The organism is Kribbella sp. CA-245084 (genome assembly GCF_050942355.1).
Taxonomy (GTDB): domain Bacteria; phylum Actinomycetota; class Actinomycetes; order Propionibacteriales; family Kribbellaceae; genus Kribbella.
Map to the genome: position 1 here is coordinate 391,990 of NZ_CP192053.1, position 54,722 is coordinate 446,711.

Sequence of the window (54,722 nt, forward strand, 5' to 3'; positions counted from 1 at the left end):
GAGGTGCAGAGCGAGTCGGCGGACAACTTACGGCTCAGCTCGGACAGCATCCTGCGGGCGTCGGTACCGTCACCGCGCCCCGTGACCAGCTTGGTCACAACGGGGACCACCGCCTCCGGTACGAGCGGCGCCGCAGACGGCCACTTCCAGCCGGTCCCGGGCGGGATCCGGTTGTCGAAGAGCATCTCGGTCGCGGATCCGGTGCTGTAGTCGGGCCCGGTCCCGTTCTCGATGTACACCACCATCGGTACGACGAGCTCGCCGGTGCCCTTGGCCAGCACGGCGTCGTTGTGATGCTCGACCAGCCCGGTCCATTGCGGCGCAAGATCGTTGACCGTGCCGAGACCCGTGTTGTCGGTGTATCCGCCGTCCACCAATTGCGCCGGTTCCAGTCCCCGGCAGCGTGCCGCCGTACCGGACGGGGTGATGTACGGGAAGCGGTTCGCGAGCATCGTGGCCGACAACGCGGGCAGGTCGCCGACACAGTCCTCCGGCATGTCTCCGTCAATGCGCCCGTACGCGCCGAAGAAGTCGTAGTTGTGCGCTCCGGCTCCGGACGACCCGCAGACGGGTTCGTTTCCGGCCGTTCGTGCTCCCTCGGTGAGATCGACCTGGCTCACGAGCGCGATGCAGCCGTCCTTGGTGGCTGTGGTGTTGAGGATCAGCTGGCCGGTGACGGCGTTGCTTCCCTCCGCCGCGGCCGTGCTCGGATCCGAGGCCAAGAACGGCCCGTGGAAGCCGGCCAGCATCGCCTCCCACCTGGTCTCCATCAGCCCGGCGCGGTCGAGCGACTGCCGTACAGGTTCACGGTACGGCGCTTTGTTCGCGAACCGCACGCCCGTCGTACTCGCCAGCAGATCCCCGGCCAGCAAGGAGATCGTCGCGGCGCCGAGTGCCTCGTGCCCGGACATCGTTCGTACCGAGGCCAGGGGCTGGTCGGTGAACCTGCCGATGCCCATCCCCAGCGCGCCCCCGCTCGCACCGGTCGAGAACAGCGTCGAGTGCCCGCCGCAACCGTTGCCTGCAGCACCTATCCGGTCGAGCGTCGCTGCCGTCCAGTACGCGGCGCGGATGCCGCCGCCTTCGGCCGCCAGGATCAGCATCGGGCGTAACGAGAACGTGCCGAGCTGGGCCGGCCGGCTCTCCCGGAGGAGGTCATCGCCCGCCTGGAACGGGACACTGCACCCCGGCTGCCGCAGCATGGCGTCGAACGCCATCTGCAGGCTCGGTCGCGATGGGACCGTTCCGGCGGCGATCACAGGGTGGATGTCGTTCTTCCCACCGGCCAGTCCGGTCGCGATCAGCGCGATGAGCAGCAGGGTGATGATCGGGGTCGAGCGGGTGCGCAGATGCTGGTGGAGGGACTGGAAGAGCTCGGGCGGTTGCCGGTCCTGGGCGGCGACCACCATCAAGCCGACCATGACGACCAGGACGCTGAGCGCGAGCATCACCGCGGCGAGCACACCCACGCCGTCGGCGATCGGCCGGGGGAACGCCGCAAGCAGGACGAATCCGGCAACTGCGCCGAAGAGCAGACCGAACCGCCACCAGCGGAGTGGACCGCCGTCGGGCTTGGCGTCAAGGCCAGGTGTCAGGAGCTTGCCGATCCACCCGCGAGCACCGCCGGCGGTCGCCCACCCGGCGATCGTTCCCAGCACCGGACCCGCGACGAGCCAAGGAGCGATGGTCAGCGCCGCGCCGATCAGCAACGCGATCCAGGCGGGGAAGTGCGCTGCCGAAGCCATGTCCGCCCGGTTGAGAGCCGCCGGTGCGGTGAACGCACGGATCATCCCCAGCCCGGCCAGGGACAAAGCTGCCACCGTCAACGCATCGCCCGCCGCCATCACATCGTGCGCGTACTCGGGGTAGATGGGACGCAGGGATCGCGGCCGCGGGGACGCGAACCGGCGCAGCAGGAGTGATGACACGACAACGACCAGCGGAATGCCGCAGAAGATCGCCAGCCGCAACCAGAAGACAGTGCCCAGACTTCGTCCGGCCAGTTGGATGACGAGGGCGATCAGCGGCAGGAGCAGCGGACCGATGATCCACAGCCGGAAGTCGAACCGACGCGGTTTCGTCCGGCAAGGTCCGTCGTACAACGGCCACATGATGGCGGCGCCGTTCACTCGCCGGACAGCCCAGTCGCTGCGCAGCCTGCCGAGGAGGAAGATCGCGGGCAGTACGACGACGAGGTACACCGCGCCGGCCAGCAGCGCGTGACTGAGCCCAGTGCCCGAATCCAGCCAGCGGCGTTGGACATCCGGCATCTGGTCCAGGACGTTGCTGCCCGGGATGACCGCCAGCGCCGCGATCGGCAGGAACGCGAGCAGGCTGAATCGCTGGAGGTACAAGGCCCGCCAGATCCGGCCCAGCGAGGTGTCCTTGACCTTGGCGAGTCCAACCGCGACGAGGGCAACCACCGCCAGCCATTTCAGCGCCGTCAACCAGGTCAGCACGGTGACCAGGCCGTCGGAAACGCAGTCCTCGCCGGCGCAGCGCTGAACGTGGCCGAGCACTGCGGTCACACTGTTCTCGGCCACGTCGAGGATCGCGAGCGGAGCGACTGCCCACCAGGGCAGCAGCCGGGTCAGCGCGATCGTGTACGTGCCGATGAACAGGAAATCGAGGAACAGGTAGTCGCCCAGAAGTTCCTGCCAATGCTTCAGTTGATCGGCTGTCAGGATCAGGTTCCACTGCTCGATCCGCGCCGCCGGATGCGGCCCGGACATCTCGTTGAACGACCAGGACTGGCCGTTCGCGTCCAGAAAGCCGGCCGACAGCAGGCTGAGCTCGTTCATCGCCAGCGCGAGCATGACGAGAACGGCCAGGTATGCCCCGACAGTTCCGAACTTCGCCGGAGCAGGTGGGTTCTGCGCAGTAACGGTCACGTTCGCCTCCCCGGAACGTGAGCGCCGGCGATACGAACACCTGGCCGGCTCCCCCTACCTGCTATATCGAGGTGGCATGCGAGCTGTTACAGCCGGTCACCAAACGAGTGCCGAACAACAGACAGCGGGACCGTCTGGTTGGAACCGTGGCGCAGTACGGTCCGTCCTAGCTCGTCGACAAGACACCCGCCCCCGGTCGAACGGCCGGACTCTTGTGGAGGCATGCATGGCCAACAGGATCAGCAGACGGCAAGCCCTGATGATCGGTGGCGGTGCGCTGGCCGGCGCCGCGGCGTTCGGTTCGGTGGCAGGCGCCCGGTCCGCCTCGGCGGCGACCGAGTGGTTCCGGCTTCCCGTGATCACGGCGAACATCGGCCGCAAGAACCTCGCCGCCCGCGGGCCCGCGATCCAGGCTGTGCGCAGCGGCGATCCCGGCAACCGGCCGTTCGTCGGCTGGCAGGAGATCAGCGAGGGCGACACCGGCGAGCCGGCAATGATCAGCCAGAACTTCGGCGACGCCTACGCCAACGCGTTCCTCAACGACCACAGCTCCTACCGGGTGCCGATCTCCGTCCCGACGCCGTGGAAGGTGATCAACTCGAAGCCGACCTTCGTGCACGGCGTCGTCCCGAACGTGAGCCCGCCGCGCTGGATCAACGAGGTCGTCGTCGAGCACGGCGCGCATCCGGGGCTGAAGTTCGTCCTGATCAACACGCACTACCTGCACGGCGCGTACAACGGTGACCAGAACCCGAACCTGCGTGCCTACTACGACCTGCACAAGAAGACCCACCGCGAGCGGGTGATGGCCCACAACGACAAGGGCCACCTGGTGATCTGGACCGCGGACACCAACAATCCCAGCTACGACAAGGCGACCGGCCAGGACGCCGAGCGCAAGGTCTTCGCCGACGGCATCGACCGGATCAACTGGCTGCCCGGCGACGGCACCGTGCAGCTCGACCTCGTCACCACCAACGTGGTCCCGATGAACGTCGACGACCACAACGCCCGCGTGGCGATCTTCCGGGTCAGGCTGGCCTGACCCGGACGGAGGCGACCGCTCGGGCCCATTGGGTCCGGAGCTCGGCGCGGGTGGCGGCATCGAGCCGGGGCTCGAACGTCCGGTACGAACGCCGCGCGGCCCAGCCGGTCGTCGCACCCAAGGTCGTCCAGGCCAGCTCGGCCGCGCCGAGGGCGGAAACCTCCGGTACGTCGGCAGCTTCGACCGGCCGGCCGAGAAGGTCCGCCTGGGTCTGCATCACCAGCTCCGACACAGTCGCCCCGCCATCAGCACGCAGGCTCTTCACCCCTCCTGGGATGGTGTCGGTGATGTCGCAGATCTGATGCGCAACGGCGTCGACAGCCGCCCGGGCGATGTGGGCGCGAGTCGTCGAGCTGTTCATCCCGGTCAACGCCGCCCGCGCCTCGCGGTCCCAGTGCGGCGCGCCCAGCCCGGCAAAGGCCGGCACGAGTACGACGCCATCCGCCGACGGCACTGTCGCCGACGGCACTGTCGCCGACGGCACGGTCGCCGACGGCAGAGTTGCCGACGGCACGGTTGCGGCAAGGGCGACGAGGCCGCCGACGTCGGGCAGGCCGAGCAGGTCGGCCGTCCAAGCGAGCGCCGCGCCTGATGACACGATGTTTCCTTCGAGCGCGTACACCGGCCGATCCGTCAACCAGGCCAGCGTGCAGCCGCTCTCGACGAACCCGTCCACCGGCGTCATCACCGACGACCCGGTGCCGTACGTCGCCTTCACCATCCCGGTCTGCGTGCACCCCTGGCCGTACATGGCCGCATGCGAATCCGCGAGTACGGCGATGATCGGGATCCCGTTCGGCAGACCCGGCACGCCGGCGGTCACGCCGAAGCCCGCGTCGGACGGCCGTACTTCGGGCAGCGCGGACCGCGGTACGCCGAACGCGTCGAGCAATTCCGTCGACCAGTCCAACCGCACCGTGTCGTAGAGCAGCGTCCGAGAGGCGTTCCCGGCCTCGGTCAGATGCTCACGGCAACCAGTCAGCCGATGGATCAACCAGGCGTCGACGGTGCCGACCAGGGCGTCGGACTGATCGAGGAGCCAGCGCATCTTCGGTGCCGAGAACATCGCATCCACCCGGAGCCCGGTCCGTTGACGGACCAGATCGTCAACGGCGGAAGGCAGTTGGGCGCACCAGGCGGCAGTGCGGGTGTCCTGCCAGCCGAGGACAGGGCCGACCGGTTCGCCTGACCGGCTCCAGCCGACGACGGACTCGCGCTGAGTGGAAAGCGCGATCCCCGCGAGGTCGACCGAGGAGGTCGCGGTGGTGAGGCACGTTGCGATCGCCCGCAGCACGCTCTGCCAGAGGTCCTCGGCGTCCTGCTCGACCCAACCGGGCCGTGGCGTGGACAGACCGACCGGAGCAGAGCCCGTCGCGAGAACGCTCCCGTCAGGGGCCACCAGGACGGCCTTGGAGTTGGTCGTGCCCTGGTCGATCGCGAGTACCGCCTGGACCATCCGCCCTCCAAGTTTCAACTGAACCCTTGACGGGACTCTAGCCTCGTGGCGACACTCATGGCGACAGCCTATGCACTACTGAATATCTATTCACAAATCCAGGAACCGAGGAGTGCGCGAGTGAAGCCGAGTAGACGCCGGGTGATCATCAACACCGATGCCAAGAACGAGGCCGACGACCAGTTCGCGATCGTGCACGGGCTGCTGTCGCCGACCTTCGACGTACGCGGCCTGATCCCCGCGCACTTCGGCACCCACCGGTCGGACCGGAGCATGGAGGAGTCCCGCGAGGAGATCGACCTGCTGCTGGACCTGCTCGACCTGACCGGCAAGGTCCCGGTCGCGAACGGCGCGACCACCGGCATCCCGGATGAGCAGACCCCGCTCGACTCGCCCGGCGCCCGGCTGATCATCGAGGAATCCAAGCTGGCCTCGAAGGGTGACCCGCTGTTCGTGGCGTTCCTCGGCCCGATCACCGATATGGCGTCGGCGATCCTGCTCGAGCCCGATCTGGTGAACCGGGACATGATCGTGGTCTGGATCGGCGGCCGCGGCTACAACGGCTACGCGGCCGACCACCGGCTGGAGTTCAACCTGTCGAACGACATCCACGCCGCGAACGTCGTGTTCGGCTCTGGCATCACCGTCTGGCAGGTCCCGAGCGACGTCTACACGAAGGTCTCGGTCAGCTACGCGGAGCTCGAGGAGAAGATCGGCGACGCCGGCCCGCTCGGCAGGTACCTGATCGACCAGCTGGTCGAGTGGAACGCGACGTACCACGGCGAGCCGATCGAGTCCCGCTCCCTCGGCGACTCGCCCGCGATCTCCCTGATGCTCTACCCGCACAGCGGCAACTTCCGGACCCGTCCGGCGCCGCGCTTCGGTGTCGACGGGTGGTACCTGCCCGGCACCGACAACCCCATCCAGGTCTGCGAGCAGGTTGACGTCCGCTTCCTGCTGGAGGACATGTTCGCCAAGATCCGCCGCTTTGCCCGTCAAAGGAGCACCTCATGAGCACGTCGTACACCCGCCGTGGTTTCCTCGGCCTCACGTCCGCCGCCGCACTCGGCGCCGGCCTGTCCGCCTGCACCGGCGGTGGAGCGTCGACGGGCGGGGGAGCCACCCAGGCGGCGTCGAACAACCTGCGCCTGTTCACCTACGAGGACGACTCCACGATCGGCCTGCTCAAGGCCCAGGTGAAGAAGTTCGACGCGCAGAACGGTACGACGACCACCGTCGACAGCCTGCCCGGTTCCGGCGCGGCGGTGTACCCGGACAAGCTGCGGACCGAGCTGCTTGGCGGCAAGGGCCCGGACGTCTGGCGGATCTGGGGCGGTCAGATCGGCAGCCCGTTCGCGAAGGCCAAGCAGGCACTGGACCTGAGCAAGTACTACGACAAGTACGGCTGGGACTCGAAGATCAACACCCGCGCCATCGGCGGCATGACCTTCGACGGCGTGAAGTCCGGCGTACCGTTCCTGGCCCTCGGGGTAGGGGCTTGGTACAACAAGTCGCTGCTCGCCAAGGCCGACGTGAGCGGACCGCCGACGACGTACGCCGAGCTCGAGGCGATGAACGACAAGCTGGTGGCTGTCGGCGTCACGCCGTGTGGGCTGGGCGGCAAGTACGGCTGGGACATCATGCGGCTGTTCGAGTACCTGCTCGAGCACACCGCCGGCCCGGACCTGCACGACAAGCTGCTGACCGGCGCCGAGAGCTGGGACCGGTCCGAGGTGGTCGAGGCGTTCACGCTGTTCAAGAAGTGGCAGGACAAGAAGTGGCTGCCGCAGGGTGCGCTCGCCCTCGATCCGGCCGATGTCGAGCCGTGGTACGTCCAGGGGAAGACGGCGTACACGATCACCGGACCGTGGACCGAGGCGGCGGCGATCCTGGCCGCGAAGAAGAGCTCGTCCGCCTTCGGCAACTTCGAGCTGCCGACCGACAAGTCGCCGGCCCGGCACTCGGGCTTCGTCGAGGGCTACATGATCAACGCCAAGTCCGGGAACGCGGACAAGGCCGCGGCGTTGATCGACTTCATCGTCCAGCCGGCCACCCAGAAGGCGATGAACATCACCGCCTCGACGGTCAAGGGCGCCGAGCCCGACCCGAAGACGCTGCCGCTGGCGGCGCAGTGGTCGCAGAAGTACGGGAACAACCCGTTCTACACGATCCAGGACCAGGCGTTCCCGAAGAAGCAGGCCGACCAGTACTTCAGCGTGCAGAGCGACCTGCTGCAGGGCAAGGTCGCCCCTGACGCGGCGTCGAAGAAGATGCAGGAGATCGTCTCCGCCTGGGCGAAGAGCTAGCCGATGGCAACGACAGTCGCTGTTGCACGGTCCAATCAGCAGAAGCAGCCCAAACGCGGCGGCCGGTGGTCCCCGTGGTTGTTCGCCCTGCCCGCGCTCCTGGTGTACGTCGCCTTCCTGGTCTACCCGGCGGTGTCGTCCCTGTGGTTCAGCCTGACCGACTGGGACGGCCTGAGCGCGACGTACAAGTTCGTTGGCCTGGACAACTACTTCAAGCTGCCGCACGACCCGGTCGTGGTGACGGCGGTCCGGAACAACCTGATCTGGACCGTGGTCACGATCGCGGTGCCGACGATCATCGGCCTGCTGCTGGCGATCGCGCTGAACGGCAAGGTGCACGGGAAGCCGATCCTGCGGCTGATCTTCTACACACCCGCGGTCCTGCCACTGGTGTCCATCGCGAGCATCTGGGGCTGGCTCTACAACCCGCAGTACGGCGCGATCAACTCGTTCCTGCGCCTGATCGGGCTGGACGGGCTGGCGCAGCCGTGGCTCGGACAGGACTCGACCGCGTTGTGGGCCGTCATGGTGCCGGCGATCTGGTTGCGCACCGGTTTCCCGATGCTGCTCTACTTGGCCGCCCTGCAAGGGATCCCGAACGAGCTCTACGAGGCCGCGACCGTGGACGGTGCGTCCAAGTGGCAACAGTTCTGGCACGTGACGATGCCGAGCCTGCGGCCCGCGCACTACATCGTGCTGGCGTTGTCGCTGATCGACTCGTTCAAGGTCTTCGACATGATCTACGCGATGACGTACGGCGGTCCTGGTACGTCGACGCAGGTGATGGGAACGTGGATGTACTTCAACGTCTTCCAGTACTACCAAGCCGGCTACGGTACGGCGATCGCCGTCGTGATCACGCTGGTCGCGATCGCGGTCGGCATCCCCTACGTCCGCTCGCAGACGAAGGAGGCGTCATGACCTCGATCGCTCCCGCCCGCGTGGACCTGCCGCTGGATACGGCCGCGGTCGAGCCGGTGCCGACGTCGCCGAAGGGCCGCCGGGGTCTGGTGATCACGCTGGTCCTCATCGTCGTCGCGTTGTTCTGGATCTCACCGCTCGTGCTGCTGGTGATCACCGCCGTCCGGCCGCTCGCGGACTTCATCGGGAACGGGCCGTTGTCCTGGCCCGACCAGCTGACCTGGAAGAACTTCTCCGACGCCTGGGACATCGGCAACTTCGCCACGACCTACAAGAACAGCGCGATCCTGGCCGCGATCAAGGTGCCGCTCGGCGTGCTGGTCTCGGCGATGCTCGGGTTCGCGCTGGCCAAGCTGCGGATGAAGTTCCGCCGGACGGTGATGTTCACGGTGTTCCTCGGGCTGACGATCCCGATCTACATCACGATCGTGCCGGTCTTCATCATGATGCGCTCGCTCGGCGCCACCGACAGCATCTTCGGGCTGATCGGGCCGTACCTGGCCTTCGGTATCCCGTTCGAGGTGCTGGTGCTGCAGTCGTTCTTCCGGCAGATCCCGGACGAGATCATCGAGGCCGCGAAGGTCGACGGCGCCGGCGACTGGCGGGTGTTCTTCACGATGATCCTGCCGCTGTCGGTGCCCGCACTCGTGACGGTCGCGATCCTGGACGCGGTCGCGACCTGGAACGAGTTCCTGTTCGCGCTGATCCTGCTGAACTCCGACGCGCACAAGACCATCCCGGTCGGACTGCTGAACTTCCAGGGCCAGTTCGCCAACAACAACACCGGACTCGCGGCGGGCATCCTGATCGCCGTGGTCCCGATCCTCATCGCCTACACCCTGCTCCAGCGCTGGATCGTCGGCGGTCTGACCGCCGGCTCCCTCAAAGGATAGGAACAAATATGACTGACATGCCGGTCTTCGGCGCGGGTATCTGGCACTTCGCCACCTACAAGGACCGTTACGCCACGGACGGGTACGGCGATCCCGTCACCCTGCTCGAGCAGATCGACCGCGCCGGAGCGGTCGGCGATCTGTCCGTGGTCGACCTGAACTGGCCGTTCGCCGGGTACGACGGCACGCTCGACGAGGTGAAGGCCGCGCTGCAACGCAACAACCTCACGGCGATCGCGATCACGCCCGAGATCTACACCCGCGACTTCGTCAAGGGCTCGTTCACGAACCCGGACCCCGGCGTCCGCAAGCAGGCGATGGAACTGTTGCACCAGGCAACCGAGCTGGCGAAGGACCTCGGCTGCTCGTACGTGAAGCTGTGGCCGGGGCAGGACGGCTGGGACTACCCGTTCCAGGTCGACTACCACGACATCTGGAACCTCGCGCTCGACGGCCTGAAGGAGCTGGTGTCGGCGCACCCGGACATCAACTTCGTGATCGAGTACAAGCCGCGCGAGCCGCGGGTGAAGATCATCTTCCCGAACGTCGCCCGGACGCTGCTCGGGATCGAGAAGATCGGTCTGCCCAACCTGGGCATCCTGCTCGACTTCGGCCACTCGCTGTACGGCCAGGAGACGCCGGCCGACGCGGCGCAGCTGGCGATCGACTACGACAGGCTCTTCGCGATCGACGTCAACGACAACATGAAGGGCTGGGACGACGACATGGTCGTCGGCTCGGTGCACCTGGTCGAGACGTTCGAGTTCTTCCACACGCTGCGGAAGAACAACTGGGAGGGCGTCTGGCAGCTGGACCAGTTCCCGTTCCGCGAGGACAGCGTCCAGGCCGCGAAGCAGGCGATCACCTTCCTGAAGGCGATCCACCACGCGCTCGACGTACTCGACGAGGAAGCCCTCAAAGCAGCCCAGGCTTCGCACGACGCGCTGGCCGCGCAGAAGCTGGTGCAGAAGGTGCTGCTGAGTTCGATGGCTGAGCTGGCATGAGGGATCGCATGACTCTCACCGTCGAGCACGCGACGCTGCCGGTGCTCGGACGGCTGCCTGCTCACAGCAGCCGGACCGAGCAGATCGCGCATATCGCCGAAGCTGCCAAGCAGATCCGGATCCAGGACCTCAAGCTGGTCCACTACGCCGGAGCCGGACACATCGGTGGTGACTTCTCCGCGATCGACATCCTGTCCACGCTGTACGGCGCTGTGCTCGACATCTCGCCCGCGACCGTCAACGATCCCGAGCGGGACCGCTTCATCCTGAGCAAGGGCCACGTCGCCGGCGCGCTCTACACCACGCTCGCGGCGTTCGGGTTCCTGCCGGTCGAGGAGCTCGCCACGTTCCTCAAACCGCTGTCGGCGCTGAACGGTCACCCGAACCGGACGAAGGTCGACGGCGTCGAGGCGAACACGGGTCCGCTCGGGCATGGTCTACCGATCGCCGTCGGGCACGCCCTCTCGGCCAAGCTCGACGTCTCGATGCGCCGCACGTATGTGCTCGTCGGGGACGGTGAGTTGCAGGAGGGTTCGAACTGGGAGGCGATGATGGCGGCCTCGCAGTACCAGCTCGACCGGCTGACCGTGATCGTCGACCGGAACCGGCTGCAGCAGGGCGCGACCACCAAGGAGACCAACGACCTCGACCCGTTGCCGGAGAAGGCGGCCGCGTTCGGGTTCGCGGTGGTCGAGGTGAACGGTCACGATCACGGCGAGCTGCTCGACGTGCTGTCCGCCGTACCGTTCCGGCCGGGCAAGCCGACGTTCGTGATCGCCCACACGCACAAGGGTCACCCGATCTCGTTCATGAGCAACAACGTCGCCTGGCATCACCGCGTCCCCGACGACGCCGAGTTCGCGCAGGCCCTGAAGGAGCTTTCATGACCGTCGTGGAGACCCGTTCGATCGCCGACCAGCCGCGCTACGACTGCCGGGACGCGTACGTCGAGACGCTGGCCCAGCTCGCCGAGGCCGATCACCGGATCGTTGGGGTGGTCAACGACTCGGTCGGATCCAGCAAGCTGAACAGCTTCCGCAAGGCGTTCCCGGACCGGCTGATCAACGTCGGGATCGCCGAGCAGGACATGGTCGGCGTCGCGTCCGGGCTGGCCAACGGCGGCCGGATCCCGTTCGTGTCGGCGGCATCCTGCTTCCTCACCGCTCGCGCCCTCGAGCAGATCAAGGCCGACGTCGCGTACTCGAACACCAACGTCAAGCTCTGCGGCATGAGCCCGGGCGTCGCGTACGGCGAACTCGGTCCGACGCACCATTCGGTCGAGGACATCGCCTGGCTGCGGGCAATCGACGGGATCAGGATCATCGTGCCGGCCGACCCGATCGAGACGGCGGCCGCGCTGCGTTGGGCGGCGGCGTCCGAAGGACCGGTGTTCATCCGGGTCAGCCGGATGAGTGTGCCGAAGGTGTACTCGGAGGACTACGAATTCCGCCTCGGCAAGGCGATCACGGTCCGGGAAGGGGACGACGTCACGGTGATCAGCAACGGCACGATCCTGTGGCGAGCACTCGCCGCGGCGGAGCGGCTGGCCGAGGAAGGGATCTCGGTCCGGGTGCTGTCGATGCCGACGGTGAAGCCGTTGGACACCGACGCCGTGGTCGCGGCCGCGCGGGAGACGGCCGGCATCGTCACCGCCGAGGAGGCCGTGACCGCCGGCGGACTCGGCGGCGCGGTCGCGGAGACCGTCGTACAGCATCATCCGGCGCGGGTTTCGATCCTCGGGTTCCCCGAGTTCGCGCCGACGGGGTCGGCCGGTTACCTGCTGGACCGATACGGCCTGTCCCCCGAGGGCATCGCCGACGCCGCCCGCCGGCTCGTCACGACAGGTAAGTGACCAGGTCGGCGATCGAGATCATCGCGAAGTCATGAGCGTCGGCGAACGCGCGCAGGTCCCTGCCGGTCATCAGCGTGCCGTCGTCGTTCATGAGTTCGCCGATCACGCCGACCGGCGGCAGGCCGGCCAGCCGGACGAGCTCGACAGTGGCCTCGGTGTGACCGGGGCGCTGCCGGACTCCGCCGTCGACCGCGCGCAACGGAAGGATGTGACCGGGCCGGATCAGATCCGCGGGCTGCGCCGCCGGGTCGGCCAGCACGCGGACGGTTCGCGCCCGGTCGGCCGCGGAGATGCCGGTGCCGACACCGGTCGCCGCGTCCACCGAGATCGTGTACGCCGTCCGCAGGCTGTCCTGGTTGTTCGGGACCATCAACGGGAGCTCGAGGCGGTCCAGCAGCTCCGGCGCCGCGGGCGCGCAGACGTACCCGCTGGTGTGGCGGACGAGCAGGGCCATCAGCTCGGGCGTGGCGAGGCTCGCGGCGAAGGTCAGGTCGCCCTCGTTCTCACGGTCCTCGTCGTCGACGACCACGACCGGCCGTCCGGCGGCGAGCTCGGCGACAGCGCGTTCGATGGTGTCCAGGCTGGTGATGGTGTTCACGGTCGTTGTCCTCTCGGCAGTGCTCTGGACAGCACTCCGGGGGCAACGACAGACCTCACGCCCCTGTTTTCGTGCAGGGAACGTGAAGCTGCCACGTGCGTCTTCCCATCCGGACTTTCACCGTCGGTCCCGGAGTTCCACCAGGTCAACCGCTCCTTCTTGCGAAGTCACGGGTCGCGGACTGTCACCGCCGGCTCGGAATTTCACCGACCCCAGAGCACGTGTGTCTTTCATCATCAGCTTAACGGCAACGAGCATCCCCGGGAGTGTCATGTCCATCTCATCCGTCTGGCGCGAGATCGAACTACCGGCCACCGGCGACTGGGTCGAGTTCGAGCACGAGAGCGGTCTCGTACTGCGTCGGCCTACGTTCTGGGACGGCGGTGAGACGTACCGTGTGCGTTTTGCTGCGCCGTTGCCAGGTCAGTGGACATGGTCAGGTGGTCATTTCCAGATCTCAGCAGCAGAAGAAGAAGGCAATCCGTTCTACGCACACGGCTTCTGGCGGATGTCTGCGGGCGGCCGCAACCTGGTGCACGCCGACGGAAGTCCCGCGTTGCTGATCGCTGACACAGCCTGGGCCCTACCCTGGCGCGCCACGCCCGAGCAGGTGCGCGAGTACGCCGCAGACCGACAGGCCAAAGGCTTCAACGCGGTCCTGCTGATGACGGTGCAACCGGACATGCACGCCGTCGGACCCCGCGATCGCACCCAGGACGAAGGCTTCGACGTCGGCTTCGAGGACCTGCCGGACGGCCATCTCAGCCAGTTGAACGTCGACTACTTCCAGTACCTCGACGAGCTGCTCGGCATCCTCGTCGAGCACGGCTTGGTTCCGGTGCTGCAGCCCGTGTTCCAGGGCTTCGGCTGGAAGGGCCTCGACGTGGCGGGCACCGTCGTACCGCCAGCGGAGTACGCGGCGTACTGCCGCTACCTCGTCGCGCGGTACGGCGCGCGGCCGGCGATCTACCTGGTCGGCGGCGACGGCTCGGGTGACGAGCCGCAGACCGCGGCGGGTGGGGCCGAGGTGCACGCCGTCGATTGCTACGAGCAGCCGACCGGCGTCCACTACCGGCCGCACATCCGCGCGAACGCCCACCAGAACGCTGACTGGCTCGACTTCCAGTGGTGCCAGACCGGCCACACTGGCGAGCATGTCGCCGAGCGAGTCGCGGACATGTGGCGCAATGAGCCGGTCAAGGCAGTCGCGAACGGCGAACCGACGTACGAGCACACCGGCCGGACAGGCGTCGCCGAGGGTTGGTGGCAAGGGCACGAGGCTTGGAGCAACCTGTGCGCGGGCGGGACGATGGGTGTCGTCTACGGCGCGGGCAGTCTGTGGCAGTGGCGTCTGCATCCCGAGGAGCCGGGGCATTCCGAGTTCTTCCTGGCGCCGGGTGCGGGCTGGCGCGAGGCGGTCGGCTTCGAGGGTTCGACGTACGTCGGGATGCTCGGCAAGATCCTGGCGGGCCTGCCGACCACCGACATGGCGCCGGACTGGACCCGGGTGATCTCCGGGCGTGCGCTCAGCGGCGCGGACGGGATGCTGATCGTCTACCGCGAGAACGGCGGCCCGGTGATGGTGTTCGACGACACGGTCCCGTTGGCGTACACGATCGTGGACCCGCGCGACGGCGCAATCGTCGCCTCCGGCAAGCGCGACGCCTGGAACGCCCCGATCCCCGACCCCGGTGGAGCGCCTCGGGTCTACCTCTGTCTGCCTGACCTATAGTCCGTATTCCCGAACGTTTCGAGGGGGTCGAGTGAACGCGAACCGCGCAGTACGCCAGCCGGGGCTGGACGAGCTGCGGCTGCTCGCGAAGGTTGCGCGGATGTACCACGAGAAGGGCATCCGCCAGCCGCAGATCGCCGCCGAGCTCAACCTGTCGCAGGCGCGCGTGTCCCGGATGCTCAAGCAGGCCGTCGACGTCGGCATCGTACACACCGTGGTGACCATGCCCAGCGGCGTGCACAGCGACCTCGAGGACGAGCTGCAGGGCCGGTACGGGCTGCGGGACGCTGTCGTCGTCGACACACTCGGCGTGGGGGACGACGTACTGCCGGCGCTCGGTTCGGGCGCGGCGGCGTACCTGGACATGACGCTGACCGGCGGGCACGTGGTCGGGATCTCGTCATGGAGCGAGACGCTGATCAGCGCCGTCGACCGGATGCCGCGCAAGAGCGTGCCGGTGGTGGACAAGGTGGTCCAGATCGTCGGCGGTCTGGGCGACGCGGCGGTGCAGATGCAGGCCACCCGGCTGACCGCGCGGTTCGCCGAGCTGACCGGTGGGATGCCGGTCTACCTGCCTGCGCCCGGTCTGGTCGGGACACCCGCCGTACGCCGGGCGATGATGAACGACGTGTCGGTTCGCGACGTTCTGGGCACGTGGGGACAACTCACCGACGCCCTGGTCGGGATCGGTAGCCTCGAGCCCTCGCCGTTACTGCAGCGCAGTGGGAACGCGGTCGCGGAGGCCGACCAGGACGAGCTGCGCCGGCTCGGTGCCGTCGGGGACGTGTGTTTCCGGTTCTTCGACGAAGAGGGAAAGCTTGTGCGTTCGACGTTCGACCAGCGGGTCATCGGGGTGACCGCGAAGGAGCTGCTGGCGGTGCCGCGGCGGATCGGGGTCGCCGGCGGTGAACGCAAGTACTCCGCGATCCGGGCCGCGATGCTCGGCGGCTGGGTCAACATCCTGATCACCGACCTCGCGATGGCCCACCGGCTGCTCGAGCAGTAGATGGAGCCTGACGAGCAGCGGGAGGTCTACGCCACCATCGACCTGGCCTTGCGGGTCGGTGAGGTGCTGCTGTCCAGTGGCGCCGGTACGGCGGACGCGACCGCGACGATCCTCGGTGTCACCGCCGCGGGCGGACTGCGCGGATGCGAGGTCGACATCACGTTCACCTCGATGGCGGTCTCGTACCAGGCCGCGCCCGACGTCGCGCCCGAGACGCACATCCGCCTGGTCCGCTATCGCTCGCAGGACTTCTCCCGGCTGACCGACGTCGATCAGCTGGTACGACGGTTCGCTCGCGGCGACATCACCCGCGAGGAGGCGTCGCGTGAGCTGGCCCGCCTGACGTCGGCGGGTCCGCCGTACCCGCGGTGGAGCGCCGTACTCGCCTGGGGTGTGATGGCGGGCGGCGCGACGCTGCTGCTCGGCGGCGGCTGGCTGATCACGTTGGTGGCGGTGCTCACCGCGATCGTGATCGACGTCAGCAACCGCTGGTTCAACCGGCAGCGGCTGCCCGCGTTCTACCAGCAGGTCGCCGGCGCCTTCGTCGCGACCGCGGTTGCCTTGATCCTGTACGCCGTCCACGCGCCGGTGAAACCCTCACTGGTCGTTGCCGCAGGCATCATTATGTTGCTGGCCGGGATCGCGCTCACCGGTGCCGTCCAGGACGCGATCACCGGGTACTACGTGACCGCCGCGGCCCGCAGTTTCGAAGCGATGCTGCTCACCGGCGGGATCATCGCGGGGGTCTCGCTCGGGCTCGCGGTGGGGCTGAAGTTCGGGCTGCACGTCGGCATCGAGGCCGAAACGATCCAGCTCGGGAACCTGCCGGTCATGGTCCTGTCCGGCGCGGTGATGGCGGTCGCGTTCGCCTACGCGACGTACGCACCTCTCCGCGCTTTGCTGCCGGTCGCCGTCATGGGCGCGCTGGGCTCGCTGGTCTTCACGCTGATGATCCGCGCGTCGTTCGGGCCGGCCTGGGCCACCGCCGCGGCGGCGTGTGTCGTCGGGCTGGGCAGCTACTCCGTCGGGCGTCGCGTCGGCGTACCGCCCTTGGTCGTGGTCGTCGCCGGCTCGATCCCGCTGCTGCCGGGCCTCACGATCTACAAGGGCCTCTACGAGCTGATGGGCCTCGGCAACCTGATCGGTATCGTCAGCCTCGGCACCGCGGTCGCCATCGGCGTCGCGCTCGCGTCCGGCCTGATCCTGGGCGAGTACCTCGCCCAGCCGATCCGCCGCGAAGCCCGCCGCCTCGAAGATCGGCTCGCGGGCCCCCGCCTGGTAGGCCCGCGCCGCCCCGTGCGCCGGCGGACGACCCGACCACGCCGCCGACGCCGCACCGGAACCTAAATGTCCTTGCTGGTCATCGACTTTCTCCTTAGTGGGAAGGGCGTTTGATGTTCCGATGCTGGCCTGGCGGTGGATCGGCCAACAATCTTTTGACGGATCCGTCAACGATGAGCCGACTGGTCGTTAGCGTGTTGTGCCGAGGGAGGAGTCATGGCGCAGCCGCAGGTCGTGTTGATCCAGTCGCCGCAGCAGTCGGTGTTCCTCGCGCTGCGCGAGGCCCTTGGGCACCGCGGCCCGTACTCGTCCCGCCACGTCCTGCAACCGCTGCGGCGGATCGTCGCGCGGGCTGAGCACGAGCCACTGCTGCGACCGCTGCGGCCGGGGCAGAACGGTGGTGTTCCCGATGTGGTGGTCCCGCTCATCCCGCCGTCGGACGTGTCGGTGCCGGACCAGGTGGCGGCCATGCGCGAGTACTCGCCGCAACTGTTCCTCGACGAGATCGAGACGCTCGGCGGCGACCCTGCGGTCTGGCGGACGGCAGCCCGGGATCCCGGGAACTGGCTCCGCACCTACGCCGAGTTGAGCGACCTGTGCTGGCGAGCTCTCGAACCCCGGTGGCGACTGCTCCGGCCTGCCTTCGACTCCGAGGCCGAACGTGTCGGTCTGGCCGCCGTCCGCGGCTGCCTGCCCGACGCCCTGAACACGATCAGCTCACGACTGACCTTCACCGACGACAGCTTCTGCATCGACGGCAGTCAGCTGATCCCGTACGCCGGACGCCGGCTGGCCCTGGTGCCGAGCATCGGCGCCCCGGACCAACTGTTCGTCAACGGCATGGAGCCGGACGTCATCTCGATTGCTTACCCGCTCCGGGGGCTCCCCGATGTGAGTCCGGTCCGATCGGTCGAGGATCCGCTGGACGTCGTGCTCGGCGTACCGCGTGCACGGGTGCTGCGGATGTTGGGCCGCGCGCTGACCGTCGGCGCGATCGCCGCCGAGCTGGGCGTCACGCCGGCCGCCGCCTCACGCCACTGCGACGTACTGACGCGCGCCGGCCTGATCACTCGGGAACGCCATGGTCGCCAGGTCCTCGTCAGCCGCACCACTCGGGGCAGCAATCTCCTGGACGTGCTCTGACCCCTCTGTGGTTTACTGCCGATTGGTGCGATTCCACGGTGTGACGGTTGGACGTGATTCCAGGCCCGTCGGCTCTGCCGGGAGGCGGAGTGACCCGGTGCGACCGGGGCCACGCGGTGATACCCCGCTTCAGCTCGGACCTCGGATGGTCCCTGGCCATGAACGAGTGGCGGAGAGCGAAGCATGTTCACAGGACGAATCGAGAATGTAGGCACTGTCGTCGAGGTTGCCGGCGACCTGTTGCGGGTCACGTCGGATGTCGCGGTGGCGCCGGGTGGCGCGGTCTGCCTCGACGGGATCAGGTTCACCGCGGAGTCGGGCCCGCCCGGCGAGATCAGGGTTGTCGTGACGGACGAGACCCGTCGGCGTACGACGTTCGATCGAGTCTGCGGCGGTACGACGCTGCACGTCGAACTGCCGGTTGCGATCGGGGACCGGATCGACGGGCATCTGATCCAGGGGCACGTCGAGGGGGTCGGCAAGGTGCTCCGCGTCGACGTCGAGCCGGCCGGTCACCGGGTGTGGATCAAGCCGCCGGAGCGACTGTTGGCGCGGTTGGTGGCGAAGACCTCGGTGGCGATCGACGGCGTGAGCATCACCGTCGCCGAGGTGCTCAAGGACCGGTTCTCCGTCGTACTTGTGCCGAACACGCTGACGAAGACGAAGCTCGGTGCGCTGGTCGCGGGCGACCGGGTCAACCTCGAGAGCGATCTGCTCGTACGGATGGCGCGTGAAGGGCATGGGCCGGAGTTGCAGCGGGCGGTCGCACAGCTGCCGTGGGCCGGGCAGCTCAGCGGCGAGGCCGGCGTACAGAAGGTGGTTGCGCAGATCGCGGCCGGTGGCGGGGTTGTCGTCTGGGATCCGACGGCTGAGGGCGAAGGCGATGTGGTCTTCGCGGGTGAGCGGTTCCGGCCGGAGGCGATGAGATTCCTGCTCACACAGGCTTGTGGGCACACGACGGTCCCGTGCGCGGCCGACGTACTGCAGCGGTTGGAGATCCGGCCGATCCCGGGCAACGGTGACCGGCAGGGTACGGCGATGCACGTGCCGGTCGATCTCGCCGCGTCTGAAGGGACCGGGGTGTCCGCGGCCGATCGGGCGGCGACGATTCGCCGGCTGGCGTCGCCGGACGCCGTACCGGACGACTTCCTGCGACCTGGGCATGTGTTCCCGCTCGCCGCGCGGCCTGGGTTGCTCGACGAGCGTCAAGGGCACACCGAGGCGACGGTCGCGTTGTGCGTTGCGGCGGGGTTGGCGCCGGTCGGCGTGTGTTGTGAGGTGATGCGAGCCGACGGGGTGATGGCGGGCGCGGCCGACCTCGAGCAGTTCGCGCTGCGGTGGGAGTTGCCGATGATCGACATCCACGATCTGGAGCGCTGGTTGTGAGCCTCTACGACAACCCTCAGTTCCTGAAGGGCTACCGGCAACTGCGTCGCACTGGCCAGGGCATCAACGACGCCTTGGAGATACCGGCAATGGACGCTGCGCTCCGAGGTCTGCCGGTCGAAGGAGCTCGGGTGGTGGATCTGGGGTGTGGTGAGGGTGGGCTTGCCGTTCGCCTGGCTGCTCGGGGCGCTGCGCATGTGGTTGCCGTTGACGCCTCCGAGCAGATGCTTGCGGCCGCGGTCCGGCATCCCCGCGTTCGGTATCTGCGCGCCGATGTCGCCGGCTTCGACCTGCCGCGCGGCTCCGCGGACCTGGTGGTCAGCAGCATGGCGTTGCACTACGTCGAGGACTTCGATGGGCTGGTCGCGCGGGTCGCGGGTTGGCTCGCGTCGGGTGGAGCATTCGTGTTCTCGGTGGAACATCCGGTGATGACAGCGCCGGTGGTCGCTGCGGACTGTGTGGTCGACGACTACGCGGACGAGGGGCGGCGGGAGCGGAGCTGGTTCGTCGACGGGGTGGTGAAGTACCACCGCACGATCGGCTCGATTGTCTTGAGCCTCCGCCGCCACGGCTTCCGTCTGGAGTCCCTCGACGAGCCGCTCCCGACGCCGGCTCAGGTGGCCGCCTACCCCCACCTCGCCATCCACCGACGCCGCCCGCCGATCCTCTTGGTCTCGGCCCGCACTTGACGAGGTTTTATCCGGTTGGGTAACTTTTACTCATGCGGATAAATCAGGGCACCGACCGCGCCCGGAGTACGGCGGCTCGCCGCGACCAGATCGTGGCCGCGACGATCACCGTGCTCGCGGAGCGCGGCTATGCGGCGACGTCGTACGACGCGATCTGCGAGGTTGCCGGGCTGAGCAGCAAGCGGCTGATCTCGTACCACTTCAGCACCAAGGACGAGTTGCTGGCGGAGGTCCTGCGCCGGGTGACCACCGACGCGGCCGAGGCGATGCGGCCGGCGATCGAGGCCGCCGACGAGCTGCCGGGGAAGCTCGCCGCGTACATCCGGTCGAACGTCGAGTTCATCGCGGCCCGGCCGGATCATGTCCGTGCGGTGCAGCAGATCGTCTTCGGCGGCGCCCCGGTGCCGTCCGAGGAGGCTGATGGTGCCGTCGCCCGGCTGGTTGCGCTCTTCGAGGCTGGCCAGCAGACCGGCGTGTTCCGGCGCTTCGATTCCTTGCTGATGGCGGTCATTCTGCGCGCCGCCATCGATGCCGCGGCCGGCCGCCTGATCGGCGGCGCCGACCCCGATGACTGCGCGCGGGAACTGGTCGGGACCTTCGACCGAGCGACCCGAGTGGAGCGATGATGACGATGGCGTTGGATGCCAAGCCCAAAGCGCGCTGGGGAGCGGTGCTCGCTCCGGTCCTGGTCGACCTGGTCGTGCCGCTGCTGATCTTCTACGGCCTCCGCCAATCCGGCGTCGGCGTGGTCGGTGCGACCCTAGCCGGATCCGTGATCCCGGTCGTGCGTACGGCGTACTCGATCGTCCGCGGCCGCAAGGTCGACTGGATGGCCGTGTTCATGATCATCGCGCTCGCGGTCGGGACCAGCGCGTCGCTGGCGATGCACAGCCCGCGGATGCTGCTCGCCAAGGATGGCGTGATCACCGCTCTGTGCGGCCTGTGGATGCTCGGAACCGTTGCCCTGGGCAAGCCTCTGCTGCTGTCGATCGGTCGTGGTATCGCGGAAGCCAAGCGTGGCAAGGGCGGCGGGTCGGTGTGGGCGGGTCGGTGGGACAGTGAGCCGCGCTTCCGGTACGGCATACGCCTGGTCACGATCGTCTGGGGAGTCGGTCTGGTCTTCGACGCGGTCGTCCGTGTCGTGATCGCGTATGTGCTGCCGCTCGACGCGGTCCCGGGTGTGACGACGATCCAGTGGATCGTGTTGTTCGCGCTGCTCTACGGCTTCATGATGATCTACTCGCGCAAGAACGATCTGCTCGCATGAGCGACGTGCTGGTCGTCGGCGCCGGACCCACTGGGTTGTTGCTGGCGTCGGAGTTGGCTCTCGCGGGCGCGAACGTCGTGCTCGTCGACAAAGCCGCCGAGCGGTCGGGGCAGTCGAAGGCGTTGACGCTGCAGCCGCGCTCTGTCGAGATCTTGCACTCCCGCGGGCTCCTCGGTTCGCTGCTCGATGGCGCGCCGCGGTTGCCGGCCGGTCACTTCGCTGGGTTGCCGGTCCCGCTCGACTACAGCACGTTGGACACCAGATTCCCTTATCAGCTTGGGATTCCGCAGCGGCGCGTCGAGCAACTGCTGGAGGATCGCTTGGTTGCTCAGGGCATCGTTGTACGGCGGGGTCTCGAGCTGATCGGCCTCCGGCAGGACTTGACCGGCATCGTGGCGTCGTTCGGTGGTGAGACGATCCGGGCGAGGTGGGTCGTCGGGTGTGACGGGGCGCGGAGCGCGGTGCGGAGGCTGGCCGGGATCGACTTCCCCGGACGCGACGGGCGGTTCAGCGCGGTCGTGGCCGATGTCGTCATCTCCGGTGTTGAGCCGGGCTGGGCGTTGCCGGCGCTGGTGCCGCGGGATGGTGCGGTGATGACGATGGTGCCGCTGGAGGACGGCGTACACCGTGCGCTGTTCACGGGCCCGCAGCAACAAAATCTGCCGAAGGATCAACCGGTCACGTTCGACGAGGTCGCTGCCGCGTTGCAGGCCTGGTACGGCGAGGACGTCGTACTGCGTGAGCTCCGGTACGCCTCGCGCTTCACCGACGCTGCCCGGCAGGCCGATCGGTATCGTGCCGGCCGGGTCTTCGTGGCGGGCGATGCGGCGCACATTCACTCGCCGACCGGTGGTCAAGGGATGAACCTCGGACTGCAGGACGCGTTCAACCTCGGGTGGAAGCTCGGCGCGGTTGTGCGGGGCGATGCTGGCGACGACCTGCTGGACAGCTACCACGACGAACGGCATGCCGCCGGGAGCGCCGTACTCGCGAACACGCGGGCGCAAGGTGTGCTGATGGTTCCGGACGACGATGTCGCGTGTCTGCGCGAGACGTTCGTCGATCTCCTCGGCGTACCGGAGGCGAATCGGCGGTTGGCGGGCGTGATCTCGGGGATCGGGCTTGCGTATGCGGGCGGTGAGCATCCGTTGGTGGGTCGACGGATGCCGGACCTGACGCTCGCGGACGGTGCGACGGTGTCCGGGCGTCTTCGTGATGGGCGGTTCGTGCTGCTCGAGGGCGAGGGCCTTCCGGCGGCACGGATTCTGGTCCGGCCGGACGGGTATGTGCGGTGGGCAACCGATGAGCCGGAGGCTGAAGTGCCGGAGTTTGCGCGTGTTTCGGAGCTTCGAGTGACCGTGGCGTCGACAACCCGTTAGAGTTACTGACTGGAAACATCGGCGGAACGCCGGACGGGGCCGACGAGGAGGAGCGACGTGGCACTGGGTAGGACGTCCCCGCGGGATCTCCCGCTGTTCGCGGACCTGTCCGGAAAGGACATCAGGGACATCTTCCGGGCCGGTGAGGAAGTCTCGGTGCCGGCCGGCTGGTCGCTGATCCTGGAGCAGACGCCGCCCGACGCGGCGTACCTGATCCTCAGCGGTACGGCGGCGGTCCGGGAGAAGGGCCAGGAGATCGCCGAGCTCGGTCCGGGCGATATCGCCGGCGAGGTCGCGGTCCGGAAGAACACGTTGCGGACGGCAACCGTCACGGCGAAGTCGCGGCTGCAGCTGCTGCACTTCACCCGGGAGAAGTTCGACGACCTGACCCGTCGGCTGCCGGCGTTCCGCGACGCCATCGACGCCACCATCGCCGAGCGCCGCGGTGGCCGCTGACCCTGGGGCCGCTGACCCTGTGGCCACTGACTCTTTGGCCACCGACTCTGGGGCCACCGACTCTGGGGCGCCGGATCTGGCCGCGTTGGCTGCGGAGTTCGAGCGGACGTTGCTGGGCGGGGAGCGGAGGTTCACCCGGGTGCAGGTGTCGGAGCGGGCCGGGATCTCGATCCAGCGCGCCGAACGGATGTGGCACGCGCTCGGTTTCACGACCGTCCCGGACGACGAGGTGGCCTTCACCGACGACGATGTCGAGGCGTTGCGGCTGGTCGCGGCGCTCGAGGACGACAAGTTCATCGAGCCCGAGATGGAGTCCTCGCTTGCGCGCAAGCTCGGGCAGACGCAGTCCCGGCTGGCGTCCTGGCAGTCCGCGATGTTCCTGGATTTCCTCGGCGGCGCGAAGCTGTCCGCGGACGAGGCGATCGAGGTCGCGGGACTGTTGCTGCCGGCAATGGAACGGTTGCAGACCTACGTCTGGCGCCGGCACCTGGCGGCCGCTGCCGGTCGGGCGGTGGCCGGGTCTGATGAGCTGGCGCGTGGGGTGCGGGCGGTCGGGTTCGCGGACATCGTCAGCTACACCCGGTTGACGCGCCGCCTGAACGAGGCCGAACTCGGCGAACTGATCGAGCGGTTCGAGGGTACGGCGGCCGACGTCGTCGCGCTGAACGGCGGGCGTGTGATCAAGTCGATGGGCGACGAGGTGCTGTTCGTCGCCGACACCGCCGCCCAGGGCGCTGCGGTCGCGCTCGCACTGCAGGACGCTGTGAACGCCGACGAGGAGCTGCCCGAGCTGCGGATCGGGCTCGCGTACGGCACGATCCTGATCCGCCTCGGCGACGTGTACGGCGAGGTCGTCAACCTCGCCGCCCGCCTCACCACCGAGTGCAAACCCGGCCGCGTCCTAGCCGACCGCGAACTAGCCGCCGCCCTAGACGGCCACCCCGCCTACACCCTCCACCGCCTCCGCCGAGCCTCAGTCCGCGGCTACCGCCACCTAGTCCCCTACGCCATCCAACGCGCGGACGAGCGGTAGCGGGTCGTTTACGCGTCAACGGCGTGACATACGGTTTGGTATGTGCGGGAGATCGAGGCGCTTGCGGAGTTGAAGCGGGTGAGCGGGGGCGACCCGATCGTCGAGTGGGCGGCGCAGGGGCTTGCTGGTGGGGTCGATCCGGGGCGCTGGTCTCGAGGGGTGATGCGGGCGCGGCGCCAGGGGGACGCGCCGGGACGCCGGTCTCGAGGGGTGGTGCGGGCGTGGCGCCAGGGGGACGCGGTGGCGGTGGCCTCGCCTGACGTGTCCAAGCACGATCGGCTCGCGGTGGTCGGGCCGGTGGAGGATGCGGCGCCGCTCGTGCGCGACGTACTGCGTGAGGTCGGGCCGTCGTATCGCCCGTTCGGGGACGAGGAGCTGGTGCGCGGGCTGGCGGAGCGTGTGCCGGGGTTGAGGTTCTCGGCGTCGTTCGGGTGGATGGATGCGTCCGAGGTGCCGGAGCTGACCACGACGGCCGCCTGGCTGGACGGCGACGCCGGGGTCGAAGCGCTGCTGACCGAGGCGTCGCCCAAGTCGTACGCGTGGCCGGGGCATCTCGGCGTACGTCGGTGGGCTGCCCTGACCGGGGACCGCGGTGAGCTGCTGAGTATCGCGGCCGATGCCTGGAGTGCGCCGGAGGTTGGGTTCCTGGCCGGGGTTGCGACGCATCCTGTTGCTCGGGGCAAGGGGCTGTCGCGGCAGGTGTGCGGGTTCGTGACGGCCGAGCTGGTCAAGAGGCACGGACGGGTCGCGTTGATGGTGGACGGCGACAACCCGGCCGCGATCGCGGTCTACCGGCGACTCGGCTACACGTACCGCCGAGTCGCCGCCGCGGGGATGCGCTAGCGCGGCGGCTGCACGTACCGCCGAGTCGCCGCTGCCGGGATGCGCTAGCGCGCCGCTGCACGTACCGCCGAGTCGCCGCCGCGGGGATGCGCTAGCGCGTCGGCTGGACTGTGAGCGTGGGGCCCGCGGGCTTGCTCGGCTTCACGGTCGGCGTCTTGACCGGCGGCGTCGGTGTTGGTGTCGGCGTCGGACCTGCGGTCGGCGGCGGGGTCGTGCGGGTGGCGGGCGCCGGCGGCGGGACGAAGGGCGCCTTGGTGGTGTCCTTGCAGTTTTCGGCGTCGGTGTTGCCGTTCTCGTCCGGTACGACGACGGCCTGCGGGAACAGGTTGCTGGTCGTGTCGCGCGACTGCGTGCCGTAGTTCGTCGCGCAGTCCTGCTGCTCGAGGCTGATCGGGTTCCCGTCCTGGTCGTACAGCCGGACCGGAACCTGCTTGCCCTGGGCATCGAACGGATAGATGTTCGTGACCGAGTTCCCGTCTAGCGTCAGCCCGTTCGACGGCGGGTTGTAGTGCGACGAGCTACCGCGATAATCGTTGTAGTTGTTGAGGAATCCGAACGACGCCCCGACGTACGCCGCCGCCAGGAACGACGGCACCACGATCGCCGCCACGACGTTGAGCGGTACGACGTACCACAGCCAGCGCCGGTCCTGCTGCGTCTTCCGGCCGATCCAGATCGACACCGCCGCACCCGCGACCGCCCCGACCACTGTCACCGACGCGGCCCCGAACAGCGCGAAGAACCCACCGGCGCCGATCACGCCGCGGACCACCCACCAGACCGGCTGGCCGATCGTCACGAGCTCGTGCCGGATGTTCGGCGGGATCTGGTCGATCCACCCGCGGATCGCGGCCGCGCCACGCGCACCACGCGGGGTGTCCAGCACGATCCGCGGGTCGTGACCGCGCAACGCCTGGACGCCGAGGAACGCCGCGACGAACAGGATCCCGAGCCCGAGCAGCCCGAAGAACGCGGTCTCGTCCTGCGACCACGCGAAGATGCCGACGGCAATGAAGAACGGGCCGGCGATCGCCGAGATCAGCCCCCAGCGCAACGCCTTCCAGCCGGCGTCCAGACCGTCCTGGCTGACCGGCGCGGTCCGCGGGGGATAACCGGCCGCGGTCCGCAGCTCATCGGCGTACTGCGCCGGCGTGCCGAGGCGTTGCTGCAGGTCCGCGAGCGTCGGCTCCGCGCCGAACTCCGCCGCCACCTCGGTCAGGTGACCGCTGACGTCCTGCAGTACGTCCTCCAGCTCGCCGGGCGGCAGATCGTTGAGCTGAGCCCGCACCTGGGCCAGGTAGAGCGCGACCGCTCCGGTCAGGGTGCTGTTCACGCGGCCTCCTTCTCCAGCAGCAGCACCGACATCGTGTCGGCGAAGTGGTTCCAGGTCTTGGTCGACTGGGCCAGCAGGTCGCGGCCGGTCTTGTTCAGCCCGTAGTACTTCCGGTGCGGCCCTTCCTCGCTCGGCTGCACGTACGACGTCAGCGCTCCGGCCGCGAACAGCCGGCGCAGCGTCCCGTACACGGACGCGTCCGCCACGTCCTCCAGCCCGGCCGCGCGCAGACGGCGCAGTACGTCGTACCCGTAGCCGTCGGCGTCGCGCAGTACGGCGAGCACCGCGAGGTCCAGGACGCCCTTGAGTAGCTGGCTCGTATCCATCAGGTCTCCTCCAGCAGGTGTTCCGCGCAGAACAGTACTACACATTGCGGAGTACTGCGGTAACCAGTCTGGGGGTTCCGCAATTTCTATCAAGTCGGCGGCGGGTGGACGGGGCACAGTGGTGGCATGGCGGATGTGTTCGAGGAGTTCGTGGCGGTGGTGGCGGCCGGGATGGCCGGGCCCTGCGAGTCGGTGCACGGAGCCGGGCTCGCGGAGCGCGTACATCTGTCCCGGTTCCATTTCGACCGCGTGATCGGTGCGGTGGCCGGCGAGTCGCCGTTCGCGTTCCGGCGGCGCGTGCTGCTGGAGCGGGCGGCGTACAGGCTGCTGACCGAGCCGGTCGCCGTACTCGACGTTGCTGTCGAGGCCGGGTACGGGTCGCACGAGGCGTTCACCCGCGCGTTCGCCAGGTCGTATGGGATGTCGCCACGCGAGTGGCGGCGGGAAGCGTCGCGGGTGTTCTTCCTGACGGCGCCGAGTGGAGTGCATTTCCAGCCGCCGGCCGGGCTACGGCTGCCGGCCCGTAGAAAGGTGAGAGGGATGGACGTACTGGTCAGAATGGTCGAACATCACGTCTGGTTGACCGGCGAGATGATCGAGCGCGGCGCCCGCCTGGACGCCGCCGCACTGGACCGCCCGATCGAACTGTCGGTCGAAGGTATCGACGACGACATCTCGATCCGGTACCTGCTGGACCGCCTGGTCTGGCAGGAGGAGATGTGGCTCGCGTCCGTCGAGGACCGCCCGTTCCAGGTCCCCGAATGCGGACGCGAGGTCACCACCCCGATCTCCGAACTCCGCACCCGCCACGCCGAAGCCGGCTCGCGCTTCGTCGCCCTGGTCAACCAACTCAACGAGGACGGCCGCTTCGACGAAAGCTTCGTCGACACCACCTGCGAACCCCCACGCGTCTTCACCTACGGCGGCATGGTCGCCCACGTCCTGACCTTCGCCGCCCACCGCCGCGCCCTCCTCCTGGGCGCCCTCTATTCCGCCGGCATCACCGACCTATCCTCCGGCGACCCGATGCACTTCGTAGCCGAAGGCAACTAATCCGCCGAGTCGTGGAAGTTGGCTGTGATTTCGCGCCGATTCCCACGACTCGGCGTTCGGGGAACGGACCAAACGCCACGACTCGACGGGCCCGTCAGGCGGCGAGGTGGGGGTAGCGGCGGGTGTGGAGGTCTTGGGAGATGCGGGCGACGACGGTGCCGGGGGCGTGGAGGAGGTCGTACGACGTGATGACGCGGACCAGCCAGCCTTCGCGTTCGAGGTTCTCGCGCCGGCGGATGTCCTGCCGCCATTGACGGGCATCCACGAGATGGTGCTGACCGTCGTACTCGATCGCGAACCTGAGCTCCGGGTAGCTCAGATCCGGTGTCGCCAGCCAACCGCCCGCGGAGTCATTGACCACGTAGCCGATCCGCGGCTCAGGCAGGCCGTTGAGAATCAGCAGGAGACGCAGCCGGGACTCCATCGGAGAGTCGACGCCCGATCGGACGAGCGCCGCCGCTTCCCGGGCGAGTCGAATGCCCCGTGCGCCGATCGTCGCCGCCGCCAGCTCCATCAGGTACTCCGGCGTGACGTCGGTACGCCGTACCAGCGAATCCCCGGCCGAGACCAGTTCAACGAGATCGCAGTACGGCGCCAGGTCGAGGAACGTGCGTCCGGGCGGGGTGATCGGCAGCCATCGCGGAGTACACGCTCGAGGTTCTGTACTTCGTGAACGCGCAGACCATTGACCCGCGGGAGACTGACGTGCGGATCGCGCTCGACGGTCACGTGTACGACATCGTCGCCGCGATCGTCAGCCGTCCACAACCTCAACGCGGTCTGATGACTGACGACAGCACCGGGTGTCAGCAACAACGCGGCCTCGGCCTGCACCCGGGCCGTGACTGCGACGTCCGCGTCGACGTACACCGACCCCAGCACACGCCGGTAACGCACGCCGCGCAAAACACCCCGAGGCATCCCCGCGCCCCGCGCCTGCGCCGCCGTGAACAACACCCCACCATTCTCCCGAATTCCCCGCCCGACAGGCTGCCGTTGTCCACAGCCCTGCCCAGTCGTGGCAAGTGGTTCCGACCCCAAACCTCGAGTCGTGGATCGAGGCGGATTTTTGCAGCCGATATCCACGACTCGGCGGAAGGGGGTCGCGCCGATCAACACGACTCGGCGGGAGGAGGGAGGGAGGGGTTAGTTCTTTGGGTCGTGGAGGTTGGGGCGTTGGGTGGGGGCGGTGATGTCCACGTCGATGGGTTGGAGCTGCGTGGGGGCGGTGATCTTGCCCGAGGTTACGGGGACGTTTAGCTTGCTGGCGGAGAGGTCGATGTCGATGGTGGCGCCGGTGTCGTTCGGGGTCGTCCACTCCGTGTCGGAGAGGGTGAGGGCCAGGCCTAGGACGCGGCCCTTGGGGATGATCTGGTCCTGGGCTCGGAGGGGGACGTTGACCGTTGTCCACTTGCCGGGCGTCAGCGGCGTGGGCTTCGAGAGGGACTTGCTGTGGGCGGCGTCGATCCAGCCGCGGCTGACGATGCCGTGGTCGCTCTGGGTGGTGAGCTTGTCGACGGTGAAGTAGCAGCTGTCGTCGTAGTCGGTGCTCGAACCCTCGCAGGTGCTGTCGTCAGTAGTACGGATCCCGGAGTACCGCTCCGCGTCGCCGTACTCGATCAGGCGGGCCGTGATCGGGGTCGTCGCGGAGTCGGACTTCACCCGGAGCGTGACCGACGGAGTACCGCTGATCCGCATCGGGGCGGTCAGCGGTGCGGACAGGAACATCTGCCGGCCCGCGATCACCTCGGTCGGATCCGCGACGATGTCGTCCTCGGTGAGATCGGGATCGTCGGTGATCATCAGCGAACCCTTGCCTGCAGCACCTAGTTTGCCGACGGACAACGGGACCTGGGTCGGACGGTTGACGGCCGGCCAGGTCTTGTAGTTGCGCCAGACATCGGGTGTGGTCTCGATCGAGACGGCCGGCTCCTTCATCACGCCGTTCTGCAGGCCCTGCAGCCAGTAGTCGAACCACTTGTGCAGCTCGTCCACCCACTCGTCCCGGCGGAACTCGAACGGGTCGACGTGGTCCTCGAGCCCGAGCCACAGCTTGCGCGGCACGTTGTTGCGCGACAGCGCCGACCACCACTGCGAGAAGTGGTTGGTCTGCACGTTGTAGTCGCTCAGCCCATGCGTCATGAAGACCGAGGCCTTCACCTTCGACGCGTTCTTCGTGTAGTCGCGCTCGGACCAGAACGTCGTGTAGTTGCCGGTGTCATCGTCGTCGTTGTCGCCGAGATCACCGCGGACGTCTTCACACGCGGGGCTGTCGTGACCGACGTACCCGCCGAGCCAGGGCATGTAGTCGTCCGAGTACGGTACGCCGCCGGAGCGCGTGTAGTCGTACCACGAGGAGATCGCCGAGATCGGCACGATCGTCTTCAGGCCCTTCACGCCGGTCGCTGCGACGCCGTTCGCGAGCGTTCCGTCGTACGACTTGCCGATCATCCCGACCGCGCCGGTGGTCCAGGTCGCCTTCACCGCTTGCCCGTCGGCATCGTGTGCGGTGTTGCGTCCGTTCAGCCAGTCGATCACGTCGACCACGGACTGGATCTCGTCGCGGCCGCCGACGTCACCGCAGCCGGTCGACCGTCCGGTGCCGAGGATGTCGACGCCGACCATCGCGTACCCGCGCGGGACGAAGTAGTTGTCGTAGAACAGCGGCATCTTCTGGATCTCGCCGTCGCTGTCGTACGTCTTCTTCTCGTTCTCGTTGCCGCGTCCGCAGCAGGAGTAGTACGGCGAGGCGTCCATGATCACCGGGATCTTCACACCGGCGGCCGCGGGCTCGCGGGGCCGGACGATGTCGACCGCGATCACGTCGTCCTCGCCGTCGGAGTCGGTGTCCATCGTGGTGTCGACGTACACCGATTCACGGACCGCGTTCGCGTAGTCGTAGACCGGTTGCGTGCTCTTGGTGCGCGCGTCGACATGCTGCGGCACACTGGGTGCTGCCGGGGTAGCTGCGGGGCCGTCAGGGATCGGAGCAGCCACGGCGGGACCGGTGACGGTCGCGAGGCTGAGCACGGCGGACGAGACCAGGATCGTCATCCTGGCGCGGACGGTCGTCATGGCTGGGAAGGCTAGTCACTCGCGCGCCGCAACGCCAGGTTCTGCCGAGATTGGCAGCGACCTGCCCGATACGCAGCGTGAGAGCGGGCGATTCGGTAGGGTGACCGCCACCGCCCCCGGGGGGACGCACGAAAGGGTAGGCCAGTGAATCTGCGAGCACCGGTGACATTGCTGGACGTTGCACAGCGTGCGGGTGTGTCGGTCGCGACCGCCTCCCGCGTGCTGAACGGCGGGGACCGTGTGCCCCGTCCGGAACTGCAGGAGCGGGTCAAGGCCGCCGCCGACGAGCTCGGCTACACGCCGAACGCGCAGGCGCAAGCCCTGGCCAAGTCGTCGACGAACGTCGTCGGCATCCTGGTGCACGACATCGAGGACCCGTACTTCGCCGCGATCGCGAACGGCGTGATGCGTGCCGCGGACGAGCGCAACCTGCTGGTGATGATGGCCAGCACGTTCCGCGACTCCGACCGCGAGATCGCTTACCTGTCGTCGTTGCGGGCGCAACGAGCGCGCGCCGCGGTGATGATCGGTAGCCGGCGGACCGATGCCGACAGCCTCGCCCGGACGGCGTCCGAGGTAGAGAATTTCCTCAACTCCGGCGCGGGTCTCGCGCTGGTCAGTCAGTCCGGGATGCCGGCGCATACGGTCGAGCCGGACAACCGCACCGGATCCGCCGATCTGGCCCGCGAGTTGGTCGCGCTCGGGTGGCGGAAGTTCGCCGTACTGGGTGGTCCGGAGACGCTTGCGACGGCGCGCGATCGGCGGGCCGGGTTCGTCGAGGGTCTGGCCGAGGCGGGGTTGCAGCCGGTAGCGATCGAGGCCGGTGACTTCACGCGCGACGGCGGGTACGCCGCTGCCGAGCAACTGCTCGATCGGCAGGCCGATGTGGACTGTTTCTTTGCCGTGAATGACGTGATGGCAGTCGGCGCGATGTCCGCGTTGCGGACGCGCGGCGTCGACGTACCGGGCAAGCTCGGCGTCGCCGGATTCGACGACATTGCCACGCTGCGCGACGTGTGGCCGGGTCTGACGACCGTGCGGCTGCCGCTGGAGCAGATGGGTCGCCGTGCGCTCGAGCTGGCGATCGAGGGCGGCGACGTGACGACCGAGACGTTCAAGGCCGAAGTCGTACTGCGGGAAAGCACCGCAAAGGCCTGAAATATGCTCTCGGGGTGACTGTCTCCGAGATCTTCGACCCGTCGGCCTGGAAGCAGGTCGACGGCTTCGAGCTGACCGACATCACCTATCACCGGGCAGTCGACGCCGGCGTGGTGCGGATCGCGTTCAACCGGCCCGAAGTACGCAACGCGTTCCGGCCGCAGACCGTCGACGAGCTGTACCGCGTGCTCGATCACGCGCGGATGTCGACCGACGTGGGCTGCGTGCTGCTCACCGGCAACGGTCCCTCGCCGAAGGACGGCGGATGGGCGTTCTGCTCGGGCGGCGACCAGCGGATCCGCGGCAAGGACGGTTACAAGTACGCCGAGGGCACGACGGCCGAGTCGATCGACCCGGCGCGCGCGGGGCGGTTACACATTCTCGAAGTACAACGGCTGATCCGCTTCATGTCGAAGGTCGTGATCTGCGTCGTACCGGGTTGGGCTGCGGGTGGCGGGCACAGCCTGCACGTGGTCGCGGACCTGACGCTGGCGTCGGCGGAGCACGCACGGTTCAAGCAGACCGATGCGGACGTGGCGTCGTTCGACGGCGGGTTCGGCTCGGCGTACCTGGCTCGTCAGGTCGGGCAGAAGTTCGCGCGGGAGATCTTCTTCCTCGGCGACGAGTACTCCGCCGAGGACGCGTACCGGATGGGCATGGTGAACAAGGTCGTCCCGCATGCCGAGCTCGAGGCGGTCGCACTCGAGTGGGGCAAGAAGATCTGCGCGAAGTCGCCGACCGCGCAGCGGATGCTGAAGTACGCGTTCAACCTGATCGACGACGGACTGGTCGGCCAGCAACTGTTCGCGGGCGAGGCGACGCGCCTCGCCTACGGCACCGACGAGGCCGCCGAAGGCCGCGACGCGTTCCTCGAGAAGCGCGACCCCGACTGGTCGCCGTATCCCTACGCCTTCTAGGGTTTCTGCCACTTTTGGTTGCTGAGGGCAAATTTCTGGGCCGGGCCGAGGCGGTCGACCTGCCGGACAGTTTCTAACATCATTCTCTGAGGATTTCACAGAAATATACGTGCGAACTACTGACAGTTCGCGGTATATCGCTTACGGTCGGCGGTATGAACAACCTGTCTCGTCGCGGGTTGCTGGCGGGTGCTGGGGCGTTAGTTGCCGCAGGCACCCTTGGCGTACCTGTGGCCACCGCCCGGACCCTGGCCCTCCCGACTTCCAAGCGCTTCAAGATGAGCGCAACGACCAACGAGTTCTTCCGTAGTCAGCCGTTGCACGACGGGACCGTGATGCAGTCGTTCGCGTTCGATACCCCGAACAACCGGCTCTTTGCTGCCCAGTTGCGGGCCGGAAGCGGTGCGAACAGCGGCGATCTCGCGCTGACCCAGCTCGACTTCTCCGGCAACGAACTCGGGTACATGTACCTGACCGGGTTCGGGCATGCGGTCTCGATCGGGGCCGAGGCGTCCGGGAGTACGACGTACCTATGGACCGAGACTGACGTGGACACGGCGAGCGGCCGTGGGCGTCAGATCTGCCGTTTCCCCTGGCAGAACGGGAAAACGCTGACCTCGGCGGCGGTGACGAAGTGGAAGCCGGTGGCGGCCGGGAGCGTGTTCACCCCGGCGGTGGATCAGCGGTTCGGGCAACTCGGCGTACGGCACTCGTTGTCCGACGGGATGCATATCAACGTGTACTCGCTGGCGGCCGCGCGGAGCGGTGACTACTCGACCGTGCTCGCGTCGTTCAAGCAGCCCGCGCTGACCGCCGGGATCGACTTCCAGGGCTGGGCGTTGTACGGGTCGTACGCGTACTTCTGGGAGGGCGAGGCCTACCCGGGCGCACCGGACGAGACCAAGGCGACCTCGAAGCTGTGGTGCTACGACATCAACGCCGGCCAGCTCGTCGATTCGTTCCTGACGCTGGCCGGGAAGAGCCTGACCTACCGCGAGCCGGAGGGAATGGCGGTCTACGGATCCACCGACGCGACCGCCCGCCTGTACTTCGGCTTCGCGTCCGGCGTCACCGGCGACCGCCGAGCAAACCTCTTCTACCGCAACACGCTGGTCTGACAGCTTTTTCTTCTACTGGGCGACGCCGTACAAGCGGTCGCCGGCGTCGCCCAGGCCGGGGACGATGTAGCCCTTGTCGTTCAGGTGGGAGTCCATGCCGGCGATGACGAGGTTGCACGGTACGTCGAGGTGGGTGAGCTCGCGTTCGACGCGTTCCACGCCTTCGGGGGCGGCGAGCAGACAGATCGCGGTGATGTGGTCGGCGCCGCGGTCCACGAGGAACTGGATCGCGGCTGCGAGTGTGCCGCCGGTCGCCAGCATCGGGTCGAGGACGTAGCACTGGCGACCGGACAAGTCCTCCGGCAGGCGCTCGGCGTACGTCGAAGCGGTCAGCGTCTCCTCGTTGCGGATCATGCCGAGGAAGCCGACCTCCGCGGTGGGAAGCAGCCGGGACATGCCTTCGAGCATGCCTAGACCGGCCCGCAGGATCGGTACGACGAGGGGCTTCGGCGCGGTCAGCTTGACGCCCTCCGCCTCGGCGACGGGAGTCTGGACGGTGACCGGACCGGTACGGACGTCCCGCGTCGCCTCGTAGGCGAGCAGCGTGACGAGCTCCTCGGTCAGCCGACGGAACGTGGGTGAGTCCGTGTGCTCGTCGCGCAGCGCGGTGAGCTTGTGGGCGACGAGCGGGTGGTCCACGACGAGGATCTGCATAAGCCGGAACGCTACCGTCGGCGATTCGCGTCGGGAAACCTCGCTCGCTGTCAGACTTGAAAGTGCATTGGAATCTGCCCTGCTTCGCCCATCAGGGAGTACGCCGATGACCCTCGAGCCCAGACCGCGCCTGGTGGTACCCCGCCGCGACCTCGACCGGCTGCGCCGGCGTGCCGAGTTCCTGCGCGAACTCGAGGAGGCGAAGGCGCTCCGCGACCGGATCGCACCCCGGCGGGCACGCGTCCGCCAGCTGCGCGAGGCAATGCGGAGAGCGACGTACCATCACTGACTGTTGACTGGTGTTGGTGGATCTGATACCGCTCCGAGATCGCATGGAGAGGCGGAGTCTGGGACGATGACCCGGTGTCCGATGCCATGGCTGGGCCGATGACCACTGACCTCGATTTCGCGGTCGCCGCTTACACCGAGGACGGGAATTGGACCGTCACTCCGTTGGTACTCCGTGGTGAACCGGACCTGTCCACGCTGGTCTCCGCCCTCCGGCGGTACCCAGGTGAGGGCGGCGTGCTCGGGATGGTCTCGGTCGACGAGGACTTCTTCGTACTGGTCCGTGTCGCCGGCGGCCGGGCCCGGTTGCTGATCTCCGACGTGACAGCGGCGACCGAGTGGCCGATCGCCCGGCAGATCGTCGACGAGCTCGACATCCCGCTGGCCGATGACGACGACGAACAGGTCCCGGCCGGCGATCTCGCGATCATTGCGGACCTGGGGATGACCGCGATGGACCTCGGCGCGCTCTGCGACGACGTCGACCTCTATCCCGAGGAGATGCTCGAGGAGATCGCCGAGGCGCTTGGGTTCGGCAACCAGTTCCACGACGCGATCGAAGCTGTTGGCTAGCCCACTGCTGCGGCGCGAGTGGTCGCGGTTGATGACGCTCGCGCTGGAGGAGGGCGAGAAGGCGCTGCCCGACGTACCGATCGGGGCCGTCGTGGTGGACGCCGATGGGCAGGTGATCGGGCGCGGGCACAACGAGCGCGAGACGACGGGTGATCCGACGGCACATGCCGAAGTACTCGCGATCCGGGAGGCGGCGCGGCACGTCGGCGAGTGGCGGTTGAGCGGGTGCACGCTCGTCGTCACGCTGGAGCCGTGCACGATGTGCGCGGGGGCGATCGTGCTGTCCAGGCTCGACCGGCTGGTCTTCGCGGCGTACGACGAGAAGGCGGGCGCGGTGGGATCGCTGTGGGACGTCGTACGGGATCGTCGGCTCAACCATCGGCCCGAGGTGATCGGTGGTGTGATGGCCGACGAGGCGGGCGCGCGGCTGCGCGATTTCTTCATTCGTCACCGGCCTTGATATTGTCCTCGGCGGTGGCGTGTCCGAGCGGCCGAAGGAGCGCGCCTCGAAAGCGCGTGACGGGCAACCCCCGTCCGAGGGTTCAAATCCCTCCGCCACCGCCAACCGTCCCTCGGGGCGGAAGATAGGCCGAAGACCCTGATGCTGTGTGATGCGTCAGGGTTTTCGTCTCTCGGGACCTGACGCATCACACGGGAGGGCCCCATGGATGTTTCGGAGCTCGACCGGGTCCTGCTGGCGGGGGCTGTGGTCCTGCTGGTCGCGGTCGTTGCCGTCCGGCTGACCGCGCGGCTCGGGCTCCCGTCGCTGCTCATCTATCTCGGCATGGGGCTGCTGCTCGGTGAGTCGGGGCCGGGGCACATCCACTTCGAGGACGCGCAGCTGGCGCATGCGCTGGGGTTCGCCGCCCTGGTCGTGATCCTGATCGAGGGCGGTCTGACCACCCGGTGGAACGAAGTACGCCCGGTGATGCCGCTCGGCCTCGTCCTCGCGACGGTCGGGGTCGCGATCAGCGTGGGTGTGGTGGCCTGTGTGGCCCATTTCGTCCTGGGGCTCAGCTGGCAGCTGTCCGTGCTGCTCGGCGCCGTGACGTCTCCGACGGACGCGGCCGCCGTGTTCTCGGTGCTCAGACGGGTGCCGATCCGGCCACGGCTGCGTGGGGCGTTGGAGGCTGAGTCCGGTCTGAACGACGCCCCGACCGTGCTGCTGGTCACCCTCGTGAGCACTGGCGAGGTCGGCGAGAAGGGCGTGCTGTCGTTCACCGGCCTGGTGCTGTACGAGCTGGTCGTCGGCGCCCTGTTCGGCCTGCTGATCGGCTGGGTGAGCGTCGGCCTGATCCGTCGGATGGCGCTCGGCTCTGCGGGCCTCTACCCGCTCGCGGTGATGTCAGTGGCCTTCATCTCGTACGCCGGAGGCTCCGTCCTGCTGCATGTCTCGGGGTTCGCGGCTGTCTACGTGACCTCGCTGGTGCTCGGGCGGGCGGAGTTGCCGCACCGGATGGCGACCCGGTCGTTCGTGGACGGAATCGCCTGGCTCGCGCAGATCGGGCTGTTCGTGATGCTCGGGTTGCTGGCGTCACCCGGACGGTTCCGGCTGAACGACGTACTCGTCGCGCTGGTGATCGGGATCGCGGTGACGGTGGTCGGGCGGTTCGCGTCGGTGGCGATTTCCGCGGCTCCGTTCCGGCTGCCGTGGCGGGAGCGGACGTTCATCTCGTGGGCGGGGCTGCGGGGCGCGGTGCCGATCGTCCTGGCGACGATCCCGCTCGCCGAGGGAGTGCCGCAGGCGGACCGGATCTTCGACGTGGTGTTCGTGCTGGTGCTGCTGTTCACGCTGCTGCAAGGACCGTCGCTGCCGTGGCTGGCCGGCCGCCTGAAGGTGCTCGACGAGAACGCGGCGCACGAAGTCGACATCGACGTGGCTCCGCTGGAGTCGCTCGGCGCGGACATGCTCCAGGTCTACGTCCCGAGCGAGTCGCGGCTGGCCGGCGTCGAGATCGGCGAACTGCGATTGCCGCCAGGCGTCTCGGTCTCGCTCGTCATCCGCGGCGAACACGCCTTCGTACCGGACCGCCGTACCGTCCTCCGCGCCGCCGACTCGCTGCTGGTCGTTGCCCCGAGCCCCGTCCGCGAACAGGCCGTCCGCCGCCTACGAGCCGTCTCCCGGGCCGGCCGCCTGGCCGGCTGGTTCGGCGAACGCGGCCGCGAACAGCACTAGGGCCTGGGTCAGTTCGGGTTCTGGCCTGAGGGGACGGGCTGCGGGGTGTGGATGACCGGGAGGCAGACGGTGGTGCCGGCGGCCACCTGGACCGACGGGATGCCCTTGAGACGGACCGAGCCGAAGCCGGCGCCGATCACCAGGTCGACGGTGTGGTCGGTGCGGCCGTCGGGGACCAGCACGGCCTTCTGGTTGAGCTGACCGGCGACCAGCGCCAGCTCGGGCGAGCTCGCCGCGACGCCGCGGAGCTCGGCCACGTCGACCTTGTTGCCCTTGGGCTCGTTGGAGATCTTGCCGATGTTGAACCCACGCTGCTTCAGCGCATCGGCGACCCGCTGCGCGGAGCCCGCCCTCGCGCCGCCGTTGTAGACGTTCAGCACGACCTGCTTCGGGACCAGCCGGTTGTTCGCCAGCTTCTGCTCGACACACGTCGGCTCGGCGCTGCTGTTGATCAGGGACTTCCAGCCCCACCAGCCGCCCCCGGCGAGAATGCCCAGCAGGATCACCATCGTGATCGGCGTACGCCAGCGAATGCGTGAATGCGGCCGCGGTTGCGGATGTATCGCTGTCATCGGCTCAACCCCCCGTGAGCAGACATGGGTCAGTCCACTACCAAGACCCGAGCGTGGAGGACCTGACGCTGCTGCAGCGCGGCACGGAGGGCGCGGTGCAGGCCGTCCTCGAGATACATGTCGCCCTTCCACTCCACCACATGCGCGAACAGGTCGCCGTAGAAGGTCGAGTCCTCGTCGAGCAGCGCGTTCAGGTCAAGGGTGCCCTTCGTCGTGACGAGTTCGTCCAGCCGCACCTGCCGTGGCGGCAGCGAGGACCAGTCCTTCGGCCGCAGGCCATGGTCCGGGTACGGCCGGTCTTCCCCGACGCGCTTGAAGATCACCCCCCGAAGTCTAGCGGGGTAAAAGGTCTCAGGTGCAGGTCATGAATGTCACCGGAATAGTCCGGAGTTGAATGCAACCTTTTGGTGCCGTTGAGGCGTCCAGCAGGATGGTGAGGACTAGCATGCCGACCGGGTAGTTCCGTCAACCGGGGAAGGCACGCTCAGATGGCCGAGTCAGATGTCGTGGAGACCGTCAAGCAGGGGTACGCGTTCGAGGAGGCGGCACTCGAGCTGGGTGCGTTGCTGGTCGACGGTGAGCCGAAACCGGAGGCGGCGGTCCGGATCCCGCTCGGGATGATGAACCGGCACGGCCTGGTCGCGGGCGCGACCGGTACCGGTAAGACGAAGACCCTCCAACTGATGGCCGAGCAGCTGTCCGCGGCCGGCGTCGCGGTGTTCGCCGCCGACATCAAGGGCGACCTGTCGGGGATCTCGCAGCCCGGCGAGGGGAACGACAAGCTGCTGGCCCGGACCAAGTCGATCGGCCAGGACTGGACCGCGACCGGCTTCCCGACCGAGTTCTACGCGCTCGGCGGCCAGGGCACCGGCATCCCGATCCGCGCCACGATCACGTCGTTCGGGCCGGTCCTGCTCTCCAAGGTGCTCGGGCTGAACGACGTACAGGAGTCGTCGCTCGGGCTGATCTTCCACTACGCCGACAAGGCCGGGCTGACGCTGCTGGACATCAAGGACCTGCGCTCGGTCATCCAGCACCTCACCTCCGACGAGGGCAAGGACGACCTGAAGGAGCTCGGCGGGCTCTCCGCGGCCACCGCGGGGGTCATCCTGCGGTCGCTGATCGGGTTCGCGGACCAGGGCGCGGAGGCGTTCTTTGGCGAGCCCGAGTTCGATACTGCCGATCTGCTGCAGCAGCGTGACGGTAAGGGCCTGATCTCGCTGCTCGAGCTGCCGAACCTGCAGGACCGGCCGGCGTTGTTCTCGACGTTCCTGATGTGGCTGCTCGCCGACCTGTTCCACGACCTGCCCGAGGTCGGCGATGTGGACAAGCCGAAGCTGGTGTTCTTCTTCGACGAGGCGCATCTGCTGTTCAACGACGCGTCGAAGGCGTTCCTCGACGCGATCGCGCAGACCGTCCGGCTGATCCGGTCCAAGGGTGTCGGCGTGTTCTTCGTGACGCAGACGCCGAAGGACGTGCCGGACGACGTACTCGCGCAGCTCGGTTCGCGGGTGCAGCACCAGCTGCGGGCGCACACGCCGAACGACGCGAAGGCGCTGAAGGCGACGGTGTCGACGTTCCCGAGTTCGTCGTACGACCTGGGCGAGGTGCTGACCCAGCTCGGGATCGGCGAGGCGATCGTGACGGTGATGAACGAGAAGGGTGCGCCGACCCCGGTCGCGTGGACCCGGTTGCGCGCGCCGCAGTCGCTGATGGCGCCGGCGTCCGCGGAGCAGCAGACAGCGTCGGTGCAGGCCTCGCCGAACAACGCGAAGTATTCGCAGGCCGTCGACCGCGAGTCGGCGTACGAGATGCTCGCGGCGAAGGTACAGGCCGGGGCGGCGCAGGCCGAGGCGGAGAAGCAGGCCCAGGAGCAGGCCAAGCAACAGCAGCAGGAGCAGCGGCAGGAGTCGCGGCCGCGGGCGCAGAAGCCGGGGAAGTCGGTGGTCGAAGAGGTGATCGGCTCGTCCGCTTTCAAGCAGTTCGCCCGCTCGGCCGGCCGGGAGATCGTCCGCGGGCTCTTCGGTTCTGCCCGAAGGCGCTGATTTTCCTTCCGTGCAAGGGAAATCCCGCATCTGATTGTTGATCAAACGACTGAATAGTGAACGATTGTCGATCGTTTCCAAGTCGTCATCCACAGCCGCGCCGCCACGGATTGGGACCTGACGCTCACTCGTCGTACCGTGTGAGGTGATGGTTGCACAGAGTAGGCGAGCGATACGATCCTGGGCGCTCTGGACCCTGACGGTCCCGGCGTTCGCCGTCGTGGTGCTCGTCGACCTGGCCGCCATCGGGTACGGCGTGCAGGCGTTCACCGACCGTCCCGACTGGCGTGGGCTGGATGTGGTGTTCGCGCTGACGGTTTCCGCGCTGATCTCGGTCGAGGGTGCCCGCCGGGTGGAGAACCGGCGGCGGCGCGGCGGTGCGCTGCACAAAGACCTCGCTCCGGCGTGGATGATCGCCGCGGCCGTGATCCTGCATCCGGCGCTCGCGATCCTGGTCGCCGTACTGCTCCGGATCTGGTGGCGGATCCGAGCCGGCAAATGCATCCCGTACCGGTGGGCCTTCTCGACCGCGGTCCACGTGCTCGCGGTCGGCGCCGCACACGCGGTCTTCGTCTCGCTCCGGGACATCACCGGCGGCGACCTCGGTCTCGTCGTCTCGATGGTCGGTGCCTCGGCGGCGTACGTCGCGACCGACACCGTGCTCTGCGGGCTGGCGATCTCGCTGATCATCCCGGGCAGCAGTCGCCGCGAGGCGGTCGGCGGGCTCGACGACCTGTGCACCGACGCGACCGCCGCCACGCTCGGCTGCTTGCTCGCGGCCGCCTGCCTGATCAGCCCGTGGTTCGCGTTCGTCGCGATCCCGATCACGCTGACCGCGCAGCGCGCCCTGCTCCTCGGCCAGTTGGAGTCCGAGGCGCAGACCGATCCGAAGACCAGCCTGACCAGGGTCGACTGGTGGCGTCGGCGGACCGAGGACATACTGCGGACCGTCCGGACCCAGCGCGAGCCGATGGCGGTCCTGCTGATCGACATCGACCACTTCAAGCAGGTCAACGACCGGCACGGGCATCTGGTCGGCGACGAGGCCCTGCGCGCGGTCGCGACGATCCTGCGCAGCGCGATCCGGGCGAAGGACGTGATCGGCCGGTTCGGCGGCGAGGAGTTCGTGATCGCGCTCCCGGACACCGGGCTCGACGAGGCGACCGTCACCGCGGACAGGCTTCGCAACGCGGTCTCGGCCAGCCCGCTGGCCGCGATGTGCGCCGGCGTACTCGACGATCCGGGTCTGGATCCGGACACCTTTCACTTGACCGTCAGCATCGGTGTCGCCGTTTATCCGAACGACGGCGCGACCGTCGACGATCTGCTGCTCCGCGCCGACCGTGCGATGTACGCCGCCAAGGCCGCCGGGCGCAACCGCGTTCGCCTGGCCGCCGACATCATCGCGCTGCCCCGGCTGACCGCCTCCACACAATTCTCTGAACAAGCAGAACCTTTGGCCCAGGCGCAGCGTCCTGTGAGGTGAGGGCGGCAGGACGGAGCGCAGATGGCGGCAACGGGGAGTCGTGACGACGACTTCACGGCTTTCGTGCTGGCCAGATCCGCGCGGTTGGTGCACTTCGCGCGGATGCTCTGCGGGGATGCCGGGCTCGCCGAGGACCTGGTGCAGAACGCTTTGGAGAAGGCGTACCTGCGCTGGGACCGGATCGAGCTGGCCGACCCGTTCGCGTACGTACGGCAGGCCGTGGTCAACCAGCACCTGTCCTGGGTACGACGACGGCCTTGGCGGGAGCGTCCGAGTGGCGGAGCGACCGAGCTGGACCTGTTCCTCGGTCCGGTTGTCGACGATCCATCTGGTGCGGTCAACCGGCGGGTGGGGCTGGGAGCCGCGCTCGCGACGCTGAGCCGGCGGGAGCGTGCGGTCGTCGTACTGCGGTATGTCGAGGACCTGACCGAGCGGCAGACCGCGGAGGTGCTCGGGGTCGCGGTCGGCACGGTGAAGAGCGCCAACGCGCGGGCCCTGGACAAGCTGCGCGCTGCTCCGGAGCTGAGCGGCGTACCGGTGGGGGAGCGAGCATGAACGAGGACGAGCTGCGGACGCTGCTGGCGCCAGGTGATGCTGGTACGCCGCTTGACCCGGAGCGCGTGATCGCGGGGGCCCAGCGGCGGCGTGGTCGGCAGAATCTGGGTGCCATTGCTGCTTCGGTTGCTGTTGTCTCGGTTGTGGTCGGGGGCGTGGTTGGGAGTCAGTCGCGCGGTGGACCGCCTGAGCCTGCGCGTCCGGCGCCTACCGCGGTTGTCCCGACGCCTCATCCGACTGCTACTCCCAGCAGGCCGCCGACTGCTACTCCGACGATGCCGCCGACCGCGAGTCCGACGTACCCGACGCGGATGAGTCCGTCCCCGACTGCGACGCCGCCGACCGCACCGCCGTCGAGGCTGCCGACGAATTCGCCGGTGCGGCCGCCGACCGCGCCTACTCCGTCGCTTTCCACACCGACTGTTGCTCCCACTCGCTGAGCAGAACCTTTCGGTGGCGGTTCGCGTCCTTCAGCCCGACCGAACACCAAAAGGTTGCGGAGGGCAACGATGAGAGAAGCAGGACCGAACCGGCGCGTCACCCGGCTGGTGCTGGGCGGGATCGCGGCCGCGGCCGTGGTGGTGGTCGCCGTCGCGGGTACGGCGATGGCGCGCAGCGGGTCAACAGACGGCGACGGCGGTACGCCGGTCCACGCGACCCCGAGCCCGACGCCGGACCAGCCGACCGTCTCCCCGAGCCGCACACCCGAGCAGCCAACTGCCTCCCCGAGCGCCGTCCCACCGCGGACACCAACCCTGCCGCCGACGGTCTCCCCGACGCGCAGCCCACGCCCGGTGCCAACGATGCCGCCGACCGCGACTCCGAGCCGCATGCCGACGGTAGCTCCCACTCGAGCGCCCAGGCCGGTGCCGACTCAGACGCCGACCCGCTGGTCGTCGCCAGCCCCAACAGCAACCCCAAGCCAGCCTCCAACCGTCAGCCCGGCAGGCAAGTAGCCCGGACGTCTGCCACTGACCAACCGCAGTCCCGCACGCTCACACGGGTCGGCTGCACGCTCGCGGAGCATGCAGCCGACCCTCGGGGCGGAGGTTGGTCAGTGGCGGAGGTTCAGCAGGCTGCGAAGGTGCCGGTGGAGATCCAGGCCTTCGCGACGTACATGCCTGTGTTGACGCGGAGCCAGATGTTGGTGGTGCCTTGGGAGCCGGTGACGGTTTCGCCGGTTGTCTGGCATTCGACGGTGACCTGCGCGGACTTGCCGGCCATGCCGACAACCGCGCCGGTCGAGTTCGGGGCGTTGCGGACGTTCAGGTAGCCGGACGAGATCGACACCGTCCCGCGGCCGCCGTCACCCGTCCACAGGTACGTCACGTCGACGAACCCGTTGTCCGCCAGCTTCAGCGCGTCCCAGAACACGCCGTCCGCAAGGTCGATCCCGGCCGGGTTCGCGACGGTCCGGCCGAACTGGTCCTTCTTGCCGTTGTACCCGTCCTGGTACGCCGCCTGCGCCTCGGGCTTGCCCTGCGGCAGGTCCTTCCACATCTCGCGGGTCGCGCTCGGGTTCCAGTAGTCGTCCTTGGTGTTCCACGGGCCGACGTCCCACACCGGCTCGAAGGCGCAGCGCGACGCAGTACAGACCTTCACCGAGTACGTGCCGGATCCGTTGCCGGCCAGCCCGCGGCGTGAGGGCAGGGCGACGAAGTGGTCGCGGCTAACGATCACGTGGCCGTTGGCCGTCGTACCGCCGACGAGACCTTCGCGGGTGGCGAAGACGTGGGACTTGAGTGGGGCGGCCTGAATGCTCATCCGTGAAGCCGCGACCTTGTCGGTCGGCTGGACGGTCAGGTCGGCGATGGACGGGCTGCCGCCGGTCGCTGGCTGGAGTTCGTGCGACCCGGCGGGAGGTGGCGCGGTGAGGATGACCCGCAGCTGGACCTGGTTGCTGGCGGTGGGCAGTGCGGTCGGGGTGCCGGCCTTCGCCTCGATCCACTCCGACCATCGTCCGTCGGCCCAGGACCGTACGTCGACGGACCCGGACATACCGTTTGGTATGGCGGCCGAGTAGCCGACCACCACGGCCGAGGTCAAGTCGGCGAAGTGGACCGGGGTGAGCTCGGCCAGGCCGGAGCGTTGGTTGATCTCGCTCGAGCCGATCGCGGCGGGAGCGTCGCCGAGGATGATGCGGCTGCCTTCGACGCGGACGTTGCTCGACCCGGCGACCGTCTGCGAGGCGGCAACAGGATCGGGGGTGGCGGCGGTGCTGGGCAAGGTTGGGGTAAAGATCGCTGCGGTCAGGGCGAGACAGGCGGCGAGTGCGGCTGGGCGACTGGTACGCATGGGCGGAACCTCCGGGGCGGTGAAGGCTTGTGCACCCAATGTGACAAACAAACACCGCCTCTGTATAGACCGTGAATAAATTTCTCCTGACTGAACAGAACCTGATCGGTGACTCAGCGGGTTTGGACCGGTGTGACAGAGGCTGAGGAGAATCGATGACCCGGACCGCGGACGCCGACTTCGAGCGATTCGTCGTGGCGCAGTCGACCCCTTTGCTCCGCTTCGCGGAGATGTTGTGCGGCGATCGGCATACCGCCGAGGACCTCGTACAGCAGGCGTTGATGCGGTCGTATCCGAAATGGCACCGGCTGGAGGGCGACCCGTTGCGGTTCGTCCGACGGGTGCTGGTCAACCGATTCCTCTCCCAGGCCCGCCGGCGCTGGAACAACGAAGTACCCAGTGATCCGGTAGCAAACGATTGGGACCAGCGAGCGGTGGCGGACTTCGCCGGGGCGGTCCAGACCAGGGAGGCCGTGCTCTCGGCTCTCAACGGTCTGACCGTCCGGGAGAGAGCCGTGGTCGCGCTGCGCTACTCGCAGGATCTCTCCGAGGCCGAGACCGCCGAGCTGCTCGGTATGGCGGCCGGGACCGTGAAGAGCACGGCCTCCCGGGCGCTGGCCAAGTTGCGTCTGGCACCCGACCTGATCGACAGCGGAGTTGGAGGAAACTGATGAGTGACGAGCAGCAAGTACGGAACGCGCTGACGTATGAGATGGACCCGTGGCAGCCGGACGCCGGTGACCTGATGCGGCGCGGCAAGCGGCTGACCTGGCTGCGCCGGGGACTGGCCGCGGCGGGCGTCACCGCCCTGGCCGGAACCGTTGCGACGGTGTCCGCCGCGGTCGGCGGACCGACCCTTCCGGTCAAGAACCTGCTGGTCGGTGGAAAGCCTCCGGTGCCGGCGGTGATTCCGGCCGGTACGCCGACGGCGCCGTCGATCGACCCGACCTGCCTCCCGGCCAAGCCGAAGCTGCCCAAGGTGGTCGTGAACAAGACGATCGACCCGAACAACCCGCCGAAGCCGACGCTTCCGGCCAAGCCCACCCTGCCGACGCTGCCGACCGGCAAGCCGACGCTGCCCAGCAAGCCGAGCCTGCCGACCATACCGACCACCCGGCCCTCGTTGCCTGGTAAGCCGACGTTGCCGGCGGGCAAGCCGACGCTGCCGACGCGGCCGGGCATCCCCACCACCAAGCCGACTTGGCCGACGACGAAGCCGACGCTGCCGGGCCGCCCGCAGGTGCCGACGACCAAGCCGACGCTCCCGACCCTTCCGTCGGGGAAGCCCAGCCTGCCGACGACGAAGCCGACCCTCCCGTCGCTTCCGACCGCCAAGCCGACTCTGCCGAGCAAGCCGTCGCTCCCGGCCAAGCCGTCGCTCCCGACTGCGAAGCCGTCCCTGCCCGCCAAGCCCGCGGTCCCGGCAGTACCGGACTGCGTGCAGGGCGTGCCGACCGGCAAGCCCACCCTGCCGAGCAAGCCGAACCTGCCCGGCAAGCCGTCCCTACCGACCGCGAAGCCGACCGCACCGAAGCCGGCTGTGCCGACCGTGACGGTTTCGGCCGGCGTGACGGTGACGGTCCCGGTCAAGCCGCACAGCAAGCCGACCCTGCCGTCGATCCCGACCACGAAGCCGACGCTGCCGACCTCGACGTCCAAGCCGAGCTTACCGACGCCGACCGTCCCGACGGCGTTCCCCACCGGCCTACCCTCCTCAGGCCGGTAGGGCTCCCGGCCACCGGCGAGTAGGCCCTCCCTGCAAGACCTACTCGCCGGTGGCCCCATCCACGAGCTCGCGGGCCACGTCCAAGTGGCCCGCGTGCCGTGTGTACTCCTGCAGGACGTGGAACAAGATCCAGTTCAGCGTCGGCCGATCGTCAGGCCCGAACCGCCCGCCGGCCGGCGCAACCGTCGCGGGATCTGCCCCGCTGACGACCTGCCGCGTGAACTCGCCACCCGCGTGCAACTGAGCCAGCAGGGTCTCCAGCGAGTCCTCTGCAGTCACCGCCCAGCGACCGTCGGGATCATCTCCGGAATCACCCCACGGATGCTCGACCTGCTCAGCGGTGAAGCCCCAGCGCAGCCACCGGCGCTCCATGAAGACCAGGTGCTTGAGCAGCTCGAGCGGCGACCATCCCGACGGCAGTCGGCTGCCGCGTAGCTCGGCGTCGTTCAGCCCGGTCAGCTTCTTCTCGATGATCTCGCGATAGCGATCGAGATACTGCAGATGCAGTTCGATCGTGTCGGCGACATCCCTGGCCGGCTTCACGAAAGGCTCCGCAGGTACTCCGCGGTCGCGTCATCGGCGGGATAGAACGACTCGATCATCAGCTCGGACACCGTGACGTCGAGCGGCGTACCGAACGTCGCGATCATCGTCAGCAGCGACAACTCCCGCCCGTCGTGCGTGAGCTTGAACGGTACGACGACCTCGGCCGGCCCGGGTGGTGCTGGCTTGTCGTCCATGGCGTACTCGCGGAGTTCGTCGTACAGGTCCTGGAGCTCGGGATCGGCGGTGCTGGCGGCCTGGCGTTGCAGGCTGGCGAGTGCGCTGGCGCGGACCTCGGCGATGTTGCCGATCCGCTTGGCCAGGCCGTCCGGGTGCAGGGTCAGCCGGAGTGCGTTGATCGGTGCCTGGAGCAACTTCTCGTCGACGCCCGCGGTGAAGATCTGGATCCCGGCGTTGGTCTCGACGATGTTCCACCAGCGGTCGACGACGAGCGCCGGGAACGGTTCGTGGGCCTTGAGCAGGCGGCGCAGCGTCGTACGGACGGCGAGCATCGCCGGCGAGTGCAGCGACGCCTCGCTGTAGATCGGCGCGAACCCGCCCGCGAGCAGTAGATGGTTCCGGTCCCGCAGCGGTACGTCGAGGTGCTCTGCCAGCCGCAGCACCATGTCCCGGCTCGGCTTGGACCGCCCTGTCTCGACGAAACTCACGTGCCGGGTGGACACCTCGACCCGGTTTGCCAGCTCGAGCTGACTGAGCCGGCGCCGCTCCCGCCACCCGCGCAGAAGCTCGCCCACCGGGCGCTGGAACGTCTCCTCGATCGTTGCTGCCATACCCCGACCGTAGCGGTCGGCGTAGACATCGCCATTACCTCTGACGTCATCGACCGCGGCCCGGGTACGGCGGCAAGGTTCTGGTCATCGAAACCTTCCGAGGAGGAAACACACCATGGACGCAACCGCTCTCGCCGACCAGTACTTCGCGATGTGGAACGCCGCCGACGCCGACCGTCGCGCCGAGCTCATCGCCGGAACCTGGACCGACGACGCGACCTTCCAGGACCCGAGCTTCGAGACCACCGGTCACGACGAGCTGAACAAGCTGGTCGGCGCCGCGCAGCAGATGTTCCCGGGCCTGTCCTTCGTCCGCACCGGCGATATCGATGAGCACCACACCTACCTGCGCTGGACCTGGCACCTCAAGGCCGACGGGCAGGAGCCGGTCGCCGGCGGTACCGACATCGTCGTCCTCGACGGCGACGGCAAGATCCAGAAGCTGATCGGCTTCCACGATTTCGCCCCGGAGCACTGAGCCGCGCAAGAACTGTTAAATGAGTGGAAGCCCGGCGGCGGTCGGAGCAGCATGGGCGAATGCTCACCGCCGAAGAGCTGGACGTTTTCGAGCGCGACGGGATCGTGAAGCTCCCGTCCGCGTTCTCCGCCGACGATGCCGCGCGGATGCGGGACACCTTGTGGGACGAGTTGTCCGAGCGGCACGGGATGGATCGCGACGACCGGTCGACCTGGACCCCGTCGCGGCCGACGGGTTTGAAGAGCACGAAGTCGTCTCGCGCGGCCCACGCGATCCTCGGGCCGCGGGTGCGATCGGCGCTCGACGGGCTGCTGGGTGAATGGCTCGAGCCGAAACACCAGGGGCAGGTCCTCGTCACGATGCCGGAGGGCGTGCCGTGGGCCGTCCCGCATCGCCAGTGGCACACCGACGTGGGCTTCGATGACACGCCCCAGTCCGTCAAGATCTGGGCGTTGCTCGGCGACCTCGAGCCGCGTGGCGGCGGGACTCCGCAGGTGGCCGGCTCGCACAAGGTGATCGAGCGCTTCCTGACCACGACCGAAGAGCGTGAGTTCAAGGCTGTGCGTGACGAAGTACTGCGGTCAGATCCGTGGTTCCGCAACCTGACGTCCGAGGAGCGCACGGTGGACCCGATGGCGCCGGCGGATCTCGACGGTCTGCCTGTCCAGGTCGTCGAGCTCACCGGTCAGGCCGGCGATGTGTACATCACCCATCCGTGGATTCTGCACTCGATCGCACCCAACGCGGCAGACACACCTCGGATGATGCGCAGCCGCTTCATCTTCAAAGCTTCATCATCGTGACAGGGCGTTGATCAGCCGGGCGCAGCGGACCGGATCCTCGGTCAGACCTGCCTGTAGTCCCCACAGCCAGTAGTCGACGGTCCGCCAGATCACCCAGTCGCGGGCGCGGTCCCGGTCCAGACCGGCTTCGCGAACCGCGAGATCGAAGTACGGGACGATGTCGGTCATCCTGTCGAGGTCCCACCACAGAACGCGACCGAGGTCGAACTCGATGTCGCCGCGGTACAGCACCGGGTCGACCATCAGCCAGGCCTCCCGGTCTCCGGCGAGGACCTGGCCGGAGTGGAAGTCGCCATTGACCGCCGCGGTCGACGTGGTGTCGGTCGGGGCGAGGTCGAGTGCCTCGCGCAGGATCGCGGCGTCGAACGGACGGCCGAGTCGCTCCCATTGGGGCTCCAGCTCGGCTGATCGCGACGTCACGATGTCTGCTGTCGACAGCGCTTCCTCCGGACCGGGTACGGCGATCCTGCGCATCAGCTGCCCGAGCACGGCGATCGCTTCGTCGATCGGCCGCGTCGTCAACGGAGTCGACAGCCGCTCGAGCAGCATCGCCCCGGCCTCGGCGTCGTGGTCGAGCAACAGGACCATGCCGCGGCCGTCCCACCAGTTCAGCGCCCAGACCTGCCGCGTCACCTCGTCACCGGGCTCCGACATCCGTAGCGCCAGCTGCATGCCATCCCGCTCGACCGGCACGACGATCGCGTTCGATCCGTGGGCGATCGGGCCTGCTACAGCGAGGTTCCAGCGGCGGCATTGCGCGTCGACCGCCCGCGGCAACGATTCCAGCCAGGACTGCCCTTCCGTCCACCAACGCGGCATCCGGAGGAACGTCTCGGGCAGCTCGATCACCCTGGAACCGTAGCGGGGCAACCCGGGGCAGCGCTTCCGATTTCCAGAAGGCCTCCCCGGAAACGGGATCGCAGACCATGATGTGGACATGGGCGGAGAGGTTGAGGTTGACGGGTTGCGGTTCGACCCCGAGGTTTCCCGGCAGATCGAGTCGGTGTATACGACGCCGGATGTGATCGAGCAGCGAAGGGTGGTGCGGGCGGCATTGGCCTTGCGGCCGGGAGACCGGGTGCTGGACGTCGGTGTGGGGCCGGGGTTGCTGGCGGCGGAGATGGCCGGCGAGGTCGGGCCGGACGGGCGGATCTGCGGGATCGACATCAGCGAGAGCATGCTGGCGATCGCGCGGACCAGGAAGGATGTCCCCGGCGGGCCCGGGATCGAGTTGGAGCTGGCTACGGTCGCCCGGATCCCGCATCCGGCGGAGAGCTTCGACGTGGTCGTGTCGACCCAGGTCTTCGAGTACGTCGACGACGTGGCCGGAGCGCTCGAGGAGGTACGGCGGGTGCTGCGGCCGGCCGGTCGCGTCGTACTGCTCGACACGGACTGGGGATCGGTGGTGTGGCGGTCGAGTGACGACGAGCGAATGGCCCGGGTGCTGACCGCGTTCGAGGACCATCTCGCCGATCCACATCTGCCCCGGACGCTGGCCGACGTACTGGCCAAGTCCGGATTCACGCTCACGCACGAGCAGGTGGTGCCGATCCTCAACACGGCGTACGACGCGCGTACGTACAGTGCCGGGCTGGTCGACATCGTGTCGGAGTTCGTGCCGGGGCATGCGGGCGTGACGGAAGAGGACGCGCGCGCCTGGGCGGACGATCTGCGGAGTCTGGGGCCGAGCTACTTCTTCAGCCTGAACAGGTATCTGTTCGTCGCATCCGCACTGTGAGACCCCGTACCCCGGCGGGTGCATCCTGGGAGAGACACACCCGCCGGGCCGGTCGTTCTCCCGCCCCTCAGTGGGAGAACTCGCGGCTCGGTGAACACCACCCATGCCCGAATGGCACTGACCGAACCGCGGGACCACCTACAGGTACCCCAAGAGGCCGCTTCGCACACACCCCGGCACGCGAATCGGACGGAAAACTTCACGTTCCTCAAACCTTTACACCTAGTTACCTGACCTGGCACCCGCTTACGCTGGGCTGCGATTTCGCCCGCCGGGGGTCGGCGCGCGATCGATTCAGGGGGAAGGAACGGGGCTATGCCGGAAGTGTTCGACGACGAGTTGACCGACGACGAGCTGGACCAGCTGGAGGCGCTCGGCGCCGCCGAGGACGCGGAGCTGATCCTCGGGCCGGCGACCGGGGATAAAGATGCCTGAGGCAAGGATTTCCTGGCGCGGCGTCACGATGAACAAGCGGACGGCGGCGATGGTCGAGGCCGCCGAGCAGCTGTACAAGTCCAAGTTCGCGATCCTGCAGGGCTCGTACAACAAGGGCGGTGTGGAGGCGTCGGGCGGCACCCACGACGGTGGCGGCGCGGTCGACATCGACGTACGGACGAAGAGCGCCGCGCAGCGGGTTGCGGTGGTGAAGGCGATGCGCGCGGTCGGGTTCGCCGCCTGGCTGCGGACACCGGCGCAGGGCAACTGGCCGTACCACGTGCACGGGATCGCGGTCGGCGACAAGGACCTGTCCCGCGGCGCGGCGGTCCAGGTGACGGAGTACCACCGCAAGCTCAACGGGCTGGCCAACCGGGGCAAGGACGACGGGCCGCCCGGGTTCTACGGGATGACCTGGGAGCTGTACCTGAAGGCACACCCGCCGAAGCAGCCGGTGCCGGACTCGACGATCTCGCTGGCCGCGATGGCGTACGCGCGGACGCACGACGCGATGACCGGCGTGTGGGGCGCGGATCGGGCCCGGGTGATCGCCTGGGCGGCGCACCCGCGGGTCGGCGCGATCACCAAGGCCGAGACGGTGCCGGCGGCGGGCGTGCCGTGGCACCTGCACTTCCAGCGGGTGATCCGGAAGGTGCAACTGCACTTCAAGCTCGAGGTCACCGGGATCTTCAACAACTCGGTCGCCGCGGAGATGAAGCGGTACGGGTACACGATCGTCGCCTGAGCTTCGTCACTTCGGGCGCATCGCGAGATGGGCAAGGCCCCACCGGTAGCAGCCGGTGGGGCCTTGTTGGTCCACTACCGCCCGGGCATCCCCGGTGCAGCTGTGGAGGTGGAGAGCGGAACCGACGCCGATGCAGGGGTCAAGACGTCAGCTCCGCTTGTCTATGGAGTTGTCACCCTCGGGTCCGCCGCCCAGACCTGCGCCTGGTGGAACTCGAGGTGCTGCCGCAGCCCGGCCGGAGTTGCGCCGATGCCGAGATGGTTCATCGTCGGTACGACGACCGCACGGACGTCGGACCGCTTCACTTCGTCGAGCAACGCGTGGAAAGCAGCTGACTCGGCCGCATCGCGCTCGGTGTAGACGGTGCCGAGGGTGAATCCCTCCGCGCTGGCGAAGGCGACCAGTGAATCGGTCGCCGCGGCCAGCTCCTCCGCGCAGCTCAGCGCGTCGGCCCGTACATACCCGAGCAGCGTCGGCCGGGTGGTCATCGTTCTGCCGTGTCCACCAGCACCGGCTCGCTCGTCACCCGGAGGGAGGCGAACCGCCGACGCATGGCTTCCTCGTACTGCCCTGCCTGCTCCACGTTCGTGGTGTGGTCCGCGATCGGGTGAGCGCCGAACCAGACCCGCACCCGACGGTGCGTTGCGGGGGTCTCGAGCGTCTCGGTCATCGCGGTTCCTTCAGCAGTGTGTGGTTGGCCCCGAACGGCTTTGTCCGGCGCTGAGTAAAGAACACAACATCGGCGGGCCCTTCGGAACAGTTTGGAAGGGACCTTTACAGAGGCCTAACGCAGAGTAGGGAAACCCTACGAACCCGCAGGTCAACGGCCAGTCCGGCCGGTACCCGGGTAGTCAGCAAACCATGTCAAGAATGTTTGCAGCAATGTGCCGATAACGATTCGGAGACGCCCTGGGGGTATTCAACCAGAGCTAAAACCTATGACATCCTGCTAACCCTTTGCGTTGATGCGCTCACGCATTGAATGTGCCGTTCCGGGTGAAGCTTGCCGGGTGGCGCGGTACGACGATCAGCGTGAGGGCCGCGGCGCAGATGGCCAGCGCTGCAATGAGGTTGAGGGTGAGGGGTAGAGAGAGCGCGTGCGTCATCGCGGGGGCGGCGAGGGCGCCGATCAGTAGGGCGAGCGAATCGGCGGCGAAGAAGAGCGCGCCGACGCTCGCCAGGACGGCGGTTGGCGCTGTCCGTTGGATCGTGGTCTGGACTGTGATGAGCAGGATGCTGCCGGGCAGGCCGATCAGGATGGCGGCGGCGACGGCTATTGGGACATTCGGGGCGTTGAACAGCGCGAAGTACGCCAAGGCTGTGACGAACTGGGTGAGGGTGAGCAGTTCGCGCGTGCCGAGGAGTCGGGCGGCCCTGGTGCTGAGGGCGGCGCCGATGAGATATCCGGCGCCGAGGCCCGAGATGAGGTAGCCGACGACGTACCCGGGGGCGTGGAGGCGGTCGACGGTGAACGGCACAAGGAGCGCCGTCAGGCCGGCGTTCGCGGTGAGGAAGACCGTCTGGCCGATGAGGATGCCGCGGAGCGCCCGATGGTTGATGACGGCGCGGAGTCCTTCGAGGGGTCGCGGCGGTACGCCGGTGGCTGGATGCCGGCGCGTGCGGACCGTCGCGATTGTTGCCGCCGACAACAAGTAGCTGATGATGTCGACGATCAGCACGAACTTGATCCCAGGACCGGCCAGCAGGAGCGCGCCAAGCGGTGGTGCGGCCAGCCTGATCGCGCTGCTGGTGACGGCGTTGATGGCGTTGGCCTTCGCGAGTTCAGGGCCTGTGCCGACGACAGCCGGGAGCAGGGCGCGTACGGCGGGACGGAAGACCGTTGTCGCGGTGTTCTCGAGCACGATCGCGAGGTAGATCAGCCAGACGTGGTCCTTGTCGGCGAACAAGATCAGTCCGACCGCTGCCGCGCTGGCGAGATCCGCGATCCACATCGCCCGCGCCAGGTCCCATCGGTCGAGCAGTACGCCGGCCCAGGGCCCGATCAGCAACGCTGGAAGGGCTTCCAGGGCCAAGGTCAGGCCTGTCGCGACCGCCGAACCGGTCAACGTGAAGACGTAGAACGGGATCGCGACGACCAGTAGCCACGACCCGATGCCCGACACCGCGCCGCTGAACCAGAGCCTCCGGAAATCTCTCACGACGCCGGAATCTATCCTCTAGAAATAGACATCGGCAAGAGTTTTCTGTGAAGATAGTTTCCATGGAGTTGGGCGAAGTACTGCGCGACCGTCGCAAGGCGGCCGGGCGGACCATCGCGTCGGTGGCCGTCGACGCCGGTCTGTCCGTCCCGTACATCGCGAACCTGGAGAACGGGCGGGGTAACCCGACGGTCGCCGCGCTGGATCGGCTCGCGACGGCGCTGGGGGCGGAGCTCGAGGTACGGATCGGGGATTCAGAGCCACCGGCTCCGCTGTCGGTCGGGGCCGAGTTGGTGTCCGGGTCCGATCGGGCCGACTCGGTTGTCGCGCTGCTCGCAGATGCCGTCGCCGGGGCGGGTGGCGCTGCTCGGGCGGGTGGCGCAGGTGGGGCCGGTGGGGTTGTTCGCGGCCGGTCTCGGGCGGCGGTGCGCCGGGATCTGGTCGCGGCGCTCGACTCGCTTGCCGTCTTGCTCGGTCGCCCGCCGAGCGCGGCCGACGT

The 54,722-nt window shown here is 68.2% G+C and carries 57 protein-coding genes, 1 tRNA gene and 1 riboswitch (2 of these 59 only partly in view); of the genes, 39 read left to right on the forward strand and 19 right to left on the reverse strand.

The features are described 5' to 3' along the window. Positions 1 to 2,891, reverse strand: the 5' portion of a protein-coding gene (locus tag ACQPYH_RS02025; RefSeq protein WP_432885722.1) for a hypothetical protein. 238 nt of this gene lie to the left of the window's left edge; 2,891 of the gene's 3,129 nt are visible here — the first part of the coding sequence; it begins with the start codon at positions 2,889 to 2,891; its stop codon lies beyond the left edge, outside the window. 226 nt (positions 2,892 to 3,117) lie between these two features. On the opposite strand from ACQPYH_RS02025, the gene ACQPYH_RS02030 reads away from it, so the two are divergent. Next, the gene (locus ACQPYH_RS02030) at positions 3,118 to 3,936 is read left to right on the forward strand and encodes a hypothetical protein (protein WP_432885724.1); all 819 of its coding nucleotides are present in this window, start codon (positions 3,118 to 3,120) and stop codon (positions 3,934 to 3,936) included. Here the strand turns inward: ACQPYH_RS02030 and ACQPYH_RS02035 are convergent. Then, positions 3,923 to 5,392, reverse strand: a complete 1,470-nt coding sequence (locus tag ACQPYH_RS02035; protein WP_432885727.1) for an FGGY family carbohydrate kinase — start codon at positions 5,390 to 5,392, stop codon at positions 3,923 to 3,925. The genes ACQPYH_RS02030 and ACQPYH_RS02035 overlap by 14 nt on opposite strands. Positions 5,393 to 5,512: 120 nt before the next feature. On the opposite strand from ACQPYH_RS02035, the gene ACQPYH_RS02040 reads away from it, so the two are divergent. The 7 genes from ACQPYH_RS02040 to ACQPYH_RS02070 are packed head-to-tail and all read left to right on the forward strand — an operon-like array spanning position 5,513 to position 12,368. Beyond that, on the forward strand, positions 5,513 to 6,406 hold the full coding sequence (locus tag ACQPYH_RS02040) for a nucleoside hydrolase (protein ID WP_432885729.1): 894 nt from the start codon (positions 5,513 to 5,515) through the stop codon (positions 6,404 to 6,406). Further along, the gene (locus ACQPYH_RS02045; protein WP_432885731.1) at positions 6,403 to 7,698 is read left to right on the forward strand and encodes an ABC transporter substrate-binding protein; all 1,296 of its coding nucleotides are present in this window, start codon (positions 6,403 to 6,405) and stop codon (positions 7,696 to 7,698) included. Before ACQPYH_RS02040 ends, ACQPYH_RS02045 begins: the two co-directional genes overlap by 4 nt. Before the next feature lie 3 nt (positions 7,699 to 7,701). Beyond that, a complete protein-coding gene (locus ACQPYH_RS02050) occupies positions 7,702 to 8,619 on the forward strand; it encodes a carbohydrate ABC transporter permease (RefSeq protein WP_432885734.1) in 918 nt (305 codons plus the stop codon). Beyond that, positions 8,616 to 9,512 (forward strand): carbohydrate ABC transporter permease, encoded by an 897-nt coding sequence (locus tag ACQPYH_RS02055; protein ID WP_432885737.1) that lies wholly within the window; start codon positions 8,616 to 8,618, stop codon positions 9,510 to 9,512. The genes ACQPYH_RS02050 and ACQPYH_RS02055 overlap by 4 nt, the downstream gene beginning before the upstream one ends. Before the next feature lie 8 nt (positions 9,513 to 9,520). Continuing rightward, on the forward strand, positions 9,521 to 10,516 hold the full coding sequence (locus tag ACQPYH_RS02060; RefSeq protein ID WP_432885740.1) for a sugar phosphate isomerase/epimerase family protein: 996 nt from the start codon (positions 9,521 to 9,523) through the stop codon (positions 10,514 to 10,516). 8 nt (positions 10,517 to 10,524) lie between these two features. Further along, positions 10,525 to 11,403, forward strand: coding sequence for a transketolase (locus ACQPYH_RS02065; RefSeq protein ID WP_432885743.1), 879 nt, complete (start codon positions 10,525 to 10,527; stop codon positions 11,401 to 11,403). Then, positions 11,400 to 12,368, forward strand: a complete 969-nt coding sequence (locus ACQPYH_RS02070; RefSeq protein WP_432885745.1) for a transketolase family protein — start codon at positions 11,400 to 11,402, stop codon at positions 12,366 to 12,368. Before ACQPYH_RS02065 ends, ACQPYH_RS02070 begins: the two co-directional genes overlap by 4 nt. On the opposite strand, the gene ribB is transcribed toward ACQPYH_RS02070, so the two are convergent. Beyond that, complete coding sequence (ribB, locus tag ACQPYH_RS02075) at positions 12,352 to 12,966, reverse strand: 3,4-dihydroxy-2-butanone-4-phosphate synthase (protein ID WP_432885747.1); 615 nt, start codon at positions 12,964 to 12,966, stop codon at positions 12,352 to 12,354. The genes ACQPYH_RS02070 and ribB overlap by 17 nt on opposite strands. A gap of 91 nt (positions 12,967 to 13,057) precedes the next feature. Next, a riboswitch (FMN riboswitch) is annotated at positions 13,058 to 13,191 on the reverse strand. A 46-nt stretch (positions 13,192 to 13,237) separates the two neighbouring features. On the opposite strand from ribB, the gene ACQPYH_RS02080 reads away from it, so the two are divergent. The 12 genes from ACQPYH_RS02080 (at position 13,238) to ACQPYH_RS02135 (ending at position 25,181) form a co-directional block, all read left to right on the forward strand. Continuing rightward, positions 13,238 to 14,698, forward strand: coding sequence for a DUF4038 domain-containing protein (locus ACQPYH_RS02080; RefSeq protein WP_432885749.1), 1,461 nt, complete (start codon positions 13,238 to 13,240; stop codon positions 14,696 to 14,698). A 31-nt stretch (positions 14,699 to 14,729) separates the two neighbouring features. Further along, positions 14,730 to 15,704 (forward strand): sugar-binding transcriptional regulator, encoded by a 975-nt coding sequence (locus ACQPYH_RS02085; protein ID WP_432885751.1) that lies wholly within the window; start codon positions 14,730 to 14,732, stop codon positions 15,702 to 15,704. Continuing rightward, the gene (locus ACQPYH_RS02090) at positions 15,705 to 17,051 is read left to right on the forward strand and encodes a threonine/serine ThrE exporter family protein (protein ID WP_432885754.1); all 1,347 of its coding nucleotides are present in this window, start codon (positions 15,705 to 15,707) and stop codon (positions 17,049 to 17,051) included. A 150-nt stretch (positions 17,052 to 17,201) separates the two neighbouring features. Beyond that, complete coding sequence (locus ACQPYH_RS02095) at positions 17,202 to 18,128, forward strand: ArsR/SmtB family transcription factor (protein WP_432885757.1); 927 nt, start codon at positions 17,202 to 17,204, stop codon at positions 18,126 to 18,128. A 183-nt stretch (positions 18,129 to 18,311) separates the two neighbouring features. Beyond that, positions 18,312 to 19,514 carry a 3,4-dihydroxy-2-butanone-4-phosphate synthase gene (locus ACQPYH_RS02100; RefSeq protein WP_432885759.1) on the forward strand — a complete coding sequence of 401 codons (1,203 nt, stop codon included), beginning with the start codon at positions 18,312 to 18,314 and terminating at the stop codon, positions 19,512 to 19,514. Then, a complete protein-coding gene (locus tag ACQPYH_RS02105) occupies positions 19,511 to 20,203 on the forward strand; it encodes a class I SAM-dependent methyltransferase (protein ID WP_432885761.1) in 693 nt (230 codons plus the stop codon). The genes ACQPYH_RS02100 and ACQPYH_RS02105 overlap by 4 nt, the downstream gene beginning before the upstream one ends. Before the next feature lie 32 nt (positions 20,204 to 20,235). Then, positions 20,236 to 20,829 carry a TetR/AcrR family transcriptional regulator gene (locus ACQPYH_RS02110; RefSeq protein ID WP_432885764.1) on the forward strand — a complete coding sequence of 198 codons (594 nt, stop codon included), beginning with the start codon at positions 20,236 to 20,238 and terminating at the stop codon, positions 20,827 to 20,829. Beyond that, positions 20,829 to 21,470, forward strand: coding sequence for a VC0807 family protein (locus ACQPYH_RS02115; RefSeq protein WP_432885767.1), 642 nt, complete (start codon positions 20,829 to 20,831; stop codon positions 21,468 to 21,470). Before ACQPYH_RS02110 ends, ACQPYH_RS02115 begins: the two co-directional genes overlap by 1 nt. Continuing rightward, a complete protein-coding gene (locus ACQPYH_RS02120; protein WP_432885769.1) occupies positions 21,467 to 22,849 on the forward strand; it encodes an FAD-dependent monooxygenase in 1,383 nt (460 codons plus the stop codon). Before ACQPYH_RS02115 ends, ACQPYH_RS02120 begins: the two co-directional genes overlap by 4 nt. A 57-nt stretch (positions 22,850 to 22,906) precedes the next feature. After that, a complete protein-coding gene (locus tag ACQPYH_RS02125; protein WP_432885770.1) occupies positions 22,907 to 23,305 on the forward strand; it encodes a cyclic nucleotide-binding domain-containing protein in 399 nt (132 codons plus the stop codon). Between the two features lie 19 nt (positions 23,306 to 23,324). Further along, complete coding sequence (locus ACQPYH_RS02130; RefSeq protein WP_432885772.1) at positions 23,325 to 24,338, forward strand: adenylate/guanylate cyclase domain-containing protein; 1,014 nt, start codon at positions 23,325 to 23,327, stop codon at positions 24,336 to 24,338. A 42-nt stretch (positions 24,339 to 24,380) separates the two neighbouring features. Next, positions 24,381 to 25,181: a GNAT family N-acetyltransferase gene (locus tag ACQPYH_RS02135; RefSeq protein WP_432885775.1), complete on the forward strand. Its 801-nt coding sequence runs from the start codon at positions 24,381 to 24,383 to the stop codon at positions 25,179 to 25,181. Between the two features lie 91 nt (positions 25,182 to 25,272). Here the strand turns inward: ACQPYH_RS02135 and ACQPYH_RS02140 are convergent, their stop codons facing one another. Then, entirely contained in the window at positions 25,273 to 26,514 is a 1,242-nt protein-coding gene (locus ACQPYH_RS02140; RefSeq protein ID WP_432885777.1) for an HAAS signaling domain-containing protein, read from the reverse strand. Further along, complete coding sequence (locus tag ACQPYH_RS02145) at positions 26,511 to 26,840, reverse strand: PadR family transcriptional regulator (protein ID WP_130445805.1); 330 nt, start codon at positions 26,838 to 26,840, stop codon at positions 26,511 to 26,513. The genes ACQPYH_RS02140 and ACQPYH_RS02145 overlap by 4 nt, the downstream gene beginning before the upstream one ends. 126 nt (positions 26,841 to 26,966) lie before the next feature. On the opposite strand from ACQPYH_RS02145, the gene ACQPYH_RS02150 reads away from it, so the two are divergent. After that, positions 26,967 to 27,893 (forward strand): helix-turn-helix domain-containing protein, encoded by a 927-nt coding sequence (locus ACQPYH_RS02150; RefSeq protein WP_432885779.1) that lies wholly within the window; start codon positions 26,967 to 26,969, stop codon positions 27,891 to 27,893. Positions 27,894 to 27,987: 94 nt separating this feature from the next. Here the strand turns inward: ACQPYH_RS02150 and ACQPYH_RS02155 are convergent, their stop codons facing one another. The 3 genes from ACQPYH_RS02155 to ACQPYH_RS02165 all read right to left on the reverse strand — a co-directional run bounded on the left by ACQPYH_RS02155 (position 27,988) and on the right by ACQPYH_RS02165 (position 30,968). Beyond that, positions 27,988 to 28,407 carry a hypothetical protein gene (locus ACQPYH_RS02155; protein WP_432885786.1) on the reverse strand — a complete coding sequence of 140 codons (420 nt, stop codon included), beginning with the start codon at positions 28,405 to 28,407 and terminating at the stop codon, positions 27,988 to 27,990. Next, a complete protein-coding gene (locus tag ACQPYH_RS02160; protein ID WP_432885788.1) occupies positions 28,407 to 28,790 on the reverse strand; it encodes a hypothetical protein in 384 nt (127 codons plus the stop codon). Before ACQPYH_RS02160 ends, ACQPYH_RS02155 begins: the two co-directional genes overlap by 1 nt. Positions 28,791 to 29,039: 249 nt before the next feature. Beyond that, complete coding sequence (locus tag ACQPYH_RS02165) at positions 29,040 to 30,968, reverse strand: Xaa-Pro dipeptidyl-peptidase (protein WP_432885790.1); 1,929 nt, start codon at positions 30,966 to 30,968, stop codon at positions 29,040 to 29,042. Between the two features lie 144 nt (positions 30,969 to 31,112). Here ACQPYH_RS02165 and ACQPYH_RS02170 point away from each other — a divergent pair, with 144 nt between their 5' ends. The 3 genes from ACQPYH_RS02170 to ACQPYH_RS02180 all read left to right on the forward strand — a co-directional run bounded on the left by ACQPYH_RS02170 (position 31,113) and on the right by ACQPYH_RS02180 (position 34,161). Next, the gene (locus tag ACQPYH_RS02170) at positions 31,113 to 32,126 is read left to right on the forward strand and encodes a LacI family DNA-binding transcriptional regulator (RefSeq protein WP_432885792.1); all 1,014 of its coding nucleotides are present in this window, start codon (positions 31,113 to 31,115) and stop codon (positions 32,124 to 32,126) included. A gap of 14 nt (positions 32,127 to 32,140) precedes the next feature. Further along, a complete protein-coding gene (locus tag ACQPYH_RS02175; RefSeq protein WP_432885795.1) occupies positions 32,141 to 33,043 on the forward strand; it encodes a 1,4-dihydroxy-2-naphthoyl-CoA synthase in 903 nt (300 codons plus the stop codon). Between the two features lie 155 nt (positions 33,044 to 33,198). After that, positions 33,199 to 34,161 (forward strand): hypothetical protein, encoded by a 963-nt coding sequence (locus ACQPYH_RS02180; RefSeq protein WP_432885797.1) that lies wholly within the window; start codon positions 33,199 to 33,201, stop codon positions 34,159 to 34,161. Positions 34,162 to 34,173: 12 nt separating this feature from the next. Here the strand turns inward: ACQPYH_RS02180 and upp are convergent, their stop codons facing one another. Next, positions 34,174 to 34,815, reverse strand: a complete 642-nt coding sequence (upp, locus tag ACQPYH_RS02185; RefSeq protein WP_130445810.1) for a uracil phosphoribosyltransferase — start codon at positions 34,813 to 34,815, stop codon at positions 34,174 to 34,176. A 106-nt stretch (positions 34,816 to 34,921) separates the two neighbouring features. Between upp and ACQPYH_RS02190 the strand changes: the two genes are divergently transcribed. From ACQPYH_RS02190 to ACQPYH_RS02210, 5 genes are all read left to right on the forward strand, one after another. Beyond that, a complete protein-coding gene (locus ACQPYH_RS02190) occupies positions 34,922 to 35,104 on the forward strand; it encodes a hypothetical protein (protein ID WP_130445811.1) in 183 nt (60 codons plus the stop codon). 98 nt (positions 35,105 to 35,202) lie between these two features. Further along, the gene (locus ACQPYH_RS02195; RefSeq protein ID WP_130445812.1) at positions 35,203 to 35,676 is read left to right on the forward strand and encodes a tRNA adenosine deaminase-associated protein; all 474 of its coding nucleotides are present in this window, start codon (positions 35,203 to 35,205) and stop codon (positions 35,674 to 35,676) included. Positions 35,677 to 35,707: 31 nt separating this feature from the next. Then, complete coding sequence (locus ACQPYH_RS02200; protein WP_432885801.1) at positions 35,708 to 36,136, forward strand: nucleoside deaminase; 429 nt, start codon at positions 35,708 to 35,710, stop codon at positions 36,134 to 36,136. Positions 36,137 to 36,149: 13 nt separating this feature from the next. Next, a tRNA-Ser gene (locus ACQPYH_RS02205) sits at positions 36,150 to 36,240 on the forward strand. Between the two features lie 100 nt (positions 36,241 to 36,340). Next, a complete protein-coding gene (locus ACQPYH_RS02210) occupies positions 36,341 to 37,852 on the forward strand; it encodes a potassium/proton antiporter (RefSeq protein ID WP_432885803.1) in 1,512 nt (503 codons plus the stop codon). Between the two features lie 8 nt (positions 37,853 to 37,860). On the opposite strand, the gene ACQPYH_RS02215 is transcribed toward ACQPYH_RS02210, so the two are convergent. Both ACQPYH_RS02215 and ACQPYH_RS02220 read right to left on the reverse strand, forming a co-directional pair. Next, entirely contained in the window at positions 37,861 to 38,424 is a 564-nt protein-coding gene (locus tag ACQPYH_RS02215) for a LytR C-terminal domain-containing protein (protein WP_432885806.1), read from the reverse strand. 29 nt (positions 38,425 to 38,453) lie between these two features. Further along, on the reverse strand, positions 38,454 to 38,747 hold the full coding sequence (locus ACQPYH_RS02220) for a type II toxin-antitoxin system VapB family antitoxin (protein ID WP_130445815.1): 294 nt from the start codon (positions 38,745 to 38,747) through the stop codon (positions 38,454 to 38,456). A gap of 165 nt (positions 38,748 to 38,912) precedes the next feature. Between ACQPYH_RS02220 and ACQPYH_RS02225 the strand changes: the two genes are divergently transcribed. The 3 genes from ACQPYH_RS02225 to ACQPYH_RS02235 all read left to right on the forward strand — a co-directional run bounded on the left by ACQPYH_RS02225 (position 38,913) and on the right by ACQPYH_RS02235 (position 42,510). Then, positions 38,913 to 40,469 (forward strand): helicase HerA-like domain-containing protein, encoded by a 1,557-nt coding sequence (locus tag ACQPYH_RS02225; RefSeq protein ID WP_432885809.1) that lies wholly within the window; start codon positions 38,913 to 38,915, stop codon positions 40,467 to 40,469. Positions 40,470 to 40,617: 148 nt separating this feature from the next. Continuing rightward, the gene (locus tag ACQPYH_RS02230; protein ID WP_432885811.1) at positions 40,618 to 41,955 is read left to right on the forward strand and encodes a diguanylate cyclase; all 1,338 of its coding nucleotides are present in this window, start codon (positions 40,618 to 40,620) and stop codon (positions 41,953 to 41,955) included. 21 nt (positions 41,956 to 41,976) lie between these two features. Beyond that, on the forward strand, positions 41,977 to 42,510 hold the full coding sequence (locus ACQPYH_RS02235) for a SigE family RNA polymerase sigma factor (RefSeq protein WP_432885814.1): 534 nt from the start codon (positions 41,977 to 41,979) through the stop codon (positions 42,508 to 42,510). A gap of 229 nt (positions 42,511 to 42,739) precedes the next feature. On the opposite strand, the gene ACQPYH_RS02240 is transcribed toward ACQPYH_RS02235, so the two are convergent. Together ACQPYH_RS02240 and ACQPYH_RS02245 are read right to left on the reverse strand one after the other, a co-directional pair. Further along, positions 42,740 to 43,342 carry a hypothetical protein gene (locus ACQPYH_RS02240; RefSeq protein WP_432885816.1) on the reverse strand — a complete coding sequence of 201 codons (603 nt, stop codon included), beginning with the start codon at positions 43,340 to 43,342 and terminating at the stop codon, positions 42,740 to 42,742. Positions 43,343 to 43,578: 236 nt separating this feature from the next. After that, entirely contained in the window at positions 43,579 to 44,805 is a 1,227-nt protein-coding gene (locus tag ACQPYH_RS02245) for a hypothetical protein (protein ID WP_432885818.1), read from the reverse strand. Positions 44,806 to 44,960: 155 nt separating this feature from the next. Here ACQPYH_RS02245 and ACQPYH_RS02250 point away from each other — a divergent pair, with 155 nt between their 5' ends. Continuing rightward, positions 44,961 to 45,476 carry a SigE family RNA polymerase sigma factor gene (locus ACQPYH_RS02250; RefSeq protein ID WP_130445821.1) on the forward strand — a complete coding sequence of 172 codons (516 nt, stop codon included), beginning with the start codon at positions 44,961 to 44,963 and terminating at the stop codon, positions 45,474 to 45,476. After that, the gene (locus ACQPYH_RS02255) at positions 45,476 to 46,531 is read left to right on the forward strand and encodes a hypothetical protein (RefSeq protein ID WP_432885821.1); all 1,056 of its coding nucleotides are present in this window, start codon (positions 45,476 to 45,478) and stop codon (positions 46,529 to 46,531) included. Before ACQPYH_RS02250 ends, ACQPYH_RS02255 begins: the two co-directional genes overlap by 1 nt. 39 nt (positions 46,532 to 46,570) lie before the next feature. Here the strand turns inward: ACQPYH_RS02255 and ACQPYH_RS02260 are convergent, their stop codons facing one another. After that, positions 46,571 to 47,074 (reverse strand): DinB family protein, encoded by a 504-nt coding sequence (locus tag ACQPYH_RS02260; RefSeq protein WP_432885823.1) that lies wholly within the window; start codon positions 47,072 to 47,074, stop codon positions 46,571 to 46,573. Next, positions 47,071 to 47,865: a helix-turn-helix domain-containing protein gene (locus ACQPYH_RS02265; protein ID WP_432885826.1), complete on the reverse strand. Its 795-nt coding sequence runs from the start codon at positions 47,863 to 47,865 to the stop codon at positions 47,071 to 47,073. The genes ACQPYH_RS02260 and ACQPYH_RS02265 overlap by 4 nt, the downstream gene beginning before the upstream one ends. 115 nt (positions 47,866 to 47,980) lie before the next feature. On the opposite strand from ACQPYH_RS02265, the gene ACQPYH_RS02270 reads away from it, so the two are divergent. Both ACQPYH_RS02270 and ACQPYH_RS02275 read left to right on the forward strand, forming a co-directional pair. After that, on the forward strand, positions 47,981 to 48,343 hold the full coding sequence (locus ACQPYH_RS02270; protein ID WP_432885829.1) for a nuclear transport factor 2 family protein: 363 nt from the start codon (positions 47,981 to 47,983) through the stop codon (positions 48,341 to 48,343). 59 nt (positions 48,344 to 48,402) lie between these two features. Then, the gene (locus tag ACQPYH_RS02275; RefSeq protein WP_432885831.1) at positions 48,403 to 49,146 is read left to right on the forward strand and encodes a phytanoyl-CoA dioxygenase family protein; all 744 of its coding nucleotides are present in this window, start codon (positions 48,403 to 48,405) and stop codon (positions 49,144 to 49,146) included. Here ACQPYH_RS02275 and ACQPYH_RS02280 read toward each other — a convergent pair. After that, entirely contained in the window at positions 49,138 to 49,995 is an 858-nt protein-coding gene (locus tag ACQPYH_RS02280) for an aminoglycoside phosphotransferase family protein (protein ID WP_432885834.1), read from the reverse strand. The genes ACQPYH_RS02275 and ACQPYH_RS02280 overlap by 9 nt on opposite strands. A gap of 88 nt (positions 49,996 to 50,083) precedes the next feature. Here ACQPYH_RS02280 and ACQPYH_RS02285 point away from each other — a divergent pair, with 88 nt between their 5' ends. Both ACQPYH_RS02285 and ACQPYH_RS02290 read left to right on the forward strand, forming a co-directional pair. Continuing rightward, entirely contained in the window at positions 50,084 to 50,884 is an 801-nt protein-coding gene (locus ACQPYH_RS02285) for a methyltransferase domain-containing protein (RefSeq protein ID WP_432885837.1), read from the forward strand. A gap of 427 nt (positions 50,885 to 51,311) precedes the next feature. Further along, positions 51,312 to 52,064, forward strand: coding sequence for a hypothetical protein (locus tag ACQPYH_RS02290; protein ID WP_432885839.1), 753 nt, complete (start codon positions 51,312 to 51,314; stop codon positions 52,062 to 52,064). Between the two features lie 161 nt (positions 52,065 to 52,225). Here the strand turns inward: ACQPYH_RS02290 and ACQPYH_RS02295 are convergent, their stop codons facing one another. From ACQPYH_RS02295 to ACQPYH_RS02305, 3 genes are all read right to left on the reverse strand, one after another. Then, positions 52,226 to 52,552 carry a hypothetical protein gene (locus ACQPYH_RS02295; protein WP_130445830.1) on the reverse strand — a complete coding sequence of 109 codons (327 nt, stop codon included), beginning with the start codon at positions 52,550 to 52,552 and terminating at the stop codon, positions 52,226 to 52,228. Next, positions 52,549 to 52,734: a hypothetical protein gene (locus ACQPYH_RS02300; protein ID WP_134106088.1), complete on the reverse strand. Its 186-nt coding sequence runs from the start codon at positions 52,732 to 52,734 to the stop codon at positions 52,549 to 52,551. The genes ACQPYH_RS02295 and ACQPYH_RS02300 overlap by 4 nt, the downstream gene beginning before the upstream one ends. A gap of 301 nt (positions 52,735 to 53,035) precedes the next feature. Then, a complete protein-coding gene (locus ACQPYH_RS02305; protein WP_432885842.1) occupies positions 53,036 to 54,223 on the reverse strand; it encodes an MFS transporter in 1,188 nt (395 codons plus the stop codon). Between the two features lie 62 nt (positions 54,224 to 54,285). On the opposite strand from ACQPYH_RS02305, the gene ACQPYH_RS02310 reads away from it, so the two are divergent. Next, positions 54,286 to 54,722, forward strand: partial view of a helix-turn-helix domain-containing protein gene (locus ACQPYH_RS02310; RefSeq protein ID WP_432885845.1) — the 5' portion only. The gene runs 52 nt beyond the window's last position; the window shows 437 of its 489 coding nt (coding positions 1-437); its start codon is at positions 54,286 to 54,288; its stop codon lies beyond the right edge, outside the window.

Excerpts from the sequence above, each read along its gene's own strand:
- ACQPYH_RS02030 (WP_432885724.1), top strand. The coding sequence starts at position 3,118 with ATGGCCAACAGGATCAGCAGACGGCAAGCCCTGATGATCGGTGGCGGT.
- ACQPYH_RS02035 (WP_432885727.1), bottom strand. The coding sequence starts at position 5,392 with ATGGTCCAGGCGGTACTCGCGATCGACCAGGGCACGACCAACTCCAAG.
- ACQPYH_RS02045 (WP_432885731.1), top strand. The coding sequence starts at position 6,403 with ATGAGCACGTCGTACACCCGCCGTGGTTTCCTCGGCCTCACGTCCGCC.
- ACQPYH_RS02050 (WP_432885734.1), top strand. The coding sequence starts at position 7,702 with ATGGCAACGACAGTCGCTGTTGCACGGTCCAATCAGCAGAAGCAGCCC.
- ACQPYH_RS02055 (WP_432885737.1), top strand. The coding sequence starts at position 8,616 with ATGACCTCGATCGCTCCCGCCCGCGTGGACCTGCCGCTGGATACGGCC.
- ACQPYH_RS02060 (WP_432885740.1), top strand. The coding sequence starts at position 9,521 with ATGACTGACATGCCGGTCTTCGGCGCGGGTATCTGGCACTTCGCCACC.
- ACQPYH_RS02065 (WP_432885743.1), top strand. The coding sequence starts at position 10,525 with ATGACTCTCACCGTCGAGCACGCGACGCTGCCGGTGCTCGGACGGCTG.
- ACQPYH_RS02070 (WP_432885745.1), top strand. The coding sequence starts at position 11,400 with ATGACCGTCGTGGAGACCCGTTCGATCGCCGACCAGCCGCGCTACGAC.
- ACQPYH_RS02080 (WP_432885749.1), top strand. The coding sequence starts at position 13,238 with ATGTCCATCTCATCCGTCTGGCGCGAGATCGAACTACCGGCCACCGGC.
- ACQPYH_RS02090 (WP_432885754.1), top strand. The coding sequence starts at position 15,705 with ATGGAGCCTGACGAGCAGCGGGAGGTCTACGCCACCATCGACCTGGCC.
- ACQPYH_RS02095 (WP_432885757.1), top strand. The coding sequence starts at position 17,202 with ATGGCGCAGCCGCAGGTCGTGTTGATCCAGTCGCCGCAGCAGTCGGTG.
- ACQPYH_RS02100 (WP_432885759.1), top strand. The coding sequence starts at position 18,312 with ATGTTCACAGGACGAATCGAGAATGTAGGCACTGTCGTCGAGGTTGCC.
- ACQPYH_RS02110 (WP_432885764.1), top strand. The coding sequence starts at position 20,236 with ATGCGGATAAATCAGGGCACCGACCGCGCCCGGAGTACGGCGGCTCGC.
- ACQPYH_RS02115 (WP_432885767.1), top strand. The coding sequence starts at position 20,829 with ATGACGATGGCGTTGGATGCCAAGCCCAAAGCGCGCTGGGGAGCGGTG.
- ACQPYH_RS02120 (WP_432885769.1), top strand. The coding sequence starts at position 21,467 with ATGAGCGACGTGCTGGTCGTCGGCGCCGGACCCACTGGGTTGTTGCTG.
- ACQPYH_RS02145 (WP_130445805.1), bottom strand. The coding sequence starts at position 26,840 with ATGGATACGAGCCAGCTACTCAAGGGCGTCCTGGACCTCGCGGTGCTC.
- ACQPYH_RS02150 (WP_432885779.1), top strand. The coding sequence starts at position 26,967 with ATGGCGGATGTGTTCGAGGAGTTCGTGGCGGTGGTGGCGGCCGGGATG.
- ACQPYH_RS02155 (WP_432885786.1), bottom strand. The coding sequence starts at position 28,407 with ATGGAGCTGGCGGCGGCGACGATCGGCGCACGGGGCATTCGACTCGCC.
- ACQPYH_RS02165 (WP_432885790.1), bottom strand. The coding sequence starts at position 30,968 with ATGACGACCGTCCGCGCCAGGATGACGATCCTGGTCTCGTCCGCCGTG.
- ACQPYH_RS02180 (WP_432885797.1), top strand. The coding sequence starts at position 33,199 with ATGAACAACCTGTCTCGTCGCGGGTTGCTGGCGGGTGCTGGGGCGTTA.
- upp (WP_130445810.1), bottom strand. The coding sequence starts at position 34,815 with ATGCAGATCCTCGTCGTGGACCACCCGCTCGTCGCCCACAAGCTCACC.
- ACQPYH_RS02190 (WP_130445811.1), top strand. The coding sequence starts at position 34,922 with ATGACCCTCGAGCCCAGACCGCGCCTGGTGGTACCCCGCCGCGACCTC.
- ACQPYH_RS02195 (WP_130445812.1), top strand. The coding sequence starts at position 35,203 with ATGACCACTGACCTCGATTTCGCGGTCGCCGCTTACACCGAGGACGGG.
- ACQPYH_RS02200 (WP_432885801.1), top strand. The coding sequence starts at position 35,708 with ATGACGCTCGCGCTGGAGGAGGGCGAGAAGGCGCTGCCCGACGTACCG.
- ACQPYH_RS02210 (WP_432885803.1), top strand. The coding sequence starts at position 36,341 with ATGGATGTTTCGGAGCTCGACCGGGTCCTGCTGGCGGGGGCTGTGGTC.
- ACQPYH_RS02215 (WP_432885806.1), bottom strand. The coding sequence starts at position 38,424 with ATGACAGCGATACATCCGCAACCGCGGCCGCATTCACGCATTCGCTGG.
- ACQPYH_RS02225 (WP_432885809.1), top strand. The coding sequence starts at position 38,913 with ATGGCCGAGTCAGATGTCGTGGAGACCGTCAAGCAGGGGTACGCGTTC.
- ACQPYH_RS02230 (WP_432885811.1), top strand. The coding sequence starts at position 40,618 with ATGGTTGCACAGAGTAGGCGAGCGATACGATCCTGGGCGCTCTGGACC.
- ACQPYH_RS02235 (WP_432885814.1), top strand. The coding sequence starts at position 41,977 with ATGGCGGCAACGGGGAGTCGTGACGACGACTTCACGGCTTTCGTGCTG.
- ACQPYH_RS02240 (WP_432885816.1), bottom strand. The coding sequence starts at position 43,342 with ATGCGGCTCGGAGTCGCGGTCGGCGGCATCGTTGGCACCGGGCGTGGG.
- ACQPYH_RS02245 (WP_432885818.1), bottom strand. The coding sequence starts at position 44,805 with ATGCGTACCAGTCGCCCAGCCGCACTCGCCGCCTGTCTCGCCCTGACC.
- ACQPYH_RS02250 (WP_130445821.1), top strand. The coding sequence starts at position 44,961 with ATGACCCGGACCGCGGACGCCGACTTCGAGCGATTCGTCGTGGCGCAG.
- ACQPYH_RS02255 (WP_432885821.1), top strand. The coding sequence starts at position 45,476 with ATGAGTGACGAGCAGCAAGTACGGAACGCGCTGACGTATGAGATGGAC.
- ACQPYH_RS02265 (WP_432885826.1), bottom strand. The coding sequence starts at position 47,865 with ATGGCAGCAACGATCGAGGAGACGTTCCAGCGCCCGGTGGGCGAGCTT.
- ACQPYH_RS02270 (WP_432885829.1), top strand. The coding sequence starts at position 47,981 with ATGGACGCAACCGCTCTCGCCGACCAGTACTTCGCGATGTGGAACGCC.
- ACQPYH_RS02275 (WP_432885831.1), top strand. The coding sequence starts at position 48,403 with ATGCTCACCGCCGAAGAGCTGGACGTTTTCGAGCGCGACGGGATCGTG.
- ACQPYH_RS02285 (WP_432885837.1), top strand. The coding sequence starts at position 50,084 with ATGGGCGGAGAGGTTGAGGTTGACGGGTTGCGGTTCGACCCCGAGGTT.
- ACQPYH_RS02290 (WP_432885839.1), top strand. The coding sequence starts at position 51,312 with ATGCCTGAGGCAAGGATTTCCTGGCGCGGCGTCACGATGAACAAGCGG.
- ACQPYH_RS02295 (WP_130445830.1), bottom strand. The coding sequence starts at position 52,552 with ATGACCACCCGGCCGACGCTGCTCGGGTATGTACGGGCCGACGCGCTG.
- ACQPYH_RS02300 (WP_134106088.1), bottom strand. The coding sequence starts at position 52,734 with ATGACCGAGACGCTCGAGACCCCCGCAACGCACCGTCGGGTGCGGGTC.